Here is a 57,671-nt window from a genome sequence, read left to right as displayed (position 1 = left end):
TGGGCACTTCGCTCTGTATTTGGCAGAGCCAAATACGATTATAACGGGAAGTATTTATTTGAATTCAATGTACGCTATGATGGTAGCTCCAGGTTGGCGCCGCAAAAGCGTTTTGGCGTATTCCCTTCTGCATCAGCTGGCTGGCGCATCAGTGAGGAACACTTCATGGAAGCGTTAAAAGACCGGGGAATCGTAAATGACCTGAAACTCCGTGCTTCCTGGGGGAAATTGGGGAATCAGAACATAGGTAATTATCCTTATCAATCACTGGTAAACCTGGGTAATCCTTATCCCTTTGGCAATACGCTTCAAACCGGTGCATATGTTTCTAATCTGAACAACGAGCATATCACCTGGGAAGAAACAACCATGTCTGATGCAGGCCTCGATCTCACCATGTTTAATCATTTTAACCTGGTATTTGATATCTATCGTAAGCAAACCGATAATATTTTACGGACGGCACAGGTGGCGTATGTAGTAGGGCTGAAGCCTCCCACCGTCAATAGTGGCGCTATGCGAAACACCGGGATGGAACTGGCCATCAGCTATAACAACAGCATCAAGTCTGGAGCCATGAAAGACTTCACCTACAATATCGGATTCAATATTAGTGGCTTCAGAAATTCCACCGTAAAATTTGGCGCACAACAGGATAATGGCAATACGACCGTCAAGGAAGGTTTCCCCTGGAATTCCTGGTATTTATTACAGATGGATGGAATTTTCCAAACACAGGATGAAGTGGCTAAATCTCCAAAGCAGTTCGGTGATGCTACACAGGCAGGAGATATCAGGTATAAGGATATTAATAAAGATGGTGTAATAGATAATAATGACCGGGTGATTATGACCAAAGGTGTGTTTCCTTCCTTTGTATATGGTGCTACATTGAATCTGGCATGGAAAGGATTCGACCTTTATACCTTCCTGCAGGGCGTTAAAGGACAATACGGATTTTACAGTTATGGAGCAGGACTCACGCCTTTCTTTGCAGGAGCTCCACCCATGGCTGATTTGGTAGACAAATACTGGACGCCGCAAAATCATTCCAATACACAGCCCATCATGTATTTTTATACTACTGCCGGCGCTCAACGGGTGTGGAGCCATCCATCCACCTATCAGCTGTTTGACAAATCCTATATGCGTATTAAGCAGTTGCAACTTGGATACACCATACCAAGTGCCACACTCCTCAAAACACATGTCGGGCTTTCCTATCTCAGGATATTTGTTGCCGCAGATAATTTCCTGACGTTCACAAAATTCCCCGGCACTGACCCAGAAAAGCCACAGGATGCAGGATGGACCGGATTTGTGTCCTATCCCCAGAATAAGGCATTCTCTTTCGGCATCTCTGCTAAATTTTAAACAAAGTAATTATGAAAGCAGTTAAGTATCTATATATTTCCATACTCATACTAACAGGAGTCATCGTACCATTTGCTTCCTGCAAAAAAGTGCTTGATCAGAATCCTACCGACCAGTTGAGTTCGGGTACATTCTGGAAATCGGCCAGTGATTTCAACCTGGGATTGGCAGCCTGCTACAATACCTTACAAGATTATTATCTGTGCAGCGGTATCCAGGACCTCGACGGGATCTCAGACAATGGGGTGAGCGTGTTTAGTTATAATAATGAAGAACTGATCAACCAGGGGATTACGGTATCCTCTCACGCTACGGATAACTGGTATATATGGGGGTATCAACGTTTGGCTACCTATAATATCTTTCTTTCCAACCTGGGAAAATATACTGGGAAAGATATCAGTACCCAGGATAAGACAAGTTTCGAAGCGCAGGTAAGGTTGTTGAGAGCCATGGAGTATTATCGCCTCTGGGTGTTTTACGGATCTGTACCTTTGGTAACAACGCCACTTACCCTGGAAACACAGATGGTTCCAAAGTCAGATGCAGAAACCATTTTTAAGCAAGTAATTACCGATTGCGATTTTGCTATTGCCAATTTACCTGATCTGAATTTCTGGGCCTCCCAGGGACATGTTACCAGGTCGGCAGCCTTATTAATTAAAGCAAGGGCTTATTTATATCATGGCTATGATGCGTCCGGCAGGGCAATAGCAGGAGATATGAATACAGTGGCTACGTTGACTTCTCAAATTATCGGTTCCGGTAAATATACGCTGGGGAAATATTACAGGGGATTGTTCTCGCATGCATTAGGACAACAGGAGAATAATCCTGAATATGTTTTTGCCGCTTATTTTCTCGCACCCAATAACAGTAAATACGGCCTTTGGGACTTTTTGATTTCAACGATGCAATTTTATTGGCAGTCGGTTCACCCTCTTCCCTCGCTATTGAATGCTTATGAGTTCAGTAACGGCGATCCTTTCAATCCGCAGGATCCACGGGCCGACAAAAATTACCTGTACAGGAACAGGGATCCCCGTATGGCACAAACGGTTTGTAAAGATACGGTTCATTGGGAAGATGGGTCATTCGATATGATTGGTGCTGCCAAAACCGCTTATATCCCTTATCTCTATTGGAAAACATGTGATAAGGATGAAGTGATAGCAAATGGCGGTGTAAATACGCAAAAAACCGGTGTTCCGAATACTGCTTATGTTCCATTGATGCGGTATGCGGAAGTGTTATTATCACACGCAGAAGCAGTGAACGAGATAAGCGGCCCCAATGGAGAGGTGTACCAGGATATCAATACAGTAAGAACCAGGGCCAATATGCCCCCATTGCCGGCCGGGCTTTCTCAGGATCAGATGCGTCAGCGTATTCGTAATGAGCGCCGTGTGGAATTGGCATTTGAAGGCTTCCGATATTTTGACATCAAGCGGTGGAAAATTGCCAGCCAGGTGTTAAACGGCAGCTACGATGGGTTGGTAAACCGGGTGTTCACCGCGCCTAAAAATTATCTGTTCCCACTTCCTGAACAGGAAACCCGGGTAAATACCGCATTAAAACAGAATCCGGATTATCAATAAGTACCATGAAAAGTGTGTTAATTATTTTATTGTTTTTAGGTGAGATGGTATACGGTCAGGCACCACACCAATCACCGCGTAACGGGAAAGGGCACCTGCTTTCAAAGGTGCCCTCCCTTGACGAATTGGCGTCAGATTGGATGACGGTTTCCTCCCTCAGGAATTTTCCTTCCGTGAATAATTTTGTAGGAGGATTACAGACAACAGAAAACCTTACAGGGTTCCAAAACCTCACCTTTCCGCCATACGCCCAGGGAGGCTCTCAATCTTACTCATGGGAGTTCGGACTGAATGCGGCCTCATTGCCTTCAGATAAAAAAGAGCCAGGTGAATGTGCATTGTTGGTTAATGGAAGGCCTGTTATGGCATCAGACAGCCGTTGGCTTCCATATGAAGTACAGCGAAAAACATTGATCAATGGTGTTGAAATGAGCTCATTCATTCGCCTGCCATTTGAACAAAAGGGCGTACTGGAAAAATTGATGTTGCGTAACACATCTTCGAAAAATCAATCCCTGACGCTTCGCTTAAAATGTCATGGGCATGTACGTTATTATCCACCGGCATCCTGGCAAACCTGGAGCAATGAACGTCCGACGGATACTAATTTTACCATCCAATCAACCCATGATTTGCAGATGGGTAAAACGGGCGGATTGGTAGTACAGGATAAGGCATCCCGGGCTGTTACCTGTTTTTCATTTGTAACGCCACCGGATACGTGCCTGATGTCTGCGCGTGAAAACGAGGTACAATGGACTATTGTGATGGCCCCTGGTGAAACAAAAAAAATCGAATGGGCATGTGTGATAGGGGAAGACGCTAAACTCGCAGCGTCTTTGGCCGAGAACCGGACCAGGAATTTTAATAATGAATTTGATGCTGCAAAAACAAAATGGGAAGCGCGCTGGGCGGCCTCCTTTGTGCCGGGGAATAAGCATTTTTCAGGACATTTTCCTACCCTGGAAACAAATGATCCTAAAATTCGCAGGGTATACTACATGGGGGTATTGACCCCACTTTTGCTTTGCCGGACTAACCTGCCCCTGAGTCCCCGTTGTTTTGTAACAGCAGGCCCCCAATGGGCCAATACACTCACTTATTTCTGGGATGCTGAAATGTGGGCGAATACCTGGGCAATGCTGGATCCCAGCACCATGAAGGAACACCTGGCCAAATGGTTGTCAATGGATATCCACCACTGTTATGCAGTAGACAATTTGTCGGGTGGTAGTGCCGGGCCGTGGTATGCTGCGAATGACTGGTCTGTTTTTCGCTGTGTGGAAGCATATCTTGCTGTAACCGGCGACAGCTCTTTTCTTCGCCGACGTATCGGTAACCAGTCTGTTCTTGAACACCTCGAAGCGTTAGCCACCTTCTATGAAACCCGTCCCCTGACAAAGGATTTACCACTGGGTAATTATGGAGGTCCGGAGAACTTGCTGGAATGCTCTCCCAGTTATATTGAAGGAGTGCCATCGCTGAATGCTGCCAACGTGTATATGCTGAGGAAAACCGCGATGTATTTTCAGCAATCGGGCAACCATGAACGCGCTGTTGCTTTAAAAGAGAAAGCCACAAAGTTGCTTCCTTTCGTCATGTCGCTCTATGCTCCGGGAGAGGGAGTTTGGAATGCACTGGATACTACCGGCAATAAGGTACCAATCCGCCATTGCTTTGATTATATCGTTACCGGGCAGGCGTTGGAAAATGATCTGTCGGGAAAAATAAAGCAGGAAATGAATCACTTTGTAGCGTCCGAACTCCTCACCAAAACCTGGATGCGGGCCATGTCGCTAAAAGACCCTGCTGCCGCAAAATCAGACCGGCCAGACCACGGACCGATGGGGAGCTATGATGCATGGCCTCCATTAACAATGGACGTGATGTGCCGTTTGGGAGATTTCAACAGAGCCCTGGTTTTTCTACGCGCCACAGAGGAAATCACACATGAAGGATCCTGGGCGCAATCGCATGAGTTCCTGGGGCCTGACAGTCACGGCTACAACCCTGTAGTCCGCACAGCCAGCCGGGGTGGGCAAGATGCAAATGAAGGCTGTGGTACCGCATTTGCCGAAGTTATCATTCGTTCATTTTTTGGCTTCAGGCCGGATCTTTCCAACAATACGCCAGTATTACTATCTCCGCATATATCACGTGGTATGGAGGGTACATTAAAACACGTACCATGGAAAAATAAATTGTATACCATTGTCAGCAATGCGAAAGGTGTGCAGATGAAGGAGGAGTAGTATAGTTCAATAAAGTATGGAAGTGGTCACAAAATAGCTTACAAGTAAGTCTGACAGCGGGTTTCGGTTTGTACCGAAACCCGCTTTTGTTTTCAGCCCCTCACAGGTACTTACAGCGACGCCCCGGAAATTTTATTCAGTGCCTCAATGCATCATTAAAGTCACAATGAGTGTCTATTTATCATGTACATATTTACAAGATCATCTTGAAATTTGTTATTCCTGTTTAACAAATAACCCTATAAACGAATTGAACAAAATTTATATCGATACTTGCGCAGACAGATCCGCTATCGATGATGCGATAACGGATCATTGATTTTTTCACTTAAAACAAAAAAAATGAAAAAACTATCTTTAAAGGAGATTTTAGGAATTGTTAACCAGGTTTTACTCGCAATTCATCTGGTATTAATGATTACCATTCATTAGATCTGAATTACCTCAGTAAGCCCCTATGATGTTTTAACATCACGGGGGCATTATTGTTCACCAAAACCAGAGACTCTGACAGGGTCATTAAAATTTCGTATCGCTAAAATAAAACTATTCACCAACTAAAAAATACAAACTTGTTTGTTAATCATTGATTAACAAATCGCAGCCTTTAATTACTAATGGGCCAGCAGAACAAGTCGCCAGCAATTATCTCCTTAATAATCAAGCATTTTTCGGAGAAAACTTGAGCTATTTAGATACCTTTATTTGTTCCCAATGTTTTCGCTCCCACCCCATTATGAAATAACGCCCTTCCCCTCCGGTTAACGATGCTGCAAAAAAACCTTACCTTAAATCAAAATAACACCCATGCCCTACCGATTAAAGTCACTTCCTATAACCCTTATCATATTACTAACTTCTTTAACAACCCTCTGTCAAACGAAAGACAAATACCATCAACTAATATATAACGGAAAGTATCTCAACCAATTGATAGTTGACCGGATCCCAGATTATGGAATTACTGGCGGAGATGGATGTGTAATAGGAAGAGAATTTCTACTGGAATTATCAGATATAGACCAACAAAAAGTGGAAGGCATGGTTAAAGATGTGGAAACAAGAGAAGTACTTGCCAATGCCACTGTTAAACTAACAAGACGAAATGGCCAAACAACAACACTCCTCACTGACTCTACTGGCCGGTTCCTGTTGGAGAAGTCTTCGCCAATAAAAGCGCTTCAAATCCAATATATAGGGTACCGGATATTTAAAATACAGGGATCTTCCAAACAGTTATTCTAATCATTCCCAAACAAATATACCTACCATTAAAACGGCTTCTCTGGGTTCGGCCTATCTTGTAGGCCCTATGAATATAAGAAAGAATACATCCATATTCACGCCAATCGGCGACCTTCAATCAAAACTATAGTAATGCACTATATTTCGAAATCACTTTGCACAACTATTATCTTACTAATTATTTCCTTCGCCAGCCAGGCACAGGAAAAACAAATCTATCCGTTGTTCTTTTACAATGGCAAGCCATTTCACGAACAGATCATCAATCGTTTTCCACATTATGGCATTTCCGGCAAAGATGGTTGCACAGTGCTGGGCGAAATAATGTTAGAACTAAATGATGTTGGTAAAGAAAAAATTGCGGGCATGGTTAGAGATGCTACAACAAAAAAAACACTTTTAGCCACTGTTATACTACTAAGGCAAGATGGCAGCAAAGATACCCTGAATACAAAACAAGATGGAAAGCTTCTGATAAATAGGGCATCTCTGATCAAGGAACTACAGATAGATGCGGTGTTTCCTCTTTATCGCAGGCTAAAAATACAAGGAGCACCGGGCCTGTTACTCTGATATCCTGGTAATGTCATCTGATGTATCCCCATTCATCCAGGGATACACCAGATATACTGTTACTTTCCACCCACGTATTTCACCGCGGCTTTCGCAAACTTTGTCCACTGCTCACTATAATCTCCCGGCACCTGTACCCATTCTTTCATCGCTCTTTTCTTTCCAGAAGGATCAAACAGGGTAGCCCCATCTAAACTCAGCGCTTCGGCATGTATATCACCGGTTAATTTAAACACCATTTCATTTTGAAAAAAGCAGATAAATGCTTTCCCATTAATTTTAAAGCAGGGCTTCCCGAACATCTGGCTTTGTTCGGCGTCTTTTACTTTTTGCCCAATGGAGAGGTACAATGTTTCTTCAGTAGTCATATGTTTTTTGTTTTCCAAAGCGATCGCTTTGTTGTTAATGTTTTGGGGATATTATATGATTAAGCTGTTTCCATATCTGGCCTGTTATTCCTGGTAAAGTGCATTTTTGGGGGAGTAGCAGACTATCTTTTTCTCATAACGATGTCGTCAAATATATTAACAATCTTCGAAATTGCCTGCTTAATCAAGAGGGTATAACGTACTCTTTTAAAATCATTCCATACATTTGCGCGCATTAAAAATGGAGATAGTAAAAGATATATCCGCATATACTACAGTACCCATCACGGGTTGCTACCGGGATGCCCGTACTGCCGCTGTGGCTCATCCTGAACAAACGCTGCATAAAATATTTTCCATTGGCGGTATCACCGGCTGGTACTATGGCAACTGGCTCTGGCAGCTAAGAGGCTTTATTGATAAGCTTTGTGGAGGACCGGGACTTCGTCGTGGCCGCCGGCATCCACATGACATCCATACAGGTGAGGCCCTGGATGTTTGGCGGGTTGCTCATGCCAGCAGAGAAGAAAAACGGCTATTGCTATATGCAGAAATGAAGCTGCCGGGAGAAGCCTGGCTGGAATTTTATATTGATGAAGATAATATACTGCACCAAACAGCCACCTTCCGTGCACATGGACTGGCAGGGCATCTATACTGGTATGCGGTGCTTCCCTTTCACGGCTTTATTTTTAAAGAAATGATAAAAGCACTCGCGCAGTAACTATTCTTCCTACGGAAGGATGCATTGTAATGGCAACACAAAAAGTACTTTTACTTTCCTCCCATATTCCCTGCCCGGACACCATGCCGGCATCATCTCCACTACATGCATGAACGCTCTATCCAATGTCCCCACACTCCTTGACGTATATGTCGGCTTTATATTACTCACACACCCCAAGGTATCTATAACAAAGCTGACACAAGAAGAAAACTGTCCTTCCTCCAGCATATCCTTCGACATACGGATATTTTTTAACAGGTATTTAGATAATGCAGCGTCACCACCAGGAAACTCCGGTGGTGTTTGCACAAAGGTATACACGCTATCCTGGTTCACCTGCTTCCTTCTAACTTGTTTAGTTTGTTGGCCTGATGCGTACAAAGTCATCAACATAAAAAGGGGCAATAACCATGTTTGTCGGGTCATAATATAGTTATTTCACCAGTCGTATTACCGCCAAATCATCCGTATGATTAAGCCCATACTGATGTTCCAGCGTTTTCAACCTCATATTCAATATCTCCTCATTTCCCATTGCAATCTTATCCTGCAATAAAAATGCTATAGGATCAATGATTTCATTATTGGCTGGCGCGGCTACTTTAGTAAATGATTCAATACCGTCTGTGGCAATGCTGATATCTTGCAGTGTATCGATAAAAATTCGCTGTTGTTGGGCATGATACCAGGTATCAAAATCAGCCGATAAATGAAATCCAAGATAATCAGGTTTATTATCCTGATCAAAAGATGTGAGCACACCGTTAACACTTACTACGCCGTCACCAACAGCTAATACTACGCCTTTACCTGCCTGCGTATCTGCCAGCAGGATGATTAAAGTGGTCAATAGTTCTTCCCGTTCCAGCTGCAATTGATTTTTGAGTATTTTGATTTCACTAAACAACTCCTGCAATATTGCTTTAAGATAATTATCCAGCGTATAGGTGGTCAACTCTTTTGTATAGAATTCTTTGTAGCTAATCGCTTTGCAAATCTTCCGTAATAACTTGCCCACTATTGTGGCTACCAGGTAGCTGTCTTTTCCCATGGTACATCCATCCATTACTGCGCAAACGATTTTATTTCGGCCAATGGCATCTGTAAAAAGATAATCTTCACAATGGTTGATGTGGTAAGCGCCCATGCGCAGGGTAGTGTATAGGTTCATATTCAAACTGAGAGCAAGATAACAACTTTCGGGGAATGATAAAAGGCATTCATCATCACGACTATTTGAAATACGATCGATTCAAAAACAGCAGAGGCCATCTCCCCATAAAAAAGTAATTTGCATACCTCATTAAAACCCGGCACATGAAAATAGCTATTCTGGATGACTACCAAGATATTATCAGGCGTCTTGATTGCTTTAAATTACTGGCATCCCAGGAAGTAACGGTACTTCATCACACGGAAAAAAATCCTGCTTTACTGGCAGCTCAACTGAAAGATGCGCAGGTGCTTGTATTAACAAGGGAAAGAACGAAAATAAGCGACGAACTACTCACTTTGTTACCCAATTTGCAACTCATCAGTCAAACCGGGAAAATAGCCGCACATCTTGATCTGGCAACCTGCACCAAACACAAGGTAGCCGTAGCAGAAGGCATTGGATCTCCTGTGGCGCCGGCAGAACTCACTTGGATACTGATCATGAATACGCTCAGGCAAATTCCCGCCGCTATAGAAGGCATGAAAAACGGACAATGGCAGGTTAATATCGGCACCACTGTTCATGGGAAAACAATCGGCATCTGGGGATACGGAAAAATAGGGAAAATGATAGCCGGTTATGCCAAAGCATTTGGCGCTAAAGTACTGGTATGGGGAAGTGAGCAGTCAAGAGAAAATGCGGTACAGGATGGTTTTGAAAAAGCAGCTACGAAGGAAGACTTCTTCCAAAATACAGATGTTATTTCCCTGCACCTCCGGTTAAACAACAGTACAACAGGCATTGTAAAAGCCGCCGACCTTAGCTTAATGAAACCTACCGCTGTACTCATCAATACCTCCAGGGCAGAACTCATTGAAAAAGGCGCCTTGCTTACCTGCCTTAAAAAGGGCAGACCTGGGTTTGCCGGTATAGATGTGTACGAAGAAGAACCTATATATGACCCCCATTCCGAATGGCTGCAAATGCCCAATGTAGTATGTACACCACACCTGGGCTATGTGGAAAAAGAGAGTTACGAGCTGTATTTCGGAAAAGCTTTTGAAAATGTAATGAGCTTTGTAAATGGCCAACCGGTTAATATTGCCAACCCGGAAGTTTTATAAACCGAATTAAAAAAGGTTGCCACGTACGGTGGCAACCTTTACAAAAAAACTTAAAGCGCCGGATCCGGCGGTGTATTCGGATTATCGTTTCTTTCTACAAAAGGATAAGGGAAATAATTTCTTTTCCGCTCTGCCTGTGGTCTTCCAAACCGGCGGCAATCTTCCAGTTCTTGCCCGCCCATAAACAACTCTATCCGACGATGCTTATAAATTAAATTCAGCAAATCAGCTTCGGTAGCTGCAACAACAGGAGGCAACTGCGCCCCTACTCCAAAAGCATCTGCGGAAGGCTGTTTGGTCACCACCTTATTCAATTCTATAAGGCCGGCAGGCACATTATGCTGACGCGCATAACATTCGGCTTTTATCAATGTCATTTCCCCTGGTAAGTAGATAGGTACCGCAGTAGTGTTGGTTTTGAAAAATCCGTTGATAAGGAAACGCGGTTTCAGGGGGGCCTGATTTAGAATATAAAACGGTACCCGTTGATCAGTCAGATCCGGTTGGATACCCACCGGCAAGCCCATCGAAGAATCTACCACGTTATAGATATTATTGGTAGCCGTTACCAGGGTAAAAACCGGGTTGGTAATCTGCTGATTAAAAGAGAGCGTAGACTTTACGGTAAGGTCTACGTTATTAGCCGCATCCAAAGCAGCAGCATAGTCTCCTGCGTATAATGCGTACCTGGCTTTTAAGGCATACAAAGTATTAATGATGTTCACACTACTGGGTACATTTACGCCAAAACTACTACTGATAGGTGTCGCTTTAATGGTATTGATGGCATTATCTAACGTAGCTACCGCCATTGTATATCCTTGTTTACCAGGAACAAAACTTACATCTGTAGTGGTGGTATCTGGCTTACCGGTAGTGGCAGGCACCTGCTCCCAGAAATTAGCCTGTATGCCTATGGCAAGCGCTTTAAATATGGAGGTGTAACCGATCAACCCACTGGCAAAAGCCTTGTCGGTTACAACCGTGTTGGTTCTCCGCAGTACACTGTCGGCTTCATAGCGGATCTTATTGGTTACTGCCCACATTTGGGTCACTACTGCGTTCGTGTTTAATATACTGCTACCGCCGGCATCTATCTGCGCTTCATCCGTATTACCCGGATTGGTCACAAATGTTTCCTTCGTCAATAAACTGCCGGAAGCAACGGTATTATATAACAGTCCTACGCGGTCTTTTACATACCATGCCTGCAAACCTACTGCCACACCAGCTAACGTAACCGGAGAACTATATGCTTGCTCTGAAGAAGGGCCTGAAGGATCGGCATAATCTTTTTTACAGGCGGTGATCAAAGAAAATACCAGGGCAATTAATAAGCTATATGGAATATATCGTTTCATAATAGATCGTATTTGATGGGTTTAGAATTTTGCGCGTACGGAGAAATTGAAACTTCTTGGAATAGGTACTGCTCCGAAGTCGATGCCACGCAGCACAGAACTTTGTCCGGCTGCATTTATTTCCGGATCGTAGCCTTTGTAGTGATCCCATGAAATCAGGTTCCGTCCGCCCAGGCTCAGCGACAAATCACTAAACCCTTTAATTTTACCAAAGTCATAGCTGAAAGACACTTCACGCAGCTTTACAAAAGAGCCGTCATCTATCCGCCATTCCTGGATGTTATAGTTGCCGGAAATAAAACCACGGGGTAATAAACCTTTGTCTTCCTGCTCTGCTATTTTACCATTGTCTACGCCTTGCCTTGTTCTGAAATCTGCATTAAACACATCTACGCCCTGTACAGCGTCCAGTTGAATATGCAATCCCAGCTTCTTATACTGAAAATCGCTGGTCAGCGTAGCAGTATATTTAGGATTGGGGTCTCCGATTTTTTTATTCAGGGCGGGCTTGGTGGTAGGCGGTAGCCCGGTAGCCGGGTCACGTGCAACCGTATACGTTAGTGGCGTTAACTGGGTACCTCTTTCTGTTACAGGTATGCCGGCAGCGTTTTTCAGCATATTGCCGTTGTCGTCGCGGGCAAAGAAAGTACCATAGAAGAATCCAATAGGTTCTCCATTGGCAATCCCTATCGGCGCACCTCCTACCGTATTATAAAGAATCAGCGATTGCCCGATGTCTACCGCTTTGTTTTTATTGTGATTGTAAATCGCTGTCAGGTTCCAGTTGAAATCTTTTGTTTTTACAGGTGTGAGGTTCAGTACTACCTCCAGGCCCGAGTTTTGAAGCGTACCGATATTGTCGAGGTAGAAAGAATAGCCATTCGTAGGTGCAATCGCACGGCTAATCAACAAATCTTCCACGCGCTTTTTGTAGTAGTTAACGGATAAGGATATACGATTATTCAGGAAAGCCATATCCGTTCCAATTTCCAGTTCTTTTTGCTTCTCTGGTTTTACATTAGGGTTGGTGTACGTGGAAGGCGATTGAAACGAGGAAGCACCAATAAACGCGGTAGCATTATAAGTATTATAACGGCCATAGGCAGGGATACCGGTCAGGTTACCTGATTCTCCATAAGCCGCGCGGAACTTCAGCAAATCCCACCATTTGGCCAGGCCTGAATTCGCCCAGTAATCGGTGCCAGATAATACATAGCTACCACTTAACTTAGTGTAAAGCTGGTTTCTTTCATCCACACCAAACACAGAAGATCCGTCTACCCGAAGTGCACCGGTAACAAATAACTGGTTGCGGTACTTAAAATTCTGCTGAATATACTCTCCGGAAACAGACAGCTCTGTTCGTTGATCTGCGCCGGGAATAATCGTAGTAGCCCTGTCGGAGGTTTGTACAAACGGTGGAAGCCCCCTGCCTTGTTCCAGGGTGTAATGCATGCGTTGATATTGTACCGAATAACCTACCTGCGTAACAGAACTGAGCTTATCATTAATATCCCAGTTATAGGTGGCATTCAGGTCATGGTTAATCATGAATGAATTGTTATTTCCGGCACTGGCATAGCCATTCTGTGTGGGATCAAGGGATACACCGCCGCCATAAAATCCGGGGCTCACAAAGTAAGCAAAGGCAGGCATAAACGTAGTACCGTCCTGGCTGTAATTATCTATGCCCATGCGATAATCCACGGTCAGATTTTTAATAGGCCGCAGCTTAAAGCCCGCACCGGCTATCACCCTGCCTACATGTTGCTGCTGCCTGAAATCTTCTATAACCGATACCGGGTTTACCCTTCCGCGTTCACCTACTTTCTGGAGTTGTCCCAGGGCGTTACGCTGTTGTATGTCGTAGTAGTTACCAATGATAGTCACGGAGTTCATGGGAGAATAAAACGTGTTACCATCTGGTTTTTCATCTGACTTACTATACACATAGTTCAGGCTGGCATTAAAGCTGATCCAGCTGGCGAGTTCCTGATCCAGGTTTAACCGGAAACTGTAGCGACTGAAATCCGTGTTCTTAATAATTCCCTGGTTATAAAAGTAACTGGCAGAGGCGTAATATTTTGTTTTGTCCTTACCACCGGCTACAGAAATATTATTGTCGGTACCCACGCCGGTACGGAAAATATAATCCTGGTAATCGTAGCGTTTTACCGGGGTCGTACTCACCACGGCCGGTGTCAATATATTTTGGGTAGAGTCATTGGGCGATCCCCCGAATTTAACGGGGGCGTTATTGACGTCTAACTTCTTCCGAAGCTGGTTAACAGAAAAAGTGGTGGAGAAATTCACTACCGGGGCGCCTGTGCTGCCTCTTTTAGTGAAAATCTGGACTACACCGGCATTGGCACGGGAACCATAGATGGCGGCAGCGGCGGCGCCATTCAGCACCTCTATTCTTTCAATATCGGCCGGGTTAATATCCGACATCCGGTTTTGCCCTACGTTACCCACAAAATTATCGCCAGTAGATCCGGTGCCATAGCTGGGATCGGCGTTGGTAACACGGGTGGTAGAGTTATCTATAATCACCCCGTCTACAATATACAGTGGTTCTGTAGATCCTGATATGGTACTGATACCACGGAGTTTTACAGAGATACCACCACCGGGATCCCCGGAGTTTTGTGTAATCTGTGCACCGGCAGTTTTGCCCTGCAAGGCTGCCAGCACATTGCCGGAGCCTCCTTTGTTCAGTTCGTCGGCTTTCACGGTGCTGATATAGTTACCTAACTGACGGCGGGTGGTCCCTTCGGAAGTACCGGTTACTACTATTTCATCCAGCTTGGACACGGCGGCCGTTAACTGCACATTTTGTGTGTAGCTGCCATTGGCATCATTTACTACCAATACACTTTCTTTAGGTGAATAACCGATCCCTGAATAGGCCAGGGTATAATTACCACGTTGGATATTGGCGGTAAAACTATAGCGGCCATCCGGGTCGGTTTGAGCTCCTTGCTTGGTGTTTTTAACAATCACTGTAATGCCAGGCAAGGGAGTATTCTGTTCATCCGTGACCCGGCCGGAAATTTTCACCTGCGCCATGGCAGTAAAAACACATAGATGTAAGAGTAACCATAGCAAAACGGGTCGTCCTTTTGCTATCATAGTCGACATAAATAAGTGCATAAAAAAGGTTTAATGAGTTGTTGTTTGGTTGATTACAGGTACTGGGTTTACTTAAATAGGACTATTCCCGCTATTGAATTCAAGCCGATTTAGAGATCATATAGTTCTTCTTTACTGTGTATATCCATTGGGTAACAAAGCAGGCAGACAAAAGTTGTAATAAATAATTGCGCTATTTGTTTTTATAGGTGATGATTGGTTGAAAAAAAGTATTTATTGCAGCACGGTTTCCAGTGTTAAAAAACGATATCCTTTCTTTTTTAGTGTGGCAATCAATGATGAAAGCTGGTGGTAAAATTTATCGGTACGTCTTGGATCAGTACCAATATGCATCAATAATAAAAAGCCATTTAACCCACCGGGATGTTTCGCTTCGTATTGCAGTATGCGATCATAAATAGTGGCGGATGACTGGTACTGTTTTCCCATTTCCGGGTAGGTATAATCTGCGTTGGCCCCTGTTCCCGGCGTAAAATTCACCAGGCGTGCACCCGCTGTGGCAGCCCATTGCGTGATACTATCATTATACCATTCATAAGCAGGTAAAAACCAGGGAGCAGATTTTCGGGAGATACCAACCGCCGCCATGCTGTTGTAATTGGCAGTCAGATCGTCGAGGAATTGTGACCGGGTCACCAAAAGGCTGTCGCGTTGTTGCCAGTCGCAATACAACAGATGCTGATCCCCATGAGGTCCCAGGTAATGACCGTCTGCTTTCAGTTGTTGTATCAGTGTTTTCCTGGCAGGATCGCGGTAAAATTTCCCTGTAAAGAAAAACGAAGCGGGCACTTGTGCTTGTCGCAGCGTAGTTCGTATCACAGTGCCTCCATCCGCAAATTCATCTCCCGTAAAAACAAGTGCCAACTGTTTACGACTACTATCTCCCCGGATAATGCCACCGTGATCGTATTGCCGCTTTCCGGCGCCCTCCTGCGCTTTGGCTGCCAACAGGTATACCAGCGAAGCCGTGCCGTCCATAGTGGGTTCGTTGGTGCTGTAGTCACCTTCATCATCGTGGTATACGGCTAAATTGCTTTGAAACTCCGCGTATTCATCCGGCCTTGCCAAACGTATGCCGATGAGATTTTTGTAGATGTTGGTATACACCGGGCCATCTACCAAACCACCGTCTACCCGGTAGTGTCCAATAACAGAGAAGGCAGAATGAGGATCTTCAGGCGTATCTCCCTGTGCAGGCAAGCCATATACCATACTGGTTCCCCATGGATTACAGCCAAACAGCCAGTCGATGTTGGCCTGCTCCAATGCCTCAAAATCATTACTTCCCGTGAGCTGCCGGTACCAATAACACTGGATTGCAAATGCAGTCGTAAGGTTATTACTGCACCAGATAAAAGGTACCCCGCGATAAAAGGCATTATGTTGCGCCCGGTTCCATACCTTTTCAATACCGGTTCTGTAATAGCTGATCAGTTGTTTTCTCTCTGTACCCGTGCTTTGTGTGGCCAATGCATAATGTCCCAGGTTAATGAAGGGATACCATTGATAATGGTTGGCGGTATCTGCGCCCAGCCAGGGTGTTACTTTCTCCTGCTGCGCATTTTTCCATGCTGCCTGCTGATAGCGGGACTCATGCGTGATTTGATATAAGGTGGCTGCTGCCAGCTCCATATCATCAGTCCAGTTGTCTTCTGCATAAATATAAGGTGAAAGCGTAGAGGCAGTCTGACAAACGCCGGGCTGCGCCAGTCCCATTTGATAGGCCGACAAAGCACGTTGCTTTAGCCATTGCGCATAGGCGGTATCCGTTAGTTGAAATAAACGATATCCCAATGCAAAAGCGCTGGAAAATTTACCTGCCGTAGAAGCTACGCCGGTACTTTTATTTTTATACTTTCCTAATCCCTGTGGTTGCCCGGTGCAAAAGTATACGGGGCGTTCAAAGCCCTTACCATAAAAATTATCTTGTTTGGGCAGGCGCATACCGTGATGGTCACGATCATCTGCCACCTGGTTAAACATAATTTTGCTGTCGGGATGCATTTTCAGCAGCCAGTCGAGGCCCCACCGGGCTTCGTCCAGTACGTCTTTTACGTGGTTAGCACCGGGCAATCCGTTGGCGGCGTATTGATCAGCAAATACTCCCGGAAAATCGCGGTAGGCGGCCAGTAAGTGAAAGGTGGCGTTGGCGGAAGTTGTCACATATTGCAGGTAGTCGCTGGCATCATGCCAGCCACCAGCTACGTCCACATGGGTGCTATCCGGCATGGGACCGTACATGGTATAGCCATCGTGTGTATGACAGGAGTCTTTCAAAAAAGGGTTGAAGCCACTTCTTTGCTGCCGCATATAACGCAATAGAAAATCCGGCGTACTGGCATAAACGTTATCGTCTATACGAAAAACAGGGGAAACGGTTGTTCCGGTTTTCAGGTAATACGTTCCGGTCTCTCTAAAAGCACTGAAATTTAAACGGCAGGTTTGTTGGAAAGGTCCATAGGCGCCAAAGTCTGTGCTGGCAGTACCAGTATACACTACTTGCTGCGTGGCCGCTGATATCAGCTGAAAGCTGTGTGGTAACCCACTTTCTTTAGCTCCCCAAACGGCTACTTTAACACCATTGGGAAGATATCCCAGCTGGTTAATACGTATCCATGACTGTGCCTGACCAGGAGTAGCCAACAGCCAACAAAAAAACAGATGTAATACCAACAATGTATTTCTCATCATGCCAGATCTGGTTGAAAATTCTTACATGATAAAAATACTTTTTTTAAAGGACAGCCAGACAAATACTTTACTTAATCGTTTTCGTCCGTTGCTGTCAATTACTCTGCCCGTAAGCTCTTAACAGGATTCGCCATCGCCGCTTTGGCCGCCTGGTAGCTCACTGTTATCAGTGCAATCAGTAATGCACCTACACCGGTAAATACAAAGATTTCCCACACGATAGTGGTGTGATAATAATATTGCATTAACCATTTATGCAGAAAATACCAGGCAACAGGAATGGCCAGGCAACAGGAAAGCGTTACCAGCACTACAAAATCTTTCGACAACATTTGCCAGAGCTGAAATACGGAAGCTCCCATTACTTTGCGGATACCTATTTCTTTCGTTCTTTGTTCTGCTAAAAAAGACGCCAGGCCAAACAAACCAAGGCAGCTGATCAAAATAGCCAACACGGCAAAAAAGGTAGATAGCTGTCCGATGCGCTCTTCTTCCCGGAATTTCTTCGCATATTCTTCATCGGCGAATTTATATTCAAAAGGAGCGGCAGGATTATATTTTTGCATCACCTGCCCAATGGTTGTCAACGCTTTGCTGGTGCTTATTTCGGGGTTAACCCGCATATTAACGAAATTGCCGCCTTCTTTCAGGAAATAATAGATAGCGGGTTGCACCGGCTCATAAGGTGATGCCATGATCATATTTCTAACAACCCCCAGCACATGATAATCCTCATGATCTTTCCTGATAGTTTCTCCTACAGGAGCTGTCAATCCCATATACTTCACCGCTGCTTCATTTAGTATCAGTCCCATGGAATCTGTGGCAAACTGCTCTGAAAAATCACGCCCTGATATAAACTGCCAGTCTACTACTTTGCCGTAGCCGTACTTGGCGCCAATCACGGCGAAGCCATCCAGTTGGTTCGGCTGGCGTCCTTTCCATTCCCAGCCGGAAGAGCTGGTCCAGATATCTGTGATGGGCCCCTGGGATTCGGTCATCTCCGTGATAGCACCACTTGCCTTTAATTCTGTCTTGATCACATTGAAGTTGGAATAAATTTCCGGTGTAGTCATTTGAATAGAAAGTAATCCATTGCGGTTATATCCCACCGGAAGATTTTTAGCGAACTGTATCTGCCGGTAAATAACAATAGTGCCGATGATTAAAATAATAGACACGGTGAACTGTACTACTATCAATGTTTTGCGGGGCACGGCAGCATAACGGCCCGCCCGGAAAGTGCCTTTTAATACTTTTAATGGTTGAAAGGAAGACAGATAAATAGCGGGATAACTACCTGCCAAAAAACCCGTAAATAAGCTGAAACCAATGCCTGCTAACCAAAATCCGGGGTTGGTCCATGGAATATGAATATGTTTGTCGGCTACCTGGTTAAACCATGGCAGCACTGCCACTACAAATAATAAAGACAACACAAAAGAAAACAGGGCTACCAAAACTGACTCGCTCAAAAACTGGCCAATGAGTTGTCCCCGCATAGATCCGATGGCTTTGCGGATGCCTACTTCTTTAGCGCGTTTCTCTGAACGCGCCGTGCTCAGGTTCATAAAATTGATGCAAGCCAGCAACAACACAAATATGCCGATGATGCCAAACAATTTGACATAACGAATCTGGCCACCCGACTGCACGCCATTTTCAAAGCCGGAATAAAGATGCCATTTGCGCATGGGATGCAGGAAAAGCTCCAGTTTAAATTGCTGGTCTTTCCGGGGATGTAGTGTCATCACATTTTTTATCTTCTCCGACACTTTCTCCATGTCCACATTATCGGCCAGTTGCACCGCAATATGCATAGCGTTGAAATCCCATTGATCTTTGGCGCCTCTCACCCAATCCCATTTGGTTACATACAGTTCCCAGGGAAGAATATATTTGATATCATTTAAGGTGGTATTCTCCGGCAAATCGTCATACACACCGGTTACTTTTACAGTGAGACCGTTGTTGTTATCCAGCTTTATCAGCTGATCCATGGGTTCCTTATCCCCGAAGAGCGATTTGGCAAAGGAGGCCGACAATAACACGCTGGCGGGGTCTTTTAGTCCTGCGCGGCTGCCTTTCAGCATTTTCAGGCTAAATAGTTCCGGGCCGCCGGGCTCCATGAAGGCACCCCTGCTCGTAAATTTTTTATCTCCGAACCCAACGGTGTGCGTACCATCGCCCATGAGTACCACCTGCTTAAAATCATTGGGATAGTTATTCCTCAATTCTGCCGCCAGGGGCATCGGTATAGCGTCAAAGGCGCCTGATTCCGTAGGGGCAATAGCCCGCTGCCATACCATGGCGATACGGTCATAGTGATCATGGTATCTGTCAAAAGATATTTCATTCCATATCCACAGGCCTATCAGCATGGTGACCGCCATGCCGGCAGACAAACCAAAGATGTTGATAAAGGAAATTTGCTTATGCTTTAACAAATTTCTGATCGCAATTTTCAGGTAGTTCTTTACCATAACAATCGGTTTTAGAATCGGGCATGTTAAAGACACAAGAAAATTGCCATAGTTGCAAGCATTGCCTGTAAAGGATTTACAGCCTCTCCGGTGAACTATTTTGTTCATTAACGAACAAAACATGACCGGAAATGAACAGTTATAACGCCAGTGCGGAGAATTCTTCGTTGATCATATCAAAAGTATGTTCGCCAATACTATCACGATTTAGCCGGATAATCTTTTTTTTACCCTGGTAAATATCCAGGTAGGGAATAAATCGCTTCCCTTCTTTTCCGGTTTTGAAGCGCAGCTCCCAGAAAGGGATTTGTGCTGTTTGGGGTTTGGTGAATAAGGTACTGCTGGTAATAATAACGGTTTCCAGTTCATAATCAAAATGAATAGATACCAGTACTTTTGTGTAGATGGTGTCTATTATGAAATATAGCGCTATCAAGCCAAAAAGCACCCAGGTAAGAACGCCATCATTAAATTTTCGTGGAACAAGAAACCCGGCTATACCTAACACGAGTATCATGAACACAAGGGTTCCTGCCAGTCTGGTAAGGCGTTCGCCGGGACTACGCAATTTTTCATTGTACAGCTTTTGAGAGACTTTCATCATATGGGATAGCTAAACTTTAAAAACAATCTTACGCTGGTTGTTGTATAATCACACAAACATCTTCTTTATCTTTTAAGGCAAACTCGAGTGCGCCCCAGGGTTGCAGGCGTATATCGGGCATGTTGGGATGCAATAGTTCGGGATGTGTTGCTTTGGCCAGTGCAAACGCAGCCTCAATATCATCCGTTTCCAGCCGTATCTGGGGCCGGTCTTTGATGGCCCATTCATGACTTTCTATGAGATGAATGACCAGGGTGTCGCGCTTAATGATGCAGAAGGGTTGTTCTCCGCTATCATCTCTGTAAGCTACTGAAAAACCGAGTGTGTCTACAAAAAGCAGCAAACCCACACTCATATCTGAATAAAATATATTTGGGATCAGTTTGGTAAATTGCATACACTCAATTTTTATAGGAAAATAATTAATTATAGTTTTGAAACCATGAAAGATTATAAAAAACATTTTATACTGGCCGCGCCGCCGGAAGAAGTGTATGCCGCACTCACCAATCCTGCCACCATCCAGTTGTGGACCGGCGAAGTAGCCGAAATGTCTACAGAGCCTGGTTCTGAGTTTTCCTTATGGGAAGCCAGTATTGTGGGTAAAAACCTGGAATTTGAGCCCGACAAGAAAATTGTGCAGCAGTGGTATTTTGGGGATGATGATGAAGAAGATATGGCCAATGCTTCTATTGTGACCATTAAGCTACACCCGTCCCCCAAAGGTACAGATGTGGAATTGAAGCATGTCAATATCCCGGACGAAGCGTTTGAAGATATTACTGCGGGCTGGGAAGAACAGTATTTTGGCGCATTGATTGATTTTTATAAAGAATAGCTGAAAGCATAAAGCGAAAAGCAAAAAGCTATTGAAGCGATTGACAGTTGCGGATTGGATTATACCCGCTGGTCAATCGCTTCAATAGCTTTTTGCTTTTCGCTTTATGCTTTCAGCTTACCCCTTTACCTGGTAGGGGAAACTACTATCCAGCCATTCGAAGTTCATTTCTTTCTCCACAATATCATGTAAGGCCACATTGGTGAGCCGGCCGAAGTCGTATACGGCTTCTACCAGTTTAGCCTGACGTGGCGTCAGGTAAGGGGTGTGGGTACGCAGAAAGTTGCTGCAATTCTCTTTCATATTGCCGTGCACAATCAGCGATGGATGCTTAGGATCCAGGTCTGTTACGGCTTCCAGCATTTGCAGGAAGATGAAGTCCTGTAGATTTTTAGCCAGGATACAGGCTTCATTAACATCGTGAAAAACCTGTACAATAGGCACGTCTTCGCCATTCTGCAGGTTAAAGTAGAAAGCGAACCAGTCGCCCGCGCCACTCATGGCAAAGGGAACAAACTGGTGAACCGGATCGGCAAACAGTAGTCCTTCGTCCATTTCCTCATCTACAGTAGTCAGCGCCATTACCTCCAGGTCGTTGGCATAGAGTAGCAAGGGAGGGGCTGTTTTAATGGCAGGATATACCTTATCCAGCCAGTCTTCCCCAAACTCTCCCCAGTCCAGCATACCGTCTTTATATAATTGTTTATAGAGCGTTGGATAGGTAAATCCGTAGTCTTTTTCAAGTTCCTCCAGCATAGTATTTCTTTTAGCATCCCGAATGTACCGGCAAAATACCTAAACTTTCGGAAATACGCGTTCATTCTGGCGTTTAAGGGGATTCATGATGAAGGAGAGGAGGCTGCCGTCTTCTTTTAATTCCACTACGCGGAAGCCATGGTAGCCTACGCCCCAGCTACCCCCGATGTGGCCGTCGAACAGGAAAGGTATTTTGCTGCCATCCAGCATTTTCACGCTGTCCTGGTCATGGTCATGTCCGTTGAAGACGGCCCTGATGTTAGGGTACTTTTTGATGAGGGCCTGGAATTCGGTGCAATCCAGCCCGTTATCGGTCCATTTTACGGGAGTAATATGTAGGAAGATAAATATATTGGCGGCCGCTTTGTATTGCTCCAGTTTACGGGCAAACCAGTCTACATCGGGGCAAAGGTATTTTCCTTTGTCATCTGCGGTGTTGCCAAGTAAAATTACCTGGTTGCCGATCACCACATCATGGTTCAGCGGCATTCCCCAGGCGGCTTCCCAGGCCGCGGCAGATACCATGTCGTGGTTACCGTGTGTGACCAGCAGTTGGGGGTGCAATTGCTTTAGTTTAGCGGCTGCAGGTAACAACAGCGCGGGATCATTGTGGATAATATCGCCGTTGAGTACAAAGAACTCGCAGGGATATTGTTGCTGGTATTGATTAAACGCCGTTTGCAGGTCTTGAAAATACTGCTCGGACGGTGTTTTCGGCTCGCCAAAATGCCAATCAGACCCAACCGCAAAGCGGAATACGGTTTTGCTGTCGAAGTGGCGGGGACTTACCGCAGATACCATTTTGCCACAAGCGGATATAATGACTGCGGCAGATACTCCTTTAAAAAATGTGCGTCTGTTCATCATATAATAAAAATAATATTTCCGGGTAGTTCATTATTTAATTGCCTGATGTTTAACCAAAATATAAAATCTGGTGGACGATTCACACATTCACAACTTTCAATCCATTCAGAAAGAATTGTAATAGTATTGTTAAAGTGTAGTAAACGACCAATTTAATCACCCTGCATAATTGTTTTGATTGTAACTTTGCACCTCGAATAAAAATGGGGTTATGTTTAGAAGCAAGCGTACGGCTGGAACAGGTCCGGATGTGGTTTTAATCGGCGCAGGAATCATGAGTGCCACCTTGGGAATGCTCCTCAAAGAGCTGGAACCAGAATTAACCATTGAAATTTTTGAACGACTGGATGTGGCGGCAGCTGAAAGTTCCGATGCATGGAACAATGCTGGTACCGGTCACTCCGCATTTTGCGAGTTGAACTACACACCGCAAAAACAGGATGGATCAGTAGATATTAAGAAAGCGGTGAACATTGCAGAGCAATTTGAAGTGTCCCGCCAATTTTGGTCTTACCTGGTAGAAAATAACATCATTTCCAATCCACACGAATTTATACAAAGCATTCCCCATATGAGTTTTGTTTGGGGAGAAGAAAATGTGGATTACCTCAAAAAAAGATACAAAGCCCTGCAGCAGTGTCATCTTTTCAAAACCATGGAATATTCGGAAGATCCGGAGAAGCTGAGCAGCTGGATGCCATTGGTGATGAAAGAACGCGATGCTTCCCAGAAAGTAGCAGCTACCCATATGGAAATGGGCACAGACGTGAACTTTGGCGCTTTGAGCCGCGCGTTGTTTAACTACCTGGAAAAAATGGACGGCGTATCCATCCACTTCAATCATGATGTACGTGACTTTAAGAAAGAAGAAGATGGTAGCTGGACAATCAAGGTGAAGAACCGTGAAACCCGCGAAAAAAAGAACATCAATACAAAATTCGTTTTTATAGGTGCTGGCGGCGGATCCCTGCCGTTGCTGGAAAAGTCAGGCATTCCGGAAGGAAAAGGCTTCGGCGGTTTCCCGGTAAGTGGTCAGTGGCTGCGTTGCAACAACCCTGAAATCATCGCACAACACCGTGCAAAAGTATATGGCAAAGCCTCTGTAGGCGCGCCTCCTATGTCGGTGCCCCACCTGGATACCCGCATGATTGACGGCCAGAAAGCCTTGCTGTTTGGTCCTTATGCCGGGTTCTCCACCAAGTTCCTGAAAAACGGTTCTTTCATGGACCTGCCACTGTCTATCAAGGCGAACAATATTCGCCCAATGGTGTCTGCCGGCCTGGATAATATTCCGTTGACCAAATACCTGATTGCACAGGTAAGGCAGAAGCCGGAAGACCGGCTGGACGCGCTGCGCGAGTATTTCCCGGAAGCGAAAATGGAAGACTGGGAACTGGAAATTGCCGGACAACGGGTACAGGTAATTAAGAAAGATCCGGAACACGGTGGTATCCTGGAATTCGGTACAGAGGTGGTAAGTGCGGCTGATGGCTCTATTGCAGCCCTGTTGGGCGCTTCTCCAGGCGCTTCTACGGCGGTATCTATTATGCTGAACCTGCTGAAACGCTGCTTCCGCGAAGAAGTAGAAACCGAAGCATGGCAGCTGAAGCTGAAAAAAATGATTCCTTCTTACGGACAATCTCTCCTGAACAACCCTGCCCTGGTAGATGAACTGCGTGTTTGGACTACCCAGGTGCTGGAACTGCGTGAAGTAGAGATGGCCTAACCACACGAATAGCTGTAGATATTTTGTTTTTGAAGCCAACCCCTTCACGAACAAAATATCTACATAAAAAAATATTAGCTTCTGGTAAAATCAGCCCATTCTGATCCGTTTTTTTTATAGATATTTAGTAGGTTATTTGGAAGATAAAAGCGCATTGCGCTTATTTTTTACCAATATTATGCAAACGATTGCATTATATACAACATCCACATTATGTTTATGAAAAAACGGTTCCTGTTCCTGGTGGCGCTGCTGATACCGGCATCCCTCCTGTTTGCACAAACTACACGCACACATGATCAACGCATGCAATGGTGGCGGGAAGCACGCTTCGGCATGTTTATCCACTGGGGCGACTATGCCCAGCTGGCCGGCAACTACAAAGGTCAACAGGTTGGCCGCGGCGGCGAATGGATCATGAACCGCGCTAAAATACCCGTACTGGAATACCAGCAATACGCCAAAGAATTCAACCCGGTTAAATATGATGCAGACGCCTGGGTAAAAACCGCCAGAGACGCCGGCATGAAATACATCGTGATTACTGCCAAACACCACGACGGATTCGCCATGTTTAAATCTAATGCCAGCAAATGGAACATCGTAGATGCCACCCCGTATGGTAAAGATGTACTCACACCACTGGCTGCCGCCTGCAAAAAATACGGCCTCAAACTGGGCTTCTACTACTCCCAGGCGCAAGACTGGAATAACCCCGGCGGCGCCGCTGCCCGCAAAGTAGCTTCCGAAGGATGGCCTAATCCTGACTCTGCCAAAATAGACGCTTATACACTGGCTAATACCGGCCACTGGGACCCACTGCAAACCAGTGCTACCATGTCTGAATATATCGATAAAGTGGCGGTACCACAGGTAAAAGAACTCCTCACCAATTACGGAGACGTAGCTGTACTCTGGTGGGATACCCCTACCAACATGACCGATGAATATGCACAAAAACTGCAGGAAGTACTCGCCCTGCAACCCAATATCATCACCAACGACCGGCTGAAACGCCCCAATTTCCCGGGCGATTATAAAACGCCCGAACAAAAAATTCCCACCCAGTCAGAACTGGATGGACGCGATTGGGAAACCTGCATGACGATGAACGGCACCTGGGGATATAAAAGCTATGATCATAAATGGAAAACCACGGAAACGCTTATACGTAACCTCGTAGATATCGCCTCCAAAAATGGTAACTACCTCCTCAATGTAGGCCCTGATGCCCTGGGTCAATTCCCGGAAGGTAGTCTCACCGCATTAAAAGGCATAGGTCAGTGGATGAAAGTAAACGGGGAATCGATTTATGGCACGCAGGGCAGCCCGCTGCCAACACAGGATTGGGGCCGCTGCACCCAAAAGAAAAGTGGGAACAACACCACCTTGTACCTGCACGTATTCAACTGGCCGGCTGATGGTCTGCTCCACGTGCCTGGCGTGAAAGGGAAAGTGAATAACGCCAAATTACTGGCCAATGGCAAAAAACTCACCACTACTATCAACGGCGAAGAACTGGTCATCCAGCTACCGGCAACGGCTCCGGATGCCACCGATGCGGTGATTGCGGTAAGCCTGTAGCGATGAATATCGCCTTCGGCGATTGTCTTTTCCAGGATTATACTGATTATACTGATTTTCCGGAGTAGATTTAAATAGATGGGGAGATATAAGCATTCGCTTTTTATCTCCCCATTATCTTTTTTAAATCCAAAAATCAGTATAATCAGTATAATCCTGGAAAAGACAATCGCCGAAGGCGATAGGCTATACGGGCTTTACCCCGCCAGCCCACCAGTCATACTGAATACAATAACCCCCAGTACCACCAGTGTAAGCACCACATACAGGTAGTCTTTCTCCAGTAAAAAAGCTATAACAGAAAAGGCTATACGAATAATTGGCGTAGCAATGAGCAATACTACTCCCAACTGGATAATATTCATGCCCTTGTTTTCCAGCACGCCCTGCCAGATTCCCGGCAGGTTGGTTAATCCTTCACGGACACCGGTAAAATCGCCATAGGAAGGCAGTTCATGACCATGGCGCATCAAATAAATCACCCCACCAATCAATACAATAATGCTGGAAGTGATTACGCCTACCCGCAGCTGTTTTCCTATCAGTTGCTGAATATCCTTGTCCCGGAGATAATTAGAGAAAAACTTTTTCATAGGTTATAATTTTCCGGTGATACCATTATAGATCATTTGCAATGCCAGTGCGCCAATTACTACGCTGAAGACTATACGCAGCCATTTTACATTGGCACGGGTGAGCAATTTGGAACCGGCAAAAGCCCCCGCCAGCACCCCCAATACCACGGGCATACATAATCCGGGCGCAATATAGCCGCGCTGCAGGTATACCACGGCACTGGCAGCTGCCGTTACCCCAATCATAAAATTGCTGGTGGTTGTAGATACTTTGAAAGGAATACGCATGATGTTATCCATCGCCAGCACTTTCAATGCCCCGGAACCAATGCCCAATAACCCGGACATGACCCCTGCAAATGTCATCATGAAATAACCACCAGGTACGCGATGTACCTCGTAATTCACCACGCCATCGGCAGTAGGATAGCTGCTATTGAGCCGCAACTGCGTCGCCAGCTTACTTTTTTGATCCCCGGCAGGGGCTTCCATCTTCTTACGGAAAGACATCAGCGAAGAAAAAATAAGCACCAGCCCGAAAATAATGGCCACCACATTGGTGGGCATATACACAGCAATCAAGGCCCCTACCACGGCGCCCGTAGTAGTAGCGATTTCCAGGAACATTCCCAGCCGGATGTTCGTAATGCCTTCCTTTACATATGCCGAAGCAGATCCGGAAGAGGTGGCAATAGACGCCACTAAGGCTGTACCAATGGCATAGCGGATGTCTACATGAAATACCAGGGTAAGCAAAGGGATGATCACTACGCCGCCGCCCAGCCCGGTCAGCGACCCCAATAGCCCGGCCGTAAAGGCCCCGCACAGGAGGATCAGGGTAAATGATAAAATCGTCATAAGATGGTTTGGTTGGTTTAGATCAGTCCTCCAGGCATTACAGGTAACCAGTGAATCGCTGATGTTTACAAAAGTAAGCAGAATATGATTCTCGCAATCCGGCAATCTATAAGTAACTTGCACCCAGACTATTAATCGAATTTTATGATAAAGGTGGGTGAATACAACCTGTTAAGGGTAAAAAAAGAAGCTGATTTTGGTGTATACCTCGAAGGCATAGATCAGGAAATCCTGCTCCCAACAAGGTTTGTACCCAATGGTACACAAATAGGCGACGAACTGGAAGTATTTCTCTATCATGATTCCGAAAACCGCCTGATCGCCACCACCCAGCGCCCTTTCGGTATCGTAGGCGATGTGGTGCTGCTGAAAGCCGTTAGCGTAACCAAACAAGGCGCTTTCCTGGACTGGGGACTCATGAAAGACTTATTTGTAGCCACCTCCCAACAATTAACCCGCATGGCACCCGGCCAGGAATACCTGGTGAAAATATACATCGATGAGCAAACCGGTCGCCTCGCCGCCACCGAAAAACTGGACAGGTTCCTCAGCAATGAAAACCTGACCGTACAGGAAAAAGACCCCGTTGACCTGGTCATCTACCGCCGTACCGACATCGGATACGTAGCCATCATCAATAACCAACACACCGGTATCCTGCACCACAACGAAATTTTCCGCTCACTCGAAATTGGTGATAAAGTGAAAGGTTTCGTGCGCCAGATCAAAGAAGACAAAATAGACCTCATCATCGGCAAACCCGGCTTCGGCAGGGTAGAAGATGAAGCAGAGAAAATCCTGCGCCTGCTGGAAGAAAATAATGGCTACCTGCCTTATCATGACAAGTCTACACCTGAAGAAATCCAGGAGTTCTTTGGTATGAGCAAGAAGACATTTAAAATGACAATTGGAAATTTATATAAACAACGGAAGATCGTGTTTACCCAAACAGGGATTAAAGCGGAAGAAAGCAATTAGCTTTTAGCTTTTAGCTTTTAGCTTTTAGCAAAATGCAGCGGAGATGAACAAGTGTATTATGTTTCATCTCCGCTGCATTTTGCTAAAAGCTAAAAGCTAAAAGCTAAAAGCTAACAGCTAACAGCTATCGGGAAACTGATCACAAAACTGGTGCCCTCCCCCAGCTTACTTTCCACGGCAATATTACCCTGGTGCTGCAAAATAATATTCTGCGTAGCCGTAAGCCCCAATCCTGTTCCTTTGGTTTTATTCGTAAAAAAGGGCTCAAATAATTTAGCCAGGTTCTGCTCTGAAATGCCACTACCGTTGTCGGTTATACGAACAAATGCTCGTTCCGCTTCCTCCCACGAGTGAATACTTAACTTGCCTTCACCGGCTTTCATCGCCTCAATACCATTGATAATAATATTCAGCAACGCAATGAGTATTTTATCTTCATCTGCCAAAATCATACAACCCGGCTTAGATAATTGCTGTACAACCGCAATATTATTCAGCTGCAAACGATCCGCCGCCAGGTGTAATGCCTTTTCCAGCAGTACATTCAGGCCCATCGATAGCATATTCAATTCCGTCATGCGGGTAGATTGCAGCAGTTCTGTCACCAGGTGATTAATGCGGTGACAATTGCGTTCCATGATATCCAGGTACAATTGGGCATCTTCTGTTTCTGCTGCCGGTTCCATTTTAAGCTGGGATACGGCCAGCAAAATATTGGTGAGTGGATTCCGTACTTCGTGGGCAATTAAGCGGGCAATACGGCCGGTAATAGCGAATTTTTCCTGCTGCTGTTTTTCCCGCTCTTTCCGTTTGCGGGCAGTGATATCCTGGATGATACATAAATACAGCTGCTTCTTTTCATCCAGCAGGGACGCATTGATCATCACATCCAGCTGCTGCCCTGATTTGCTGCGAAACACATACTCCTTCTGTACCACGCCCTCTTCCGTGCAAAGCTGATCCAGGAAGTCTTTGATCACCTGCTCTTCCGCAAACAATCCCTGCAGATGGCTATTGTATAACTCATCTTCCGGGTACTTCAACACATTCAGCGCAGCTGGATTAGCGGCTACAATTTTATGTTCACAGTCTGCCAGTATGATCAGGTCATTGGATTTTTCGAAGATGCTGAAATACCGTTTTTCACTTTTTTCTATGGCCTGCAGATGACTGAATTTGTCGAGGGTATAACGGATGGCTCTTTCCAGCAGCGCAGCCGTAATCTCACTTTTCACGAGATAATCAGCAGCACCGGCCTGCATGGCCTCTTTATCTATGAGGTAATCGCCCTTCCCGGTAAACAGGATAACGGGGGCTTTATATCCCAGATTGCGGAAATGATGCAACACATCAATCCCCGTATGTGCTCCCAGTCGATAATCTACCAGGTAGAGATCATGGGTACGTGCTTCAATCGCCTGTAATCCTTGTTTATAGGAAGAAACCCACTGTAGTATATATTGATCGGGGGAAATGTCCTGTAATAGAGAGTTCACGAGGAAAAAGTCATCTTCATCATCATCAATCATCAAAATGTGCTTCTTGCCGGTTGTTGCCATATATGCCGAAATGTTCACGGTTATTACCCAATAATCATGCAGTAAAATCAGGTATCAATATGGGTGTCTACATCTTTGAGGGCTACATTCCGCCGTGGCAGGAACCAGGCAGGAATCAGGGTTACCAGCAGTATGATCAGGGAGATGTGAAATCCTTCCCGCAGCGCCAGGTGATGTGCCGGCATATTACCCATACCGTCCATTACGTGCCGGTTATAAGCCGACTGTGTGATGATAGCCAACACGGCAATGCCAATAGCGCCTCCTACCTGTTGCATCAAGGTACTGATAGAAGAGGCCATCGTAACTTCACTGGGCCTCACCGCACTCAACGTAGCGGCATTCAATGGCGCCAATAACAACCCCATACCTATCCCCCGCACTACCATGGCAACAATCACCGCATTGATACTGCTGCCGCGGTCCAACAGGGAAAACAGGTACATAGACACCGCCAGCAATATAATAGCCACAATAGAAATTTCCCTGGAACCGTGTTTATCAGACCACTTCCCTGCGAAAGGCATCAGCGCTGCCATAAAAACAGAATTCGGTAATATCAGTAACCCGGATATGCCTTCCGAAAAACCCATCTGCTCCTGCAGCAGGAAAGGCATCAGGAACAGGCCGCCAAACAAAGCTGCTGCCCGGGAAATAGTAACGAGAATACAACTCACAAAAGAATAATTGGTAAACAGGGTGAGATCCATAATGGGGGCCGTCTTGTGCCTGTCTATCCATATAAATAAAGCCAATGCCACAAAAGCCACTGCCAGTGTAGCTAATATTTCGGGAGAAGTAATGCCTACTACTTCCGCACGTGCAATACCATACTGCAAACATACCAGGAAGATAGTCAGCACCACAAAACCGGTGAGATCAAAAGGCAGCTTCAGCTTGGGCTGTTTACGCAACACTCCCAGGTACTGATAAGCCAACGCCACAGTGAGTACGCCAATAGGCAGGTTAATATAGAAAATAGAAGGCCAGCCAAATTTCTCCGTGAGAATACCTCCCAGTGTTGGTCCCAGTGCAGGCCCCACCAGGTTACCCAATCCCCACCAACCCAATACTGTTCCCCGAACCCTGGCCGGAAATACATAAGAAATGATAGCCATCGAAGTAGGCGCCATGGCCCCGCCACCAAGGGCTTGCACCACACGCCCTACCAACAGGGAATCCAGGCTGGTAGACAAGGCACACATCAGTGAACCTAATGTAAAAAGAGAAATAGCACCGATATAGAGATTGAAAAATCCGATCCTGTTCTTCAGCCAGTTGGTCAGGGGCATCAGCACAGAAAAGCTAAGCATGTATACAGTAATGACCCATTCTATTTCCGACAGCGTGCAGTTAAACTGCCTGCTCATAACGGGAAGGGATATATTAACAATACTGGAATCTATACCGGCCATGGTAGTGCCCATAATGACCACTATCAGGATACCGGTCCGGTTGATATCTCTCATACCCGGTCTTTCATCATAAAAATCAACTGTGCTTTAGCCACAAAAGGATTCAGCGGATTACAGTTAATCATGAACAGGTAAGTTGCCAGTTCCGACAACTGCCAGTCGGTAGTTAATTCGCCATCCTTAAAACAATATACTTTCTTGAAATTAAAGTCCACCGGAATATTCAGCGCTGCACAGGCGTGCATCGCTCTATCCAGCGGTTCCTGCTCCATACCGGACTGACCGTAGCCAAGTTCCTGCATGATTTCACTGGCGGTATATAACAGCTTGGGATTATTCAGCTGGGAAATACGCTCAGTAGATATCACTTCTTCCAGGTAATCAAAAAGTTTAAGCATGGCCATTCTCATTTAGTTGTGAAAGTTGCTGAAACAGTTCTTTTTCCTTTTCGGAAAGATTTGTTGGTATATGTACAATTGCTTTGATGTATAAATCTCCCGCACTGCCACTGTTATCATAGGCGGGCATTCCTTTTCCTTTTAAACGAAATACTTTGCCACTGTCTGTGCCGGCCGGAATATTCATATTCAAACTGGTGCCCGGGGTATTCACGGTCTGTTTACCTCCCAGGATAGCCGTATACAAAGGAAGGGCCAGATCGGTGTAAATATCCTGTCCTTTTAATTCAAACTGCGGGTGTGCGGCCAGGTGGATGGTGATGAGCAAATCCCCGGCAGTACCGCCCTGCCGGCCAGGGCTACCTTTTCCCTTCAACCGGATTACCTGTCCTTCATATAAACCGGGCTTCAGCTTAATATTCAGCCGGCTGCCATTGACTTCTACCTGCCGGGTAGCGCCGGTATATGCATCATCCAGCGACACTTCCATGGTAGCCTGTACGTCCCGGCCACGACCAGGCCCCTGCTGCTGCCGGCGACCACCACCCGAAAAGCGGCTGCCAAAAAGCTGTTCAAAGAAATCGGAGAAACCTTCGCCACCACCGCCGCCGAACATATCATCCATATTGCCACTGCTATAGGAACGACTGCGGCCCTGCCCGCCTCCATACTGCGACCAGTCATAATCTTCCGGCCTGCCGCCATGTTGTTCGTAGTACTTGTAGTTTTCCCCAAACTGATCGTATTTCTTCCGCTTCTCCGCATCACTCAGTACCTCATATGCTTCATTGATTTCTTTAAATTTATCTTCCGCGGCCTTATTATCCGGATTTTTGTCCGGATGATATTTGACGGCCAGTTTGCGATAGGCTTTCTTGATCTGTTCTGCTGTTGCCCCTTTCTCTACTCCCAGCACCTTGTAATAATCCTTTACGTCCATAGCTCTAAAACATGTTAAGATGATAACTTGTTTTATGAATTTACGAATTAACCACGAAAAAAAATTGGTGAATAGCTGCCGGAAGCGCCGGTACTATTCACCAATCTGCTATACAAGGGGGGACTTATTTTCCCAGGTATACGTTTGCCGACAGCCTGTCCGAAATATATTTAATGGCCGCCTGCGCCCGGACGCTGTTTCCGGCTTTATCCAACGGCGGCGAAAAAACCGCAACCCCGAACCGGCCGGGGAATACCGAAATGATGCCGCCCCCTACACCGCTTTTGCTGGGTAGGCCCACCCGGAACATCCAGTCGCCGGTAGTTTCATACAACCCCGTGGTACCCATAATCGCCAATACTTTGGGAACATATTTTTCCCGGAGTAACCGCTCTTTGGTAATAGGATTCACACCTGCATTGGCCAGTGTACCCGCCATAATGCCAATATCCCGGGTATTTACCCCATAAGAGCATTGCTTTGTATAGAAATCACAGGCGTAAATGGGGTCATCATACATATACCCATACGATTTCAGCAACATTGCAATGGCTTTGTTATGCTCGTTGGTAGCAGCTTCTGACTGATACAATTCATCCAGCACCGTTAGGTTACGACCCGCAAACCGTGCAAAATATTCGTTCACTTTATTCCAGGCATCTGCATGTCCAAAATGGCTGGTCAACAAGCTGGTGGTAGCCATCGCCCCCGCATTCACCAATGGATTGGAAGGCTTCTGCCCATTCAGTTCAATGGCTGGCACAGAGTTAAACGGTAACCCGGTTTGATCGGCACCCACTTTTTCCAGGATCACACTATCCCCAAAAATTTCCATCGCCATGCAAAGGGTAAATACCTTTTCTATAGATTCAATACCAAATTCAAACTTCGTTTCTCCCACCTGGTACACTTTCCCATCGGCTGTTACCAGCACAATCCCGTACATATCTGAGTTTACTTTATCCAGGTAGGGAATGTAATCCGCATTATGCCCGCTTTTCTCGTCTTTATATAAGTTAAACGCTTCGTTGATAATAGCATTATAATCAACCGGCTTTGCACGTTGCTGGGCGCCTGTTTCACTTATCCCTACTGCCAGCAACAGGAATAATGCAATAATCGTTTTCATGGTGTATCATTTTTTTGGCAGATGACTAGAATTTGAAAAATGCACTGAATTGTGCCCTTACGTCTTCTCCCGAAGTATTGTCGCGGTTTTCGCGTTTGCCATATAGCACCTCACCGGCAATTTTGAAGAACCCGGTGAAATAATAAGTCATATTGTAAGATGCATAATGCGTGGCCTTTATATAATTCACAGGCAACGCCAGGTCGGGCGTATTTAACCGCAGATAACCATATCCGATAGTAGAACCAAGACTTTTTGTCCAGAAATGATCAAAGTATAACCAGGTAGCCAACATATTAATATTTGTAAGCTGTTTATCATTTATGTTGGCGAAAGCATCATATCCTTGACCACTGATATCCTCACTATATTTCGTATAGCCACTACCGTAAGCAAACTGAAATTTCACATCGTCGTTTTTACCGATGTTAATATTCCCTGAAAAGTTAAATGCGCCGCCAATATCGGTTTTATTTTTCTTCTCTCCGTTTTGATAATCCATGGGATGAAATAAACCGGATAGTCTTATATGGCTGGCATTCTTTTCACCAAAGTTCTTTTGAAAAGCCATGGTTACATCGGGGAAATTCGTTCTGCTTTTCCAACTGGCAGGTATAGATAAGTCGCCGCCCGGTTGCTCTGCCGCAACAGAAAATTTCATAGTAGTACCAATCTGTTGTGTGAAGCGCAACTGTAATTGCCGTGTCCAAACGTAAGAGTTGGGCCCCCAATAGTCCATGATATTAGGCCAGTTGTCGTCGTCCATAAAGTTGCTCCAGTATTGTCCAAAAGTCCATTTACCATGCTGAATATAAGCATGCCTCAGCCTGGGTGCGCCATTCAGGCTTCCCCACAAATCAAATTCGAGCACGGCTTTTAACGCACGGCCTTTGTAATCTGGTGCCCCGTATGCGGTAAAAGCGAAACGCGACTGGCGCACAGAAAATGCCGTGTTACCGGCTGTAATGCCCGGTACGGCAATGGTAGAAGGCTGCATCGCATGGATGTTGCCTATTTCCATAAAGTCGTGAATAAAATCAGCCTGTACATAGCCACTGAACTGCAACCGGATGCCCTTTACATCTGTAAATAAAAAGCCCTGGTACTTGCCACCTTCTATCATATTACGGGTTAATCCTTTACCATTTTCGGTGGTATCGGTCTGAGCCCGGGCATGTATAGCCGTCAATGAAATAACTATAACGTAAACGAGTATACGTAAATAACGGGTAGCTATTGTTATCAATGTATTGCCGATTTATGATGAAATATTTCTCATTACGTCATCAATATCACAATGACTACCCCCCAGATAATCAACAGGGTGTTGCCAACTGCATACGTGATAGTATAACCCAGTGAGGGGAGATTACTTTGCACCTCTTCCTGTATGGCAGACAGTGCCGCCGTAGTAGTTCTGGCGCCGGCAGTACAGCCCAGCACCAGTGCAGGATGGAATTTAAAAATATACTTCGCCATTAACACGCCCACCAACAGTGGAATAGCAGTAGCCGCAATACCCACTAAAAATAATCCCAAGCCCACTTCTTTGAAACCCGCCACAAAACTGGGTCCGGCGGTAATACCTACTACTGCAATAAAAGTGTTCAGCCCCACATTATTCATCACCCACAATGCAGGCTCCGGAATTCGCCCGAAGGCGGGATGCCGGGAACGCAACCAGCCAAATACCAGTCCCATGATCAGCGCACCACCACTGGTGCTTAAGCTGAGCGGAACGCCACCTACGCGAATACTCATCGCACCTACCAGGCCGCCCAGTACAATGCCCAATCCCACAAAAATCATATCTGTTTTGTCCGTAGGAATATCTGCATAACCAATATGCGATACTGCTTTATCCATATCTCTTTTATATCCTACCAATTGTATATTATCACCTCTTTCCAGCACGGCCTCCGGGTATACCGGCATGCTGATACCCGCTCGGCGTATGCTTTGTACGGGAATACCATGCATGTAATCCATGGTGCGGAGCTCTTTAATGGTTTTGCCAATCACTTCTTTATTAATCACAAATACCATTACATTTTCCACCGGAAAATTCAGCAGGTCTACATCTATAATTTCTTTACCTATTCCCTGTTCTTCGCCCAGGATGAATTCCCGGCGGCCACTCAACACAATCTCATCTCCCACCTGTATAATGTATTCGGGGGTTGGCTCCATTATTTTTTTGTCTTTCCCCTGACGGATCCGCTCCACAAACAAACGATGATCACGTGCTATTAATTCCGCTTCCAACTGCTGCACTGATTTCTTCGCGGCAATAGAGGTATTGTCAATCTCGTAGGCGCGGAAGGTCACCGCAATAAAAGCCGAGCGCATACCGGGATCCTGTGTGGGATCACCCGCGCCCATGGTTTTCTCCAGCTCTTTACAGGCAGCTCTTACTTTATCAATGCCGCCCATCATCATAGGCGCAATGCTTGATAACAACCATGCAGAACCAGCCGTGCCGAAAATATAAGTTACGGCATAACATACCGGCATCGCATTTATCATCAACTGCTTTTGATCCGGTGTCAGGTTTACCTGGTTAATCGTATCTGCTGCCACCCCCATCACGGCTGATATCGTTTGAGAACCGGCAATCAATCCGGCGGCCTGTCCTACATTGTAGCCTGCCATCAGCGACAATAGCCAGGGCGCCACCAGGCAAAACACACACATCAGTGCCGCAAATAATACCTGTGGTAATCCATCTTTTTTAAGGCCACGAAAAAACTGCGGACCCACACTATAGCCCACCGCAAATAAAAACATCAGGAAGAAAACTGATTTTACGTTGGCAGATACTTGTATATCCATCTGCCCAACTAATACACCCATCAACAAAACACCAGTTACGGATCCTAACGAAAATTTACCGATCCTTAAACTGCCTATAAAATAGCCGGATGCCAATGTGAGAAACACAGCCAATTCAGGGTATTCCTGGAATGTATGATGTAACCAATTCATGTATGCCTGGATTATAGGGGAAAGAAAAATGGTGTTAATTTCGATTGTTATAGGTAACACCCCTCATTCCCGATTTGTTCAATTCCCCGGAATTTACCAGCACAACAATGATTTTTCGTGCTTCGTTGAACAAGTAGTTCGCCCGGTTGTTAGACAACCAAACTGTATTCTCTAACAATTAAGCCCTATTGTTATGCCTTTATTCTTCAAGAAAAAAGAGAATGAAAACTCCCGCTTAGGGTTGTATGCCTCTGCAGACAGCAAGGAGAGCATTCCCAAATACAAAATGCCCGGCGAAGCACAGGACATGCGTACCGTTTACCACCTGGTACATGATGAGTTAATGCTGGATGGAAATTCCAGGATGAACCTGGCCACCTTCTGCCAAACCTGGCTGGATGAATACGTACATAAACTGATGGATGAATGTTTGGATAAAAATATGATTGATAAAGATGAATATCCGCAAACAGCTGAAATAGAAAACAGGTGTGTACATATCCTGGCAGATTTATTCAATGCGCCAGAAAGTGCCACCACCATGGGCTGTAGCACCACTGGCTCCAGCGAAGCAGCTATGTTGGGCGGACTCGCTTTAAAATGGCAATGGCGTAAAAGAAGAGAAAAAGAAGGAAAGTCTACTGACAAACCCAATCTTATATGCGGCGCCGTACAGGTATGCTGGCATAAATTTGCACGGTACTTCGATGTAGAACTGCGTGAAGTGGGCATGGAACATGGTCGCTATAATTTAACCCCTGAAAAAGTACTGGAACTGGTAGATGAAAATACCATTGGAGTAGTACCTACTTTCGGTGTTACTTTCACCCTGATGTATGAGCCGGTAGCAGCAATTGCCCAGGCACTGGATAAACTGCAACAGGAAAAAGGATGGGATATTCCAATCCATGTGGATGCCGCCAGTGGCGCATTCATCGCCCCTTTTGTGAGCCCTGACCTGGTGTGGGATTTCCGGATTCCCCGTGTAAAATCTATCAATGCTTCTGGGCATAAATATGGTCTTAGTCCATTAGGGGTGGGTTGGGTAATATGGCGGGAGAAGGAAGACCTCCCGGAAGAACTCATTTTCCGCGTAGACTATCTCGGTGGCGACATGCCTACATTTGCCCTCAATTTCTCACGGCCGGGCGGACAAATAGTAGCGCAATATTATAACCTTTTACGTCACGGCAAGGAAGGATATAAGAAGCTACAACAAGCCTGCCTGGATCATGCCAGTTACATTGCTGAAGCCATGGATAAGCTGGGGCATTTCGATATTCTATACAACGGCAAAGGTGGGCTTCCCGGCGCCTGCTGGACTTTAAAGCCCGGCGATCATGGTTTTACACTCTATGATATCTCCGACAAAATCCGCTCCCGTGGCTGGCAAATAGCCTCCTATCCATTGACCGGTGATGCCAGAGATATTGTTGTACAACGGGTACTAATACGCCATGGATTTAGCCGGGATATGGCAGATATGCTCATCCAGGACTACACCCGCTGCGTAAAATATTTCGAAGAAAATCCGGTGAGAAAACCGCTTACACAAAAAGAAGGAGGCGGCTTCCATCACTAATCGGCATTCAAAAATCCGGAAGATGTTTCCAGGATATCATATGTATCCAGTAAGGCCTGTACTTCTGCGGTCATATTGGCCAGGGCATGTATTTCTGCGGGTGTTACCAGCATCATCACATGATCTGCCGGCAAAGGCAAACAAATTAACTTTTCGTTTTCTGTTGCATGATAGTGGTCATCCGCCAGGCGGGTGGCCATTTTTTTGAAACACTCAAACTCGGTTATATCAAGGTTAACAACCGTGGTACCAAAAGCAAGCTGAATTCCTTTACAATGGGGACAGCGGATAACATATCCTGCCGCACCGTGATACAATGTCTGGTAATTACACATGGGCCTATCGGTTTGTGCCTACAGCGGCCACGGAATGGCCGCCGTCAGGACTTAATTCATCACTCTTTATTGTTTATCTGACTTTTGCGGTACAAACAACAGATGTATTTATGCATAGCTAAATACGCCGGGGTATGATGCAAAAGTAAAACAGGAAAAACAGGCAGAATGCTCGAATCAGGAAAACGAGTTGCGCAAAAGGGAAAACTATCTGATATGAAAAAGCAGTCACTACCGCGACTATTCTACTTTAAACGTGAGCTTTTTGGTGTTGATACCGCCAACAATACCATAACCATTATTAACATTCGTAAATACACGAACAGGGTTGCGCAATGCTATATTACCATTTTCCTTCTGGGCAGTCATGGTACTAAAATACTCATAGGTAGCACGGGTGAGCGCACTCACCTCTACTGTTACCTGGCTGGATCCGGGAATAGGATCCACGGTCTGCAATACAAAGTTTAACTCCTTGCCATTAAAGCGTTCATCACTCATCGCCAGGCTGTTATAATTACTTTTGGTGAAGAAGTCTACCAGGTTATTATTAAACGCAGGATCCAAGCCAAAAAGCAGGTAAGTTCCCAGCCCTCCATTTGCATCAGTTATATAAATACGAATCCGGTAATAATTGCCGGGAGCAGGATCATCTTTTAAGGTAAACTGGACCCTGTTGCTATTGCGCTGGGCGCCGGCATTTTTGGCCTGCGGTGCGGCAGGAAGTGTATCCGTTGCCGTTACCCCGGTCAATCCCGGTGCCTGTACCTGTACCGTATATTGCTGACCTCTCACTGCCTTTTCCGTTGACACAAAATAAGAGAGTCCTTTTATGACCTGTACTTGCGGTGCAGGCAGCGCTACACCATTTGCAGTGATAGTAACGGTACTGCCGGTAATATCTTTATAACCACTATCATCCAGGGTATTGGAAGGAATACTACGGGTTACCCGCACATAGATCACACTATCCGGTTGTATAAGCGTATTCACTACTATCTTGTCGCCTTCATAAGGCATTTGAATTTCCACACGTTTTGTACACGCATTCAAAAGCATGACTAACAGTACCGTACCTACGAAAAAATATTTTCTGCACATCTCTTTAAAATTTAATAGCGTATGTAACACTCGGCAATATGGGTAAAATAGTGACCTGTGAAAGGTATCGCTTCTTTTCTGCGGCATCTTCCTCGAACGTATAAAAGAAAGGATTTCTCCGGTTATACACATTAAATATGCTCAGGTTCCAGCTTCTGCTCCAATGCTTTTTCTGTTTGGTATGCGTAAAGCCAACATCCAGCCGGTGCACATCTGCTCCCCGGTAATTATTCCAGTTGTTGTAACGATCAATGGAAGGATTACCGGCACCGGGATCCCAGGGCGAAGCCCCACCCACACCGCTATAACTGGACACCGGCATCGTGATAGGCGAACCAGAATTATAATGCCAGGAAGCAGAGAACTCCCAATGTTTACCCAAACGTTGCATCAGCACCAATTCAATATCATGGCGGCGATCGTATTTATAGGGATAAATTTCATCATTGTTCACGCCGGGAAAACGGCGGTTAGACCATGACAATGTATAGCCCAGCCATCCGGTAGTAGAACCTTTTCTTTTCTGCAACATCACTTCTGCGCCATAGCTCCAGCCTTTACCAACAGTTACATTTTCATCCCAGCGCGGTAATAGCTGATTAATAGTATTGCTCTCCTTACTTTCAATCATGTTATGCATGGACTTAAAATAACCTTCCAGCGAACATTCGTACATGCCATTGAGTGAAGTTTTAGCGATGCCTAGTGCCACCTGCTTGGAAAACATGGGAGCTACCCGTTGGGTAGAGGGCACCCATATATCTGTAGGCAACGTGGTACCATTGCTCGACAGCAGGTGAATATACTGGTTCATATGTGTGTAGGCGGCCTTGAGCGCCCAGTTGCGGGCCAACATGTAACGCAGTCCTAACCGGGGCTGCACAGATGAATAAAAACGATGCTGCACCACGAAAGCCGAAGCATGTACCCCTATATTAACATATAGATCAGGACGTAGTTCCCAGTCGTCCTCTGCATAGGCCGACAACTCCATGCCCAGTACCCGCATCGCCGTTGCCAGCGTATCCAGTGGCTTCACCGGGCTTGCTCTATCCCGGAATGACGAATTACCCGGCTTAAAATAATGCAGGGTAGTAATAGCCCCAAATCTTACGGAATGCTTTGGATTAGGGCGGAAATCAAAATCAATTCTACCTCCACTGTTTTCCATCAGCGACTTATATCGCCCATATACATCCGATAGCTCTCCTGAAGCAGGAATTACCGCTTTATGCTCGTACTGTGTAAAAAAAGCATATTGCGAAAAACTAAGGGTAACATTGGAAAACAAACGGGGGCCGTAAATATGGTTCCAACGGAGTGCTGCCATCGTATTTCCCCAGCCCAACTGGAATTTCGTGCTCTCCAGGTTAAATTTCGTTGGGTCGTTAGTGTTGGTACTATCTGTAGGTGTCTGTTTCAGCAAAAGTTGATCTTCTCCCTTATAAAAACTCAGGAAGATGCGGTCTTTAGCAGAAAAAATATGATTCACTTTTGCATTAACATCGTAAAAATAGGCTTTAAACTCACCGCCATTTCCCAATGCATTTTCCGATTTCATCGCCGCATTGAGTATCAGGTCAGGATAAGAGCGTCGGGCCGATACCATAAAAGACGTTTTGTTTTTCACAATGGGGCCTTCTACATTAAATTTGGCGGCAATTAATCCCAGGGAAACATCACCATGATAGGTATTCATATCTCCTTCCTTCATCGCAATGTCTACTACGGAAGATAAACGGCCGCCAAAACGTGCCGGGAATGCGCCTTTATACAGATCGGTTGTTTTTACCACATTGGCATTCACTAACGAATACACACCAAAAAAATGCGAGAAATTAAAGATGGGCGTACCATCCATTAACACCAGGTTCTGATCGGGGCTACCGCCTCTTACATACAATCCGCCGGCGCCTTCCATTCCTCCACTAACACCCGGCATAGACTGCAGTGTGCGCATTACATCTACTTCTCCCAATAGACGGGGCATCGCCTGTAATTCAGATGCCGCTAATTTCACCCGGCTCATCTGTGTTTGCTCCTGTAGCTTGATTTGTTCTTTCGCACTGATCACTACTTCTTTTAAAGCACCCACTGGCTGTAAGGTGATGTTGAGTAACTGATCTCCCTTTTGCCGGATGGGTTGTATACGTGGCTCATAACCAATATAGGTCATCACCAGGTTATTGGAGTCCTTTACAGTCGTTAAACTAAAAAAGCCATATTGATTAGTGGTAGTACCCTGTTTCAGGGCAGGTGAGTAAACGGTAGCGCCAATAAGGCTTTCCCCGCTAACGGCATCTTTTATATAACCGCTGATAGTGCGGGTAGTACGCTGATCAGGCAATAGCACTACCTGCTCACCCACACGGGTGAAGCGTATATCATCGGGGGCAAATACTTCTTCCAGTACTTTTCTCAAACGCTGGCTACGGGCTGTTAGCGTAATTTTCCGGGATAAGTTGACAAGTTCTCTGCTATATGAAAAATGAATACCATATTCTTTTTCCAGCAATTCACACACCCTTTGTATGGGCTGATCCTTTATTATTACGGTTACTCTTGTTTGCCAGTCCCACGCAAAAACCTGTAGTGGGAAACATAATATAAATATTCCCGTCAGCAGTTTTCCGGCTAACGACATAGTGTTCTGAATTGAAAGGGTGACAGGAGTAGCTGTTAGCCATTAGCTTTTAGCTTTTAGAAAATGCAGCGGAGAGCATCATATGTTCATCTCCGCTGCATTTTCTAAAAGCTAAAAGCTAATGGCTAACAGCTACTTCAATTTGTATTGTCGATCGTTTATTTTCTCATATCCGGCATTCAGCATGAGTGCCAGTGTTTTGATCACATCGTCGGTAGACTCTCCTGTAAAATCGGCCCGTACCGGCAGTTTCAGCAGATCGGTATTCGTGACTTCCACTTTTATGTCGTACACTTCTGTAATCGTATGCAATACCTCTTCCAGTGGCGTATCATGAAATGATAATGACCTTTTTGTCATATCAGTAACATGAGAGGCTATACGAAATACGGGTCTTTCACTATCTTTCTGTAGTAGCATACCATCGGTAAGCACCACACTGTCTTCCTTATCATGATCTATTACCATTACTTTTCCACTGCTTACATGTACCTGCAGGGCAGTGGTACCGGGTTGGTAGTTGATCATAAACCGGGTGCCGAGTACTTTCACGTCTGTATGTCCCAATGTGATAACAAAGGGATTGGCAGCACTACCACTTACATCAAAGGTAGCAGTACCGGTAAGGCTTACTTTCCTGTTGCGCTCATTAAAGCCCCTGGCTACTTCCAGCCTGGAAGCAGCCGATAACTGCACACTGCTGCCATCCTGCAGCGTAGCCTTTACAGGGCCTGAATATATTTGTTGGGGCTGTTTTCCTATCAGGAACCACCATCCGGCACTTAAAGCCACCAGTAATACAGCGGCTACTTTCAGCCATACAAAGCGGTTTTTGGGCCTGATAGCAATCAATGCCGGCTTAACATCCATTTTTCCGCTCAGCTGTTGCCAGGCGAAATCAGTATTGGCTGGAACTGCCTTTTCATGGGCAGCAGCCGTATCTAATACCTTGGCCAGCGAGGAAAGGAGGGCTTCATTTACCGGGTCTGCTTGTTTCCATTCCTCCACCCAGGCATGCTCAGCGGCATCTGCTTCATTCAGCAGATACTTACAGAGCAAGGTATACAGTGCCTCATCAGGCATTGCCTCATTGGGTAAAGATGGTGTCATCAGTTGTTGTAAGTTTTACAGTCAGTGTCCTAAAGGACCCTAATATAGTAATAAGACGCATGCGGAACACCGATGCCCCCACGCGTCCAAAAATATTTTTAAAATAAAAAGCCCGTCAGCAGGGGCAGGTATTCTTTCAGTTCCTGGTGAAGAATTTTCAGCGCTTTGCCCATCTGGTTCTCCACTGTTTTCACGGAAATATTCATTGCTACCGCTATTTCCGCATATTTCATGTTCTGTTGCCGGCTTAGTACAAACACCTCCCGGCAACGTTCCGGCAACCGGTCCAATGCCTGCCGGTACAATCTTTCCAGCTCTTTCACTTCTTCTCCGGCGCCCGTAGTAGTGTCAGATACTTTACCGTACCCTGTTTCTTTCTCAGAACGCACAACATCCTTCCGCCACTGGCTAATGGCGGTATTACGAATAGCAGAAAACAAATATGCTTTTACGGGTCCGGTAATGGTAATCGTTTCCCGTTTTTCCCACAAGCGCAGGAATACCTGTTGCACAATCTCCTCCGCTACATGGGCATCTCCCGTGTAGTGAGTGGCAAAGGCCAGGCAATGAGCATGGTTTTCCCTGAATAATGCTTCAAATGTTTGGAGCTCCAGCATGATGAGCAGCAAATATAGGTATGATTTAGATGATTTCTAATTTTCTCCCAACCGTCTGTCATCTTTGCGTACAAATACGGAATCAGGGCATTTCCGGCCATTATTTCTAAAAAAAGTAGGGGGGAAATCGCTCTTTTCGCGTCAAGGGAATCACCAAAATCACATAAATCCTATTTATCTTTGCCCCGCAATGTACAACCTAATCAAAAAATTTCTTTTCCGCTATCCGCCGGAAAACATTCACCACAGCGTAATGCGTGGTATGAAGACAGTCTATTCCCTGCCACTGGGTAAAACAATACTGAACGCCTTCTGCGGGGTAAAAACCAAAGGCCTGGAACGTGAAGTGTTCGGACTTAAATTTTCCAACCCGGTAGGACTCGCGGCCGGCTTCGATAAAGATGCGAAGTACATTGATGAACTGGCCTGTCTGGGTTTTGGTTTTGTGGAGATAGGTACTGTCACCCCACAACCCCAGCCTGGTAATGAGCAGCCCCGGTTATTCCGTTTGCCGGCCGACAAAGCCCTGATTAACCGCATGGGCTTTAACAACGAAGGCGCCGCTGCTGCCGCCAAACGCTTACAACGTAGAAAATCCAATATCATCATAGGTGGCAACATCGGGAAAAACAAAATCACTCCGAATGAAGAAGCCGTGAGTGACTATGAAAAGTGCTTTCACGCGCTGTATGAAGTAGTAGATTATTTTGTGGTGAATGTGAGTTCTCCCAATACCCCTAACCTGCGCGCATTACAGGAAAAAGAGCCATTGAAACAACTGCTGCATCACCTGCAGGTATTAAATGGACAAAAGCCTGCCCCCAAACCCATTTTACTTAAAATAGCCCCTGATCTGACCACCGAACAGCTGGACGATATCATCGAAATTGTGACGGAAACCAAGCTGGCCGGCATTGTAGCCACCAATACCACCATTAGCCGGGCGGGATTAAAAACCCCTGCAGCGGAAGTAAATGATATTGGCGCCGGCGGATTAAGTGGACTTCCCGTAAAACGCAAAGCCACAGAAGTTATCCGTTATATCCACACCCACAGTAAAGGCAGCATCCCTATTATCGCCGTAGGCGGTATTTTCACGGCAGAAGATGCCCAGGAAAAACTGGATGCCGGCGCTTCATTGGTGCAGGTGTATACCGGCTTCATTTACGAAGGTCCTGCCATCGTGAAAAAGATCTGTGCAGGATTACGCCCGTAACATTGCCAATTATCTATTTATTCAACCTATATGGAACAGTTTCTTACTGCAGAATCGCTCATCAGTTTATTTACACTGGTGCTCATGGAAATCGTATTGGGCATCGATAACGTGATCTTCGTTTCAATTGTACTCAACAGATTAGCCCCTGAAAAAAGACCCGCAGCCCGCCGTGTATGGATGTTTGCCGGTATGGCTATCCGTATTGCCCTGCTGCTTTGCATCGGCTACATTGTAAAAGCCAAAGATCCCCTGTTCAGCATTGCCAGCCACGGCTTTAGCCTGCGCGACCTGATCATGCTGGGTGGTGGTATTTTCCTGCTGATCAAAACAACCCTCGAAATCCATCATAAACTGGAAGGGGAAGAAGAACACACCGACAGCAAAAACGGGGGAAAACCTGCCGCCTCTTTCCTCAACATCGTAGGCCAGATTATCGTGATCGACACGGTATTCTCCTTCGATAGTATCATTACCGCCGTGGGCCTGGCTAAACAAGTACCTGTCATGATTGTGGCCGTTATTATTGCCATGATTGTCATGTTCCTTTTTGCGCCACGTATCAGCGACTTTATCCACAAGCACCCTACGCTGAAAATGCTGGCCCTCTCGTTCCTGGTGATGGTAGGCGCCATCCTGATCATCGAAGGATGGGATGCGGAAAGAGCACACGACATGAACCTGAAAAACTATGTATACTTTGCTATGGCCTTCTCATTTGGTGTGGAAATGCTGAATATGCGAACAAGGAAGAAACAGAAAGCATAAAGCGGAAAGCAAAAAGCTATTGAGGCGACTGATCAGAGCAGATGTTGTCTTTGTACAGGATTAGACTGATTATGCTGATTATATTTAAAAGATTTTAAAAGATAATGGGAGATAGAAGCAGGTATACCTGCTTTCATCTCCCATCTTTCTTAATCCAGAAAATCAAAATAAAAAAATCAGTCTAATCAGTCTAATCCTGTACAAAGACAACATCCGCTCTGATTATCCACCAATATCCTTCTCTACAAAAGATTCATCAACGTCACTGCCACCATCCCCGCTGTTTCAGTACGTAACCTGGTATTCCCCAGCGTTACCGGCACAAAATCCTGCTCCAGCGCAAGTTTAATCTCATCCGGTGTAAAATCTCCTTCCGGGCCTATCAGTATCAGGGTATCCTTTCCGGGTTGCATACTATGTTGCAATTCCTGCTTTTGCTCAGGTAAACAGTGTGCAATGAACCGTTGTGGATCTTTATTACCCTTTACCAACTTATCAAATGCCTGCGGCTCCTGTAATTCAGGCAAATAAAACTGCTGTGATTGGAGCATCGCCGATACCAGTATATTCTGCAGCCGCTCTGCTTTTATTTTCTCCTTCTCTGTGCGTTGTGTTACCAACGGGATAATGGTTTGAATACCTATTTCCGTTGCCTTTTCCAGGAACCATTCTATGCGCGAAGCATTTTTGGTAAAGGAAATGCCTATACGTAGCGCCTTTGCCGGCGGTGGCACCGTTTCACAAGTCAGTACCTTTACCACACATTTTTTACGGTTATCATCAGTAATAATCGTGGTAAACTTACGCCCACGGCCATCTGCCAATAATACTTTATCGTCTTTTTCATGACGTAATACCTGGATACAGTACTTGGATGTATCCTCATTCATTGTATATGTAACGGCGTCCGGCTGTATTTCCGGTGCATAAAAAACTGGCAAATCCATACCCACAAAGTTAAGCAGAAAGTTTTTTTGTTTTGATATGGAACCGGATAAACAGCAACACCGAAGCCACCAGCAACCCTAACAGCAGCGCCCACCATACACCTTCTACACCATATCCCAGCTGAATACCCAACAGGTAACCCAATGGAATACCCAATACCCAGTATGCCAGCAAGGTTATCACAGTAGGAATGCGTACATCGCCCAATCCGCGCAAAATACCCAGTCCTACTACCTGCATGCCGTCAAACAACTGGAAGAATGCTGCAATGATCAACAACCGGGAAGCAATTTGTATTACCTGCGGATCCTTTATATAGAAAGATGGCAGCAGGTGATTACCCACGGTAAACAACAACGCCGCACCTCCCATCAACAACAGCACCATATGATAGCTGGCGATGGCCGACAGCCGCAATTCCCCGAAATTCTTCTTTCCAAAATTATTCCCGCTTTTAATACCGGCAGCAGCAGAAATACCACTGGCCATCATGTAAGTCATGGCAGCGAGGCTAAGTGCAATCTGGTGCGCCGCCAATTCCGCTGCGCCCATCCAGCCCACCATCACGGCAGCACCGCTGAATGCACTCACTTCAAATAAATACTGCATAGCTACCGGCGTACCAATACCTAGTATTTTCTTAACAGCCGCCGCCTGCAGATTTTTAAAGCCAAAAGATTGCAGGTAGGGCTTGAAGCGAGGCGCCCGCAATACATACAGCATCATCGTAATTCCCATGATCAGGCGGTCCGTAAAGGTAGCAATACCCACACCAATGACGCCCAGTCGCGGCATCCCAAACAAGCCATACACCAGGGTAATCCCAATAATAATATTGATGACGTTACCAATAATACTAATATTCATCGCCTGCCGCGTAAACCCCAGCCCTTCCGCAAACTGTTTAAAGGAAAGAAACAGCATTAACGGAATAAAGGAAAAGCCCAGGAAACGCAGGAAGGGGCGGGCCTGTTCCGCCACATCCCCTTCCTGGTGCAGGAACGACAAGTGGCTGCTACCCACATAAATCACAGCAGATAACAATACCCCTACCACCATATTGATGATAAGGCTATGGCTTAGTAAAAATCCGATAGCGTTTTTATTACCCCGTCCATTTTCCTGTGCAATCAACGGAGTAAGGCCATAGGACATGCCGATACCGGCAACCATGAAAACGGAAAACAAGCCGTTGCCGAGCGACACCGCCGCCAGCGGAACTTTACCGGTATGACCAATGATAATACTATCTGATAATGCAACCAGTGTATGTCCTAATTGAGAGATGACTACGGGGTAGGCTAAACTGAAATTGTCTTTGTAATGACCTTTGTATTTTGCGTACAGCTGTTTCATTGATTAATCTTGTTAGTCTTTATTGTTAAACAATCTGAATGCCCGTAAATCAGCGGGCATCTTATCCCTGGCTTATTTACGGTATTAGCAGACAGTTACGGGCGGGTTAGAGCCAAAAAAAGCCGGCGATCGATTTCGATGCCGGCTTTTAGCAATATCTTTTATGCGCTAAAATGGAGCATCTTCGAAACCTTCGTCGAAGTTCATATCATTCATACGGGATCCTTTCTGTATATACAGTTTCGCTTCATCGTTGCCGCCGCCACCTTGTGGAGAGCGACTGATACCTGCGAAAGGACTGCCTCCGCCGCCAGGGTTTTCCAGGCTGCCATCATCTTCAAAGCGCTGGTATTCCAGTACAGCTCTCAGTTTGATGGTATCCAGCTGACCATTACGGTGCTTGGCTATACGAACGTGGGTTTCACCTTTATTGGATTCGCCCATTTCATTGGTATTGATTTCATAATATTCAGGACGATAGAGGAACATTACCATGTCCGCATCCTGCTCAATCGCTCCGGATTCACGGAGGTCACTCAGCTGCGGCATTTTGTTACCGTCTTTTCGTTTTTCCACATCTCGGCTCAACTGGGAGAGGGCGATAACCGGTACCTGTAGCTCCTTTGCCAATCCTTTCAGGTCACGGGAAATTTTACTGATTTCCTGTTCACGGTTGGTGCCTTTACCATCGCTACTACCACTCATCAGCTGCAGGTAGTCGATGATGATAACGCCTACGCCGTGATTGTGTACCAGCCTGCGGCATTTAGCACGTAGCTCAAAGATATTCAGTGCCGGGGTATCGTCAATGAAGATAGGTGCTTTGGCCAGGCGTTCAATACCATGGGTCATCAGCTTCTTCATCTCATATTCTTCCAGTTTACCACGGGAAATTTTTTCCAGCTTTATTTCTGACTCGGCCGAGAGAATACGTTGTACAATCTGGCCGGAAGACATTTCCAAAGAGAATACCGCTGCCCCCTTCGGGAAACGGGGGTGAAGCGCCGCATTACGCGCCAGGTTCAGCGCGAAAGCAGTTTTACCCACAGAAGGACGTGCAGCGATGATGATCAAATCCGTAGACTGCCAGCCATAAGTCACCTTGTCCAGTGAAGGGAAACCCGAAGGCACCCCGGTGATATCATCTCCTTTATTACGCAGATCCTCGATACGCTTCATGGTATTTACCAGTACGCGATCGATGGAATCGTAGTTTTTACGTAAGTGGTTATTGGTAACCTCGAAGAGTTTAGACTCCGCGCTGTCCAGCAGGTCGAATACGTCGGCAGTGTCTTCATAAGACTCCGTCAATATTTCGCCGGAAATACGGATCAGTTCCCGTTGAATAAACTTCTGGAGGATAATACGGGCATGCGCTTCAATGTTAGCAGAAGAAACCACCATGTTGGTGAGTTTCATCACAGTAAACGGACCTCCAATTTGTTCCAGGGAACCCATTGATTTCAGCTCTTCTGTAACGGTGAGAATGTCTACCGGCATAGACTTGCCCGCCAGGCGGGTCATAGCGCTAAAAATAATCTGGTGTGCTTCCACATAAAAGCACTCCCCCTTCAATATTTCGATAACGGAGTCAAAGGCTCCTTTTTCCAGCATTACGGCTCCCAAAACAGCTTCTTCCAATTCTTTAGCCTGTGGTGGTATCTTGCCATACACCAAGGATGACACATCAATGGACGGCTTTCTACGCACATTGCGGTCCTTCTTAAGATTGAGATCCATTTATGGTTAGTGTATTAAAAAAAGTTAATAAAAGGTTACTGTCAATGGGCCTTTCCAGTTGTTTTTTACAATCGATATCTGCATTTTTCCCGCATTCATCAGGGGTGATAGCTACTTTAAGAAATTGTAAACTTTTGCAAGCCGTACAAACTAAGGTAAAGGCATTTTTTTAATTAACACCCCTCGGTTCGTTACTAAATTTATTAAGCTCCATACACAGCTTATCCACAAGCAAAATGTCAGTTATCCACTGACACCATAGTGGTTATCCACCAAAACACCGAAAATCCCCAAGCAAAGGTCCGATTATTCACACACATTGTGAGAAAAGATTTTCCACAACCTGCGAAAATACAGCAGAACCCAATCCCGGCAAAGGAAAAAGCCTACCTAACGGCATGTTTAGCGGCATAATTTGTGTGATTCTGCCAGATCCCATCCGCTAAAATATTCGCTACACTTGCTTTTTGCGTTATCCTTTCAGCTTTAAGCGCATTATTCCTAACTTTACGCCACTTAAATAAATAAACCAAGCAGATAAATGACGATTTCATACAACTGGCTATGTGATTATTTACCGGTAAAGCCTACACCGGAGGAACTATCTACCATTTTAACCAGGATTGGCCTGGAAGTAGAGAACCTGGAAAAATTTGAAGCAGTAAAGGGCAGTCTGGCTGGATTGGTGATCGGAGAAGTACTGACAGCAGAAAAACACCCGAATGCGGATAAACTGAGACTCACCACCGTTAACATTGGCAATGGCGAACCGTTGCACATTGTATGTGGTGCCCCTAACGTAGCAGTAGGACAAAAAGTAGTGGTGGCCCCTATTGGCACTACCATTTACCCGCTGAGTGGCGAACCATTGACCATGAAAAAAGCAAAGATCCGTGGAGAAGAAAGCCAGGGAATGATTTGCGCAGAAGATGAAGTGGGACTGGGCAACAGTCACGATGGTATCATGGTACTGGACGCCGCCCTGGAACCAGGTACGCCGGCCAGTGAGGTATTTAAACCCGCCAATGATTATATCTACGAAATAGGCTTAACACCTAACCGCATGGACGCTATGAGCCATATTGGTGTGGCTAAAGACGTATGTGCTTTCCTGAATAACATCGAGCATACCCATAAATACCAGGTACAACTCCCGGAAATTAAGGCCCTGCCGAAAGCAGCCACACCTTTGCCGATCAGCGTCACCATCGAAAATACCGATGCATGCCCCCGGTATAGTGGTATATCCATTACCGGTATACAGGTAGCACCTTCGCCTGAATGGCTGAAAACCAAGCTGACAGCCATTGGTGTTCGTCCTATCAATAACATTGTGGACATCACCAATTTTATCCTGCATGAAACCGGGCAACCGCTCCATGCTTTTGATGCAGCCGCTATAAAGGGCAACGCCGTGGTGGTAAAAAACCTGCCGGCCGGTACCCCGTTTGTAACGCTGGATGAAAAAGAAAGAAAACTGGATGCTACCGACCTGATGATCTGCAACGGCGCCGGTGAAGGGATGTGCATTGCGGGCGTGTTTGGCGGACTCCATTCCGGTGTAACCGATACCACCACCAACATTTTCCTGGAAAGCGCCTTCTTTAGTGCAGGGGGTATCCGTACCACTTCTTTCCGTCATGGATTACGTACAGATGCAGCTTCCCGTTTCGAAAAAGGGGTAGATATTTCTAATATCACCTTTGCCCTGCAACGTGCTGCGGCACTGATTTGCGAACTGGGTGGCGGACAGGTAGCTTCTGAAATCATCGACATATATCCTACCGTAAAAGTAAAAACACAGATAGAAACCACGTATAGCTATATCCGTAAACTCAGCGGCAGTAACTATCCGGAAGATAAAATCAAAAACATCCTCCGCAGCCTGGGCTTTGAAATCCTGTCTGAATCAGCCACCGGATTTCGTGTATCCGTGCCATTCAGCAAACCGGATATCAGTCTCCCGGCCGACCTGGTAGAGGAAGTAATGCGGATAGACGGATTGGATAATATTGAAATCCCTTCCAAAATAAGCATTTCACCAGCCCTGTCTGCCCAGCCAGACGCGGAAAGTGTAAAGGAAAAAATCGCTGATTACCTGGCAGGCAATGGTTTCAATGAAATTTTCACCAACTCCATTACCAATAGTAAATATTATACCCCTGAAGTATTGGAGCACGCGGTAAAAATGATGAACAGTCTCACTGTAGAGCTGGACATCATGCGTCCTTCCATGCTGGAAACCGGCCTGGAGAGCATTTCCCATAACCTGAACCGTAAAAATGAAGACCTGTTGTTCTTCGAATTCGGGAAAACTTACCAGGTACTGGAGAAAGGCTATGGGGAAAACAATCACCTGGTGTTGTATCTCACCGGGAAACAAACCGCGGAAACCTGGATGCATGCTGCGAAGCCGGTAGACTTCTATTTCCTAAAAGGTTTTGTGATAAATATCCTCCAACAATTGGGTTACAAACAGTTTATCTGGGCAGAAAGTACAGAAAGCGGCTTACAGCCAGCCTGGGAAATCAAAGTAAAAAACCAGGTGGTGGTAACCCTCGGAGGCGTTCCTACGGCGAAGCTCAAGCAATTTGATATTAAACAGCCCGTATGGTATGCCACCTTTAATTGGGATAAAATACTGGGACTCTTGCAAAAAAGTGATAACTTTTACAAAGAAATTCCCCGCTTCCCGGCAGTTCGCAGGGACCTGGCACTGATACTTGATAAGCAAACGAAGTTTGCAGCAGTAGAAGCAGCCGCCCGCAGCGTGAAATCCGGGTTGTTACAACAGGTGAATCTGTTCGATGTATTTGAGAGCGAAAAACTGGGCACTAATAAGAAGTCTTACGCAGTAAGCTTTACTTTCCTGGATTCCCAGAAAACCCTCACTGACAAAGAAATTGACAGTGTCATGGAAAAACTCATCAAAACATTTGAAACACAGTTACAGGCGGAGATTAGAAAATAGCATTATGAATTACAAATTGCGAATTACGGAGTTGTGGGTAGATTTACCCGAATTTCTTCTCTCAAATTCGTAATTCATAATTCGTAATTCGTAATTTGAATAAAATGGTGTTAGAGCAATACATTCAACGCGTAGAAGAGAAACTGCACCTGCTGGTCAAAAAACTCCAGCAGGTACAGGCGGAGAATGTGTTGCTCAAAGAAGAAGTTAAAACACAACAACAGGAGCTGCAACAGCAGCAACAGTCATTACAGGTACTGGAGGACCGGTTGCAACTCATGAAAATTGCATCCACCGCCCAGGGAGGTACAACCATAGCAGCAGAAGATGAGGCGTTCAAAAAGGAAATCCGCGGCAAAATCAATGATTATATCAAAGAAATTGACCGCTGTATCGCTTTACTGAACAGCTGATGATAAAATCATATACGATGGATACACTCATTCCTATTAACATTGTCGTATCAGACCGCTCTTACCGGATTAAGATAAAACCGGAAGAAGAAGCGGAGGTACGTCGTATTATGAAAGAAGTGAATGAGAAAATTGTAGATTTTAAGACTTCATATGCAGGAAAAGACCTGCAGGACTATATCGCTATGGCCCTTATCATGTACGCCACGCACCCTGTTACCAGCGGCGGAAAAGCCCAGGCAAGCACTGCACCCTTTTTGCAGGAGAAGCTGGAAAAGCTGGAAGAAATTATCAACCAGGCATTAGGGTAATTGCACCTTACCCATTGCTTAACAATGAATTAGCTAATTGGCTAATTATCACGTACCAAAGACGCTTTAACTGCTATTTTTTTGTATTTTCGCGGGTCAGTTCTCGCCCCTGTTGTGTTTTAGCAGCAGCTTGGGTAGGAGAATACTACATAAATCAAGTATAAATAATTCATATGGATGTTACACTTATCACGACAATAGCTGCAGTAGTAGCATTAGTCATTGGGATTGTGCTAGGTAAGGTGATTTTTGCCAAAAATACACAGCATAAAATAGACGAAGCTGAAAATCAGGCTAAAAAAATCATCGCAGATGCACAGATTAGTGCGGAGAATCTCAAGAAAGACAGGCTGCTCGAAGCAAAAGAAAAATACCTGCAACTAAAGAGCGAGTACGAGAAAGATGTACTGCAACGCAATCAGAAACTGGGAGAATCGGAAAATCGTATCAAACAAAAAGAACAGGCGGTTAACCAGAAAAACGAACAGTTACAGAAGCAAATAAATGAAAATGACGCCATCAAGGAAACCTTGAACCGTCAAATGGAACTGGTAACCATTAAGCGTACTGAACTGGAAAAACACCAGGAAGAACATATCCGCCGCCTCGAAAAAGTAGCCGGCTTAACAGCAGAAGAGGCCAAACACCAGCTGGTGGAAAGCCTGAAAGAAGAAGCCCGCTCACAGGCCCTCTCTCATATCCAGGAGATCATCGAAGACGCTAAGTTAAAAGCGAACAAAGAAGCGAAGAAAATCATCATCCAATCTATACAGCGTACGGCTGCTGAACAAACCATTGAAAATACCATTACCGTATTTACCCTGGAAAGTGATGAAATCAAAGGACAGATCATTGGTCGTGAAGGCCGTAACATCCGTGCCATTGAAGCGGCTACCGGTGTGGATCTGATTGTAGACGACACCCCTGAAGCCATCGTATTATCTTCCTTCGACCCATTACGCCGCGAAATTGCACGTTTATCGCTGCAACGCCTGGTGCAGGATGGACGTATCCACCCTGCCCGTATTGAGGAAGTGGTAGAAAAAACCAAGAAACAACTGGAAGAACAGGTAATGGATATCGGTGAAAGAACGGTGATTGAATTGGGTATCCATGGCCTTCATAAAGAACTGGTGCGACTGGTAGGTAAGATGCGTTTCCGCTCTTCCTACGGACAAAACCTGCTCATGCACTCTAAAGAAACCGCTAATCTTTGCGCGGTAATGGCTGCTGAACTGGGCTTAAACCCTAAACTGGCCAAACGTGCCGGCTTACTGCACGATATTGGTAAAGTACCTGACGAAGAAACTGAGCTGAGCCACGCCCTCCTTGGTGCGAAACTCGCTGAAAAATATGGTGAACACGCAGCAGTAGTGAATGCTATTGGCGCCCACCACGATGAAATGGAAATGCAATATGTTATTTCCCCTATCGTTCAGGCCTGCGATGCTATCAGCGGTGCCCGTCCTGGTGCACGTCGTGAAATCATGCAGAGCTACCTGCAACGTATTAAAGACCTGGAAAACCTCGCCCTCGCTCATGATGGTGTGGAAAAAGCTTATGCCATCCAGGCAGGTAGAGAATTACGTATCATCGTAGAAAGTGATAAAGTTTCCGATGGAGATGCTGATCGCCTGTCTTTCGAAATTGCCAATAAGATACAGACAGAAATGCAGTATCCGGGGCAAATCAAAGTAACCGTGATCCGTGAAAAACGTGCCGTGAACATTGCCAGATAATTTTCCGATTTAGAAATACAGGAAATAGACCTTATATTGAGTCCTCCCCACTGTAGCGGGGAGGACTTTTTTTTTGTATAAACCGGTTTTCAATCAATTAATGCAGTGTTATGAAAAAAACTTGCTTCAAATTCTTCCTGGGCGCCACCTTGTTACTGAGCGCCAGCCAGGGATTTGCACAAAAAGCGCAGTCATTATTCAACGGTAAAAACCTGGACGGCTGGAAAGTATATGGTACCGAAAAATGGTACGTAGAAAAAGGAGAACTAATCTGTGAAAGCGGTCCTGATAAGGAATATGGCTACCTGGGTACAGACGGTCAATACAAAGATTTTGAACTGACCGTTCAATTCAAACAGGAAGCCAATGGTAATAGTGGTGTATTTTTCCACTCTTCCCTGGAAGGTACTAAAATTACCGGCTGGCAGGCAGAAGTAGCGCCTCCGGGCATGCATACCGGTGGTATCTATGAATCTTATGGCCGCGGATGGCTTATACAACCCGACAAAGAAAAAGAAAAGTACCTGAAAATGGGCGAATGGAATACCATGAAAGTACGGGTGCAAGGCGATAACGTTACCACCTGGCTCAATGGTCATGAAATGATTACGCTGAAAGATGATAAAATTGGCGCTGCTAATGGTCAAATTGCCCTGCAAATCCATTCCGGTGGTGGTATCAAGGTAAGATGGAAAAACATTAAACTCACGCCGCTGAAATAGTAGCGCTATTTCCAGTATGCATTATACAGGTAAAGTAATACTCATTACAGGCGCCAGCTCGGGCATAGGCCATGAGCTGGCGCTTTTATTGGCTAAAGAAAAGGCCAGGTTGATACTGGCCGCCCGCAACCAGGCAGCCCTGGAAGCAGTGCGCAACGAATGCCTGTCTTACACACCGTGGTGCGAAATAGTGCTGATGGATGTTACCGATGAAGCCCAGGTACAGCAAGGCGCCCATCGTGCTGTACAATTTTTTGGGAAGATAGATGTGCTGGTGAATAATGCCGGCGTAACACAACGTTCCAAACTGATAGACACTTCTGTTACTGCAGTAAGACAACTAATGGAAGTAAATTTCTTCGGCGCCGTGATGCTTACCCAGGCCCTGTTGCCTCATTTCCGGGAACAGGGAGGCGGACAAATCATTATTATCAGTAGTATGGCCGGATTAATGGGCTATCCCTGGCGCTCTGGCTATAATGCCGCCAAACACGCCCTGCAGGGATACTTTGAAACCCTGCAAACAGAAAACCCTATTCCCCACTTATACACCACCATTATTTGTCCCGGACGGGTTCGTACCCCTATTACCTATTCTGCCATTACAGCTAACGGAGAAGCCTATGGCAAAATGGATCCCAACCAGGCAAAAGGATTATCGGTAACACTATGCGCTCAACGCATTCTAAATGCCATGCATAAACGAAAAAAAATGGTATTGATTGCGCGGGAAGAAAGGATATTACTATGGTTTAAAAGATATTTTCCACCCCTCTTTTAC

At 45.6% G+C, this 57,671-nt stretch carries 48 protein-coding genes (2 of these 48 only partly in view); 20 read left to right on the top strand and 28 right to left on the bottom strand.

Annotation, left to right across the window (positions count from 1 at the left end; translation table 11 throughout):
• The 5 genes from AC5ZC7_RS00850 to AC5ZC7_RS00830 all read left to right on the top strand — a co-directional run.
• Positions 1–1,374, top strand: partial view of a SusC/RagA family TonB-linked outer membrane protein gene (locus tag AC5ZC7_RS00850; RefSeq protein ID WP_496160044.1) — the 3' portion only. Its footprint begins 1,992 nt before the window's first position; only the last 1,374 of its 3,366 coding nucleotides appear in the window; its start codon lies off the left edge, out of view; the stop codon is at positions 1,372–1,374.
• A gap of 11 nt (positions 1,375–1,385) precedes the next feature.
• Entirely contained in the window at positions 1,386–2,972 is a 1,587-nt protein-coding gene (locus AC5ZC7_RS00845) for a RagB/SusD family nutrient uptake outer membrane protein (RefSeq protein WP_496160045.1), read from the top strand.
• A gap of 5 nt (positions 2,973–2,977) precedes the next feature.
• Complete coding sequence (locus AC5ZC7_RS00840; RefSeq protein ID WP_496160046.1) at positions 2,978–5,224, top strand: hypothetical protein; 2,247 nt, start codon at positions 2,978–2,980, stop codon at positions 5,222–5,224.
• A gap of 1,041 nt (positions 5,225–6,265) precedes the next feature.
• Positions 6,266–6,469, top strand: a complete 204-nt coding sequence (locus AC5ZC7_RS00835) for a peptidase associated/transthyretin-like domain-containing protein (RefSeq protein ID WP_496160047.1) — start codon at positions 6,266–6,268, stop codon at positions 6,467–6,469.
• 132 nt (positions 6,470–6,601) lie between these two features.
• Complete coding sequence (locus tag AC5ZC7_RS00830) at positions 6,602–7,042, top strand: hypothetical protein (protein WP_496160048.1); 441 nt, start codon at positions 6,602–6,604, stop codon at positions 7,040–7,042.
• Between the two features lie 59 nt (positions 7,043–7,101).
• Here AC5ZC7_RS00830 and AC5ZC7_RS00825 read toward each other — a convergent pair whose 3' ends face one another.
• Positions 7,102–7,410: a hypothetical protein gene (locus AC5ZC7_RS00825; RefSeq protein ID WP_496160049.1), complete on the bottom strand. Its 309-nt coding sequence runs from the start codon at positions 7,408–7,410 to the stop codon at positions 7,102–7,104.
• A gap of 226 nt (positions 7,411–7,636) precedes the next feature.
• Here AC5ZC7_RS00825 and AC5ZC7_RS00820 point away from each other — a divergent pair, with 226 nt between their 5' ends.
• Entirely contained in the window at positions 7,637–8,134 is a 498-nt protein-coding gene (locus AC5ZC7_RS00820) for a DUF2867 domain-containing protein (protein ID WP_496160050.1), read from the top strand.
• A 9-nt stretch (positions 8,135–8,143) separates the two neighbouring features.
• Here AC5ZC7_RS00820 and AC5ZC7_RS00815 read toward each other — a convergent pair whose 3' ends face one another.
• Together AC5ZC7_RS00815 and AC5ZC7_RS00810 are read right to left on the bottom strand one after the other, a co-directional pair.
• Positions 8,144–8,563, bottom strand: coding sequence for a hypothetical protein (locus tag AC5ZC7_RS00815; RefSeq protein ID WP_496160051.1), 420 nt, complete (start codon positions 8,561–8,563; stop codon positions 8,144–8,146).
• Positions 8,564–8,570: 7 nt separating this feature from the next.
• Positions 8,571–9,308 carry a protein phosphatase 2C domain-containing protein gene (locus tag AC5ZC7_RS00810; RefSeq protein ID WP_496160159.1) on the bottom strand — a complete coding sequence of 246 codons (738 nt, stop codon included), beginning with the start codon at positions 9,306–9,308 and terminating at the stop codon, positions 8,571–8,573.
• Positions 9,309–9,454: 146 nt separating this feature from the next.
• Between AC5ZC7_RS00810 and AC5ZC7_RS00805 the strand changes: the two genes are divergently transcribed.
• The gene (locus tag AC5ZC7_RS00805) at positions 9,455–10,417 is read left to right on the top strand and encodes an NAD(P)-dependent oxidoreductase (protein WP_496160052.1); all 963 of its coding nucleotides are present in this window, start codon (positions 9,455–9,457) and stop codon (positions 10,415–10,417) included.
• A gap of 50 nt (positions 10,418–10,467) precedes the next feature.
• Here the strand turns inward: AC5ZC7_RS00805 and AC5ZC7_RS00800 are convergent, their stop codons facing one another.
• The 6 genes from AC5ZC7_RS00800 to AC5ZC7_RS00775 form a co-directional block, all read right to left on the bottom strand.
• The gene (locus tag AC5ZC7_RS00800) at positions 10,468–11,778 is read right to left on the bottom strand and encodes a RagB/SusD family nutrient uptake outer membrane protein (RefSeq protein WP_496160053.1); all 1,311 of its coding nucleotides are present in this window, start codon (positions 11,776–11,778) and stop codon (positions 10,468–10,470) included.
• Between the two features lie 21 nt (positions 11,779–11,799).
• Positions 11,800–14,931: a SusC/RagA family TonB-linked outer membrane protein gene (locus AC5ZC7_RS00795; RefSeq protein ID WP_496160054.1), complete on the bottom strand. Its 3,132-nt coding sequence runs from the start codon at positions 14,929–14,931 to the stop codon at positions 11,800–11,802.
• A 213-nt stretch (positions 14,932–15,144) separates the two neighbouring features.
• The gene (locus AC5ZC7_RS00790) at positions 15,145–17,622 is read right to left on the bottom strand and encodes a glycoside hydrolase family 9 protein (RefSeq protein WP_496160055.1); all 2,478 of its coding nucleotides are present in this window, start codon (positions 17,620–17,622) and stop codon (positions 15,145–15,147) included.
• 98 nt (positions 17,623–17,720) lie between these two features.
• Positions 17,721–20,105 carry an ABC transporter permease gene (locus AC5ZC7_RS00785; protein WP_496160056.1) on the bottom strand — a complete coding sequence of 795 codons (2,385 nt, stop codon included), beginning with the start codon at positions 20,103–20,105 and terminating at the stop codon, positions 17,721–17,723.
• A 139-nt stretch (positions 20,106–20,244) separates the two neighbouring features.
• The gene (locus AC5ZC7_RS00780) at positions 20,245–20,709 is read right to left on the bottom strand and encodes a hypothetical protein (protein WP_496160057.1); all 465 of its coding nucleotides are present in this window, start codon (positions 20,707–20,709) and stop codon (positions 20,245–20,247) included.
• Positions 20,710–20,737: 28 nt separating this feature from the next.
• Positions 20,738–21,106 carry a VOC family protein gene (locus tag AC5ZC7_RS00775; RefSeq protein WP_496160058.1) on the bottom strand — a complete coding sequence of 123 codons (369 nt, stop codon included), beginning with the start codon at positions 21,104–21,106 and terminating at the stop codon, positions 20,738–20,740.
• 45 nt (positions 21,107–21,151) lie between these two features.
• Between AC5ZC7_RS00775 and AC5ZC7_RS00770 the strand changes: the two genes are divergently transcribed.
• Entirely contained in the window at positions 21,152–21,547 is a 396-nt protein-coding gene (locus AC5ZC7_RS00770; RefSeq protein ID WP_496160059.1) for an SRPBCC domain-containing protein, read from the top strand.
• Positions 21,548–21,664: 117 nt separating this feature from the next.
• On the opposite strand, the gene AC5ZC7_RS00765 is transcribed toward AC5ZC7_RS00770, so the two are convergent.
• Both AC5ZC7_RS00765 and AC5ZC7_RS00760 read right to left on the bottom strand, forming a co-directional pair.
• Positions 21,665–22,303, bottom strand: coding sequence for an SMI1/KNR4 family protein (locus AC5ZC7_RS00765; protein ID WP_496160060.1), 639 nt, complete (start codon positions 22,301–22,303; stop codon positions 21,665–21,667).
• A gap of 39 nt (positions 22,304–22,342) precedes the next feature.
• Complete coding sequence (locus AC5ZC7_RS00760) at positions 22,343–23,170, bottom strand: metallophosphoesterase (RefSeq protein WP_496160061.1); 828 nt, start codon at positions 23,168–23,170, stop codon at positions 22,343–22,345.
• Between the two features lie 211 nt (positions 23,171–23,381).
• Here AC5ZC7_RS00760 and AC5ZC7_RS00755 point away from each other — a divergent pair, with 211 nt between their 5' ends.
• Together AC5ZC7_RS00755 and AC5ZC7_RS00750 are read left to right on the top strand one after the other, a co-directional pair.
• Complete coding sequence (locus AC5ZC7_RS00755; protein WP_496160062.1) at positions 23,382–24,896, top strand: malate:quinone oxidoreductase; 1,515 nt, start codon at positions 23,382–23,384, stop codon at positions 24,894–24,896.
• 219 nt (positions 24,897–25,115) lie between these two features.
• Positions 25,116–26,480, top strand: coding sequence for an alpha-L-fucosidase (locus AC5ZC7_RS00750; protein WP_496160063.1), 1,365 nt, complete (start codon positions 25,116–25,118; stop codon positions 26,478–26,480).
• Between the two features lie 197 nt (positions 26,481–26,677).
• Here AC5ZC7_RS00750 and AC5ZC7_RS00745 read toward each other — a convergent pair whose 3' ends face one another.
• Positions 26,678–27,073 carry a DUF1634 domain-containing protein gene (locus tag AC5ZC7_RS00745; RefSeq protein ID WP_496160064.1) on the bottom strand — a complete coding sequence of 132 codons (396 nt, stop codon included), beginning with the start codon at positions 27,071–27,073 and terminating at the stop codon, positions 26,678–26,680.
• Between the two features lie 3 nt (positions 27,074–27,076).
• On the bottom strand, positions 27,077–27,913 hold the full coding sequence (locus AC5ZC7_RS00740; RefSeq protein WP_496160065.1) for a TSUP family transporter: 837 nt from the start codon (positions 27,911–27,913) through the stop codon (positions 27,077–27,079).
• Between the two features lie 144 nt (positions 27,914–28,057).
• On the opposite strand from AC5ZC7_RS00740, the gene AC5ZC7_RS00735 reads away from it, so the two are divergent.
• On the top strand, positions 28,058–28,891 hold the full coding sequence (locus AC5ZC7_RS00735) for a S1-like domain-containing RNA-binding protein (RefSeq protein WP_496160066.1): 834 nt from the start codon (positions 28,058–28,060) through the stop codon (positions 28,889–28,891).
• Between the two features lie 110 nt (positions 28,892–29,001).
• Here the strand turns inward: AC5ZC7_RS00735 and AC5ZC7_RS00730 are convergent, their stop codons facing one another.
• From AC5ZC7_RS00730 to aspT, 7 genes are all read right to left on the bottom strand, one after another.
• A complete protein-coding gene (locus AC5ZC7_RS00730) occupies positions 29,002–30,450 on the bottom strand; it encodes an ATP-binding protein (RefSeq protein ID WP_496160067.1) in 1,449 nt (482 codons plus the stop codon).
• 47 nt (positions 30,451–30,497) lie between these two features.
• Positions 30,498–31,919 carry a DHA2 family efflux MFS transporter permease subunit gene (locus tag AC5ZC7_RS00725; protein WP_496160068.1) on the bottom strand — a complete coding sequence of 474 codons (1,422 nt, stop codon included), beginning with the start codon at positions 31,917–31,919 and terminating at the stop codon, positions 30,498–30,500.
• Positions 31,916–32,263 (bottom strand): hypothetical protein, encoded by a 348-nt coding sequence (locus AC5ZC7_RS00720; RefSeq protein ID WP_496160069.1) that lies wholly within the window; start codon positions 32,261–32,263, stop codon positions 31,916–31,918. Before AC5ZC7_RS00720 ends, AC5ZC7_RS00725 begins: the two co-directional genes overlap by 4 nt.
• Positions 32,256–33,203, bottom strand: a complete 948-nt coding sequence (locus tag AC5ZC7_RS00715) for a DnaJ C-terminal domain-containing protein (protein WP_496160070.1) — start codon at positions 33,201–33,203, stop codon at positions 32,256–32,258. The genes AC5ZC7_RS00720 and AC5ZC7_RS00715 overlap by 8 nt, the downstream gene beginning before the upstream one ends.
• A 124-nt stretch (positions 33,204–33,327) precedes the next feature.
• The gene (glsA, locus tag AC5ZC7_RS00710; RefSeq protein WP_496160071.1) at positions 33,328–34,332 is read right to left on the bottom strand and encodes a glutaminase A; all 1,005 of its coding nucleotides are present in this window, start codon (positions 34,330–34,332) and stop codon (positions 33,328–33,330) included.
• A 25-nt stretch (positions 34,333–34,357) separates the two neighbouring features.
• Positions 34,358–35,578 carry a DcaP family trimeric outer membrane transporter gene (locus tag AC5ZC7_RS00705; protein WP_496160072.1) on the bottom strand — a complete coding sequence of 407 codons (1,221 nt, stop codon included), beginning with the start codon at positions 35,576–35,578 and terminating at the stop codon, positions 34,358–34,360.
• 32 nt (positions 35,579–35,610) lie between these two features.
• Positions 35,611–37,317 (bottom strand): aspartate-alanine antiporter, encoded by a 1,707-nt coding sequence (aspT, locus tag AC5ZC7_RS00700; protein ID WP_496160073.1) that lies wholly within the window; start codon positions 37,315–37,317, stop codon positions 35,611–35,613.
• A gap of 193 nt (positions 37,318–37,510) precedes the next feature.
• Here aspT and gad point away from each other — a divergent pair, with 193 nt between their 5' ends.
• Entirely contained in the window at positions 37,511–38,899 is a 1,389-nt protein-coding gene (gene gad, locus AC5ZC7_RS00695) for a glutamate decarboxylase (protein ID WP_496160074.1), read from the top strand.
• Here gad and AC5ZC7_RS00690 read toward each other — a convergent pair.
• The 5 genes from AC5ZC7_RS00690 to AC5ZC7_RS00670 all read right to left on the bottom strand — a co-directional run bounded on the left by AC5ZC7_RS00690 (position 38,896) and on the right by AC5ZC7_RS00670 (position 44,718).
• On the bottom strand, positions 38,896–39,234 hold the full coding sequence (locus tag AC5ZC7_RS00690) for a DUF6686 family protein (protein WP_496160075.1): 339 nt from the start codon (positions 39,232–39,234) through the stop codon (positions 38,896–38,898). The two genes, gad and AC5ZC7_RS00690, sit on opposite strands and share 4 nt — an antisense overlap.
• A 240-nt stretch (positions 39,235–39,474) precedes the next feature.
• The gene (locus AC5ZC7_RS00685; protein ID WP_496160076.1) at positions 39,475–40,335 is read right to left on the bottom strand and encodes a DUF4249 family protein; all 861 of its coding nucleotides are present in this window, start codon (positions 40,333–40,335) and stop codon (positions 39,475–39,477) included.
• A 4-nt stretch (positions 40,336–40,339) separates the two neighbouring features.
• On the bottom strand, positions 40,340–42,979 hold the full coding sequence (locus tag AC5ZC7_RS00680) for a TonB-dependent receptor domain-containing protein (RefSeq protein WP_496160077.1): 2,640 nt from the start codon (positions 42,977–42,979) through the stop codon (positions 40,340–40,342).
• Positions 42,980–43,111: 132 nt separating this feature from the next.
• Complete coding sequence (locus AC5ZC7_RS00675) at positions 43,112–44,089, bottom strand: FecR domain-containing protein (protein ID WP_496160078.1); 978 nt, start codon at positions 44,087–44,089, stop codon at positions 43,112–43,114.
• Positions 44,090–44,187: 98 nt separating this feature from the next.
• The gene (locus AC5ZC7_RS00670) at positions 44,188–44,718 is read right to left on the bottom strand and encodes an RNA polymerase sigma-70 factor (RefSeq protein WP_496160079.1); all 531 of its coding nucleotides are present in this window, start codon (positions 44,716–44,718) and stop codon (positions 44,188–44,190) included.
• 178 nt (positions 44,719–44,896) lie between these two features.
• Between AC5ZC7_RS00670 and AC5ZC7_RS00665 the strand changes: the two genes are divergently transcribed.
• Positions 44,897–45,922: a quinone-dependent dihydroorotate dehydrogenase gene (locus AC5ZC7_RS00665; RefSeq protein ID WP_496160080.1), complete on the top strand. Its 1,026-nt coding sequence runs from the start codon at positions 44,897–44,899 to the stop codon at positions 45,920–45,922.
• A gap of 30 nt (positions 45,923–45,952) precedes the next feature.
• Entirely contained in the window at positions 45,953–46,690 is a 738-nt protein-coding gene (locus tag AC5ZC7_RS00660; RefSeq protein ID WP_496160081.1) for a TerC family protein, read from the top strand.
• 242 nt (positions 46,691–46,932) lie between these two features.
• On the opposite strand, the gene AC5ZC7_RS00655 is transcribed toward AC5ZC7_RS00660, so the two are convergent.
• The 3 genes from AC5ZC7_RS00655 to dnaB form a co-directional block, all read right to left on the bottom strand.
• On the bottom strand, positions 46,933–47,637 hold the full coding sequence (locus AC5ZC7_RS00655) for an RsmE family RNA methyltransferase (RefSeq protein ID WP_496160082.1): 705 nt from the start codon (positions 47,635–47,637) through the stop codon (positions 46,933–46,935).
• A 10-nt stretch (positions 47,638–47,647) separates the two neighbouring features.
• Positions 47,648–48,994, bottom strand: a complete 1,347-nt coding sequence (locus AC5ZC7_RS00650) for an MATE family efflux transporter (protein WP_496160083.1) — start codon at positions 48,992–48,994, stop codon at positions 47,648–47,650.
• Positions 48,995–49,162: 168 nt separating this feature from the next.
• Entirely contained in the window at positions 49,163–50,734 is a 1,572-nt protein-coding gene (gene dnaB, locus AC5ZC7_RS00645) for a replicative DNA helicase (RefSeq protein ID WP_496160084.1), read from the bottom strand.
• 541 nt (positions 50,735–51,275) lie between these two features.
• Here dnaB and pheT point away from each other — a divergent pair.
• The 6 genes from pheT to AC5ZC7_RS00615 form a co-directional block, all read left to right on the top strand.
• Positions 51,276–53,705, top strand: a complete 2,430-nt coding sequence (gene pheT, locus AC5ZC7_RS00640; RefSeq protein ID WP_496160085.1) for a phenylalanine--tRNA ligase subunit beta — start codon at positions 51,276–51,278, stop codon at positions 53,703–53,705.
• 104 nt (positions 53,706–53,809) lie between these two features.
• On the top strand, positions 53,810–54,118 hold the full coding sequence (locus tag AC5ZC7_RS00635) for a hypothetical protein (RefSeq protein ID WP_496160086.1): 309 nt from the start codon (positions 53,810–53,812) through the stop codon (positions 54,116–54,118).
• A 17-nt stretch (positions 54,119–54,135) separates the two neighbouring features.
• Positions 54,136–54,429: a cell division protein ZapA gene (locus tag AC5ZC7_RS00630; RefSeq protein WP_291920653.1), complete on the top strand. Its 294-nt coding sequence runs from the start codon at positions 54,136–54,138 to the stop codon at positions 54,427–54,429.
• A 173-nt stretch (positions 54,430–54,602) separates the two neighbouring features.
• Positions 54,603–56,168, top strand: a complete 1,566-nt coding sequence (gene rny, locus AC5ZC7_RS00625) for a ribonuclease Y (protein WP_496160087.1) — start codon at positions 54,603–54,605, stop codon at positions 56,166–56,168.
• Positions 56,169–56,278: 110 nt separating this feature from the next.
• Complete coding sequence (locus tag AC5ZC7_RS00620) at positions 56,279–56,890, top strand: 3-keto-alpha-glucoside-1,2-lyase-like domain-containing protein (protein ID WP_496160088.1); 612 nt, start codon at positions 56,279–56,281, stop codon at positions 56,888–56,890.
• Positions 56,891–56,906: 16 nt separating this feature from the next.
• A protein-coding gene (locus tag AC5ZC7_RS00615) for an SDR family oxidoreductase (protein WP_496160089.1) crosses the window boundary here: on the top strand, positions 56,907–57,671 show its 5' portion. It continues 24 nt past the right edge of the window; 765 of the gene's 789 nt are visible here — the first part of the coding sequence; its start codon is at positions 56,907–56,909; its stop codon lies off the right edge, out of view.

This window comes from Chitinophaga sp. 9-1-y, from assembly GCF_059511905.2.
Note: the sequence above shows the minus strand (reverse complement) of the source record. Positions and strands in the feature narration are given on the sequence as shown.

What these genes read in the sequence shown, in the direction of transcription:
- AC5ZC7_RS00845 (WP_496160045.1), top strand. Translation starts at nt 1,386, where the DNA reads ATGAAAGCAGTTAAGTATCTATATATTTCCATACTCATACTAACAGGA.
- AC5ZC7_RS00840 (WP_496160046.1), top strand. Translation starts at nt 2,978, where the DNA reads ATGAAAAGTGTGTTAATTATTTTATTGTTTTTAGGTGAGATGGTATAC.
- AC5ZC7_RS00835 (WP_496160047.1), top strand. Translation starts at nt 6,266, where the DNA reads ATGGTTAAAGATGTGGAAACAAGAGAAGTACTTGCCAATGCCACTGTT.
- AC5ZC7_RS00830 (WP_496160048.1), top strand. Translation starts at nt 6,602, where the DNA reads ATGCACTATATTTCGAAATCACTTTGCACAACTATTATCTTACTAATT.
- AC5ZC7_RS00825 (WP_496160049.1), bottom strand. Translation starts at nt 7,410, where the DNA reads ATGACTACTGAAGAAACATTGTACCTCTCCATTGGGCAAAAAGTAAAA.
- AC5ZC7_RS00815 (WP_496160051.1), bottom strand. Translation starts at nt 8,563, where the DNA reads ATGACCCGACAAACATGGTTATTGCCCCTTTTTATGTTGATGACTTTG.
- AC5ZC7_RS00810 (WP_496160159.1), bottom strand. Translation starts at nt 9,308, where the DNA reads ATGAACCTATACACTACCCTGCGCATGGGCGCTTACCACATCAACCAT.
- AC5ZC7_RS00805 (WP_496160052.1), top strand. Translation starts at nt 9,455, where the DNA reads ATGAAAATAGCTATTCTGGATGACTACCAAGATATTATCAGGCGTCTT.
- AC5ZC7_RS00800 (WP_496160053.1), bottom strand. Translation starts at nt 11,778, where the DNA reads ATGAAACGATATATTCCATATAGCTTATTAATTGCCCTGGTATTTTCT.
- AC5ZC7_RS00795 (WP_496160054.1), bottom strand. Translation starts at nt 14,931, where the DNA reads ATGCACTTATTTATGTCGACTATGATAGCAAAAGGACGACCCGTTTTG.
- AC5ZC7_RS00790 (WP_496160055.1), bottom strand. Translation starts at nt 17,622, where the DNA reads ATGATGAGAAATACATTGTTGGTATTACATCTGTTTTTTTGTTGGCTG.
- AC5ZC7_RS00785 (WP_496160056.1), bottom strand. Translation starts at nt 20,105, where the DNA reads ATGGTAAAGAACTACCTGAAAATTGCGATCAGAAATTTGTTAAAGCAT.
- AC5ZC7_RS00780 (WP_496160057.1), bottom strand. Translation starts at nt 20,709, where the DNA reads ATGATGAAAGTCTCTCAAAAGCTGTACAATGAAAAATTGCGTAGTCCC.
- AC5ZC7_RS00775 (WP_496160058.1), bottom strand. Translation starts at nt 21,106, where the DNA reads ATGCAATTTACCAAACTGATCCCAAATATATTTTATTCAGATATGAGT.
- AC5ZC7_RS00770 (WP_496160059.1), top strand. Translation starts at nt 21,152, where the DNA reads ATGAAAGATTATAAAAAACATTTTATACTGGCCGCGCCGCCGGAAGAA.
- AC5ZC7_RS00765 (WP_496160060.1), bottom strand. Translation starts at nt 22,303, where the DNA reads ATGCTGGAGGAACTTGAAAAAGACTACGGATTTACCTATCCAACGCTC.
- AC5ZC7_RS00760 (WP_496160061.1), bottom strand. Translation starts at nt 23,170, where the DNA reads ATGATGAACAGACGCACATTTTTTAAAGGAGTATCTGCCGCAGTCATT.
- AC5ZC7_RS00755 (WP_496160062.1), top strand. Translation starts at nt 23,382, where the DNA reads ATGTTTAGAAGCAAGCGTACGGCTGGAACAGGTCCGGATGTGGTTTTA.
- AC5ZC7_RS00750 (WP_496160063.1), top strand. Translation starts at nt 25,116, where the DNA reads ATGAAAAAACGGTTCCTGTTCCTGGTGGCGCTGCTGATACCGGCATCC.
- AC5ZC7_RS00745 (WP_496160064.1), bottom strand. Translation starts at nt 27,073, where the DNA reads ATGAAAAAGTTTTTCTCTAATTATCTCCGGGACAAGGATATTCAGCAA.
- AC5ZC7_RS00740 (WP_496160065.1), bottom strand. Translation starts at nt 27,913, where the DNA reads ATGACGATTTTATCATTTACCCTGATCCTCCTGTGCGGGGCCTTTACG.
- AC5ZC7_RS00735 (WP_496160066.1), top strand. Translation starts at nt 28,058, where the DNA reads ATGATAAAGGTGGGTGAATACAACCTGTTAAGGGTAAAAAAAGAAGCT.
- AC5ZC7_RS00730 (WP_496160067.1), bottom strand. Translation starts at nt 30,450, where the DNA reads ATGGCAACAACCGGCAAGAAGCACATTTTGATGATTGATGATGATGAA.
- AC5ZC7_RS00725 (WP_496160068.1), bottom strand. Translation starts at nt 31,919, where the DNA reads ATGAGAGATATCAACCGGACCGGTATCCTGATAGTGGTCATTATGGGC.
- AC5ZC7_RS00720 (WP_496160069.1), bottom strand. Translation starts at nt 32,263, where the DNA reads ATGCTTAAACTTTTTGATTACCTGGAAGAAGTGATATCTACTGAGCGT.
- AC5ZC7_RS00715 (WP_496160070.1), bottom strand. Translation starts at nt 33,203, where the DNA reads ATGGACGTAAAGGATTATTACAAGGTGCTGGGAGTAGAGAAAGGGGCA.
- glsA (WP_496160071.1), bottom strand. Translation starts at nt 34,332, where the DNA reads ATGAAAACGATTATTGCATTATTCCTGTTGCTGGCAGTAGGGATAAGT.
- aspT (WP_496160073.1), bottom strand. Translation starts at nt 37,317, where the DNA reads ATGAATTGGTTACATCATACATTCCAGGAATACCCTGAATTGGCTGTG.
- gad (WP_496160074.1), top strand. Translation starts at nt 37,511, where the DNA reads ATGCCTTTATTCTTCAAGAAAAAAGAGAATGAAAACTCCCGCTTAGGG.
- AC5ZC7_RS00690 (WP_496160075.1), bottom strand. Translation starts at nt 39,234, where the DNA reads ATGTGTAATTACCAGACATTGTATCACGGTGCGGCAGGATATGTTATC.
- AC5ZC7_RS00685 (WP_496160076.1), bottom strand. Translation starts at nt 40,335, where the DNA reads ATGTGCAGAAAATATTTTTTCGTAGGTACGGTACTGTTAGTCATGCTT.
- AC5ZC7_RS00680 (WP_496160077.1), bottom strand. Translation starts at nt 42,979, where the DNA reads ATGTCGTTAGCCGGAAAACTGCTGACGGGAATATTTATATTATGTTTC.
- AC5ZC7_RS00675 (WP_496160078.1), bottom strand. Translation starts at nt 44,089, where the DNA reads ATGACACCATCTTTACCCAATGAGGCAATGCCTGATGAGGCACTGTAT.
- AC5ZC7_RS00665 (WP_496160080.1), top strand. Translation starts at nt 44,897, where the DNA reads ATGTACAACCTAATCAAAAAATTTCTTTTCCGCTATCCGCCGGAAAAC.
- AC5ZC7_RS00660 (WP_496160081.1), top strand. Translation starts at nt 45,953, where the DNA reads ATGGAACAGTTTCTTACTGCAGAATCGCTCATCAGTTTATTTACACTG.
- AC5ZC7_RS00655 (WP_496160082.1), bottom strand. Translation starts at nt 47,637, where the DNA reads ATGGATTTGCCAGTTTTTTATGCACCGGAAATACAGCCGGACGCCGTT.
- AC5ZC7_RS00650 (WP_496160083.1), bottom strand. Translation starts at nt 48,994, where the DNA reads ATGAAACAGCTGTACGCAAAATACAAAGGTCATTACAAAGACAATTTC.
- dnaB (WP_496160084.1), bottom strand. Translation starts at nt 50,734, where the DNA reads ATGGATCTCAATCTTAAGAAGGACCGCAATGTGCGTAGAAAGCCGTCC.
- pheT (WP_496160085.1), top strand. Translation starts at nt 51,276, where the DNA reads ATGACGATTTCATACAACTGGCTATGTGATTATTTACCGGTAAAGCCT.
- AC5ZC7_RS00635 (WP_496160086.1), top strand. Translation starts at nt 53,810, where the DNA reads ATGGTGTTAGAGCAATACATTCAACGCGTAGAAGAGAAACTGCACCTG.
- AC5ZC7_RS00630 (WP_291920653.1), top strand. Translation starts at nt 54,136, where the DNA reads ATGGATACACTCATTCCTATTAACATTGTCGTATCAGACCGCTCTTAC.
- rny (WP_496160087.1), top strand. Translation starts at nt 54,603, where the DNA reads ATGGATGTTACACTTATCACGACAATAGCTGCAGTAGTAGCATTAGTC.
- AC5ZC7_RS00620 (WP_496160088.1), top strand. Translation starts at nt 56,279, where the DNA reads ATGAAAAAAACTTGCTTCAAATTCTTCCTGGGCGCCACCTTGTTACTG.